Origin of the sequence: Kushneria phyllosphaerae (assembly GCF_900312995.1) — a bacterium.
GTDB classification, from domain to species: Bacteria; Pseudomonadota; Gammaproteobacteria; order Pseudomonadales; family Halomonadaceae; genus Kushneria; species Kushneria phyllosphaerae.
The window spans coordinates 571,415-628,435 of sequence record NZ_ONZI01000002.1 but is presented as its reverse complement, the minus strand read 5'-3'; the positions used below and the strand labels follow the sequence as shown (position 1 = coordinate 628,435).

Below are 57,021 nucleotides of genomic sequence, written 5' to 3'. Positions count from 1 at the left end.
GAGGATGGCAGCATTCGCTCGCGCTTTGTGGTCACCCAGCAGGAGGGCGATTCGTTCCGGGACAACGAGTCCAACCGTAATCGGGCGGCGCTGGCAAGCTTTGAGTTTGACGCTGATGAGGACACCACCCTGGGCGTGGGCTATCAGTATGAATATCAGAAGACCCGCGGGTCCGGCTGGGGCGCCAACGTACCGATATGGTTTGGCAACGGAGATCTGGCCAACCTGTCGCGCAGCACCAATCTGGCACCGCACTGGAGCCATGCCGAGTCCAGAACCAACACCGGGTTTGCCTCGCTGACACATGCGTTTAATGACGACTGGCAGCTTGACGTTCGAATCGCCCAGAGCACTACCGATGCCGACAACCAGCTGGCGCTGGCCAAGGTCAATCGCGACTCGAATCGCAACTATGTCGGCTACTGGAACGAGGACGGCTCCGGCGCGATTCTCAACGGGCTTTACCAGATCAACGAGACCCGTCAGCGCTCCGCCCGCTTCGATTTAAGCGGCAAATATGATCTGCTCGGACGCGAGCATGATGTGATGTTCGGCTACAGCGAAAGCCGCACGCGCGAGCGCCGGCCCGAGCAGGACTGCGTCATGTCCAGCACGACTGCCTCCGTGGTCTCATCGGGCTGCATGTTCCGCGCCGATGGTCTGGCCATTACCGACTGGCGCCGCGGCGTCGATAACGACTTCCGCATTGATGCCTCTCGAACCGGTCGCACCCAGGAGACCAGAACACGCCTTCGTGGGGTATACGCCGCCACGCGCCTGAACGTCACCGAACCGCTGTCCGTAATCCTCGGCGCCCGGGCAAGCTACTACAAGACGGAAAGCGAGGACTACGGCGGCGATCATGCCGAGCAGCAGGAAAACGGTGTCCTCACACCCTATGCCGGCCTGGTGTATGACCTCTCGCGTCATTATTCGCTGTATGCCAGCTACACCAACATCTTCACCCCGCAGACCAGCGAAACCAGCAGCGGTGATCGGGTCAAGCCGCTGGAAGGCGACAGCTACGAAGCGGGATTGAAAGGCGAGTGGTTCGAGGGTCGTCTCAATGCCTCGGCGGCCGTTTTCCGCACCCGCCAGGAAAATGCCGCCGTCATGGATGGCGCCAACCTTACCCCGAGCGGCGGTCAGGCCTACAAGGCGGGCACCGGCAATGAAACGGAAGGGGTCGATCTGGAAGTCGCCGGCGCCATCACGCCGAACTGGAACGTCTACGGCGGCTATACGTATCTGCACTTTCGCCGAGTGGACTCCGATGGCCGCAGTGATCCGTCGCATCTGTTCAAGCTGTCAACGACGTATCAGCCGGCCGGCCTGCTGGATCGCTGGACCTTCGGGGGTGGCGTCTATGCCCAGAGCAACATCCATGCCGTCTCAAGCCCCGCCGGGCAGCCTGCGGGTGGCGTCAGCACCGGGTCCACGGCCGTCAACTGGCCGGGCTATGCCATCTGGAATGCCATGGCAAGCTATGACATCACCGACGCCACCAGCGTGACCCTCAACCTGGACAACCTGTTCGACAAGCACTACTACGACCGTTACGGCTTCTATGCCGGCGCCATCTACGGCAATCCGCGTAGTGCCACCGTCACCCTGAGCACGTCGTTCTAAGCAAGCGGCGAGGGTCCGAGTCGTCCTGACACCATGCCGGCCCGGGGATAATATCCGGCCGGCATGATGTTTTTTAGACCAGCGTTACGCCGTGCGGGGCGAGGGATCATGGATCGGATCCGGATGCGCGGTTTCCACGTCCGGTACCACCTGTGACAGATCCTCGTGGTGCTCATGCTCGATCGCCCCCTGTACCAAGGCCTCGGTGACGACCAGCTCGGCGCCGACCACCGAGTGCGACGTGCTGGACGTAAAGGGCGCCACCGGCATCGGTGCCGGGCGTCGACTGCGTCGCCACAGCAAAAAGACCACCAGTGTGCCGGCCAGGCTCCCCAGCGCCACAAACAGTCCCGTGTCTCCCATATGAGCCATGACCGGGGTAATCAACGGCGGGCTCAACGTCGCGCCCAGTTCGTTGATCAACAAAAGCCCCTGGCTCATGCGCACCAGTGCCCCGGCCGGTGCCCGGTCAGCGGCGTGGCTGATCGACACCGGATAGAGCACGAACGCACTGCCGCCGATCAGAAACAGCATGCCCGCCATCAATGCCGGGCTGTCTTTCATGAACAGCACGCCAAAACTGAGCGCGCCCAGCGCTGCACTGGTGAGAATCAGCACCATCTGCCGGTCATGGCGATCCGACCAGCGCCCGATCGGATACTGCAGCAGCATCGCGCCCAGAATCACGATCGCCATCATCCGCCCGATATCCTGCAGATCGAGACCGATACGCTGTAGATACAGCGGCAGCAGGCTGTAGATGGCCGAGATCACCAGTCCCGCCACAAGGCAGCCCACCACGCCGGTTGGCGTGACGGTAATCAATCGCCAGGGGGAGAGCGGCTCGGCATGTTCGACCAGCGGCGAGACACGCGGGATAAGTCCCAGCGGCAGAATCGACAGCGCTGCGAGAATGGCAATGATCATGAAGGCGGCCGTGTCGCCGCCAAAATCCGCCACGCCCAGCAGGAGCTGGCCGATCACGCCCGCGCCGTAGAGCGCGATCATGTACAGCGCCAGCAGGCGGCCACGCACCTTCGGGTCCGAGGCGCTCAAAAGCCAGCTTTCGATGACCAGATAAACGCCGAGCGTGGCCCAGCCGCACAGAAAGCGCATGACAAACCAGAACGGGGCGTTCACCCACAGGCCCTGGGCCAGCACGGTCACGGCCACCAGTGCGCCGAAACAGGCATAGGCGCGGATATGGCCGATGCGCAGCAAAATGCGGTCACTGAAAAGGGCCCCGATGACCAGACCGGCGTGAAAGGCAGACGATATCCAGCCGATCGTTGTGGCGGATTCGCCGGCGGCGTCCAGACGCACGGTCACCAGCGACATCATGAAGGCGTTGCCAATACCAAAGATAAAAAGGCCGAGTAATGGCGCAAGCGCCATCGAGAACAGCTGACGTGACATGAAGTGTCTTGATCCTGATGAGCGTCGGCAGGCGGGGGAGCCGACGGGTCTTTCGAAAGCAGGACCTTCGACCGGGCGGTCGAAAGCGAGCGCACTATACGCCGGGTTTTCGGGAAAAAGAAGCGAAATCAATGCACGGATCGTGCCGAAGGCGCTAGTCGCGGCCGGCGCCCGGTTGCGCGTCCTGGCGGCGTTCGGCAGAAATGGCCCGCACGGCCACACAGGCCGCACCCAGCCCGGCCGCGGCGGCCACCATCATCGCCCAGCGCGGGCCGGCGTGATCGGCAATCGCGCCCACGATGGGGGCGCCAATCGGCGTGCCGCCCATGGTGACCGCAATGCGCAGCGCCATCACGCGCCCGCGCATGGCAGGCGTTGTGGTGAGCTGCATGGTGGCGTTGGAGGCGGTCATGAAGGTGAGCGCCGAAAGCCCGGTCAGCATCAGGGCAATGGCAAAGAGCCAGACGCTGGGCGCCAGCGCGGCCAGGGCGCAGAACACCCCGAATGACAGCGACGACACCAGCAAAAGGCTCATGCGGGGCTGTTCACGCCGGGCGGCCAGTAGTGCACCGGTGACCGAGCCGATCGCCAGACAGGTGGTCAACAGGCCGTATTGATGGGCGTCGCCGTGAAAGACGCTGACCGACATGGTCGAGATAAAGACCGAAAAGTTGAACCCGAAGGTGCCGATCAAAAAGAGCATGATCAAAAGCGCGCTCAGATCAGGGCGATGACGCACATAGCGAAGGCCCTCGGTCAGGCTGCCGCGACGCTGGGTGGCCCGCTCGGTGATGTGCAGCTCATTGACGCGCAAAAGACACAGCGCGCCCAGTACCGCGGCAAAGGAGATCGCGTTGATGATAAAAAGCCAGCCGGTGCCGGCAGCGGCAATCAGAATGCCGGCAATGGCGGGTCCCACCATGCGCGCGGCGTTGAACGAGGTGGAGTTGAGCGCCACGGCATTGGCCAGAAACTTCTCGCCGACCAGGTCATTGACGAACACCTGTCGCGCCGGGGCATCAAAGGCCGTCACGCAGCCCAGACCGAACGCAAACAGATAGACCTGCCAGAGCGTTACCATGCCGGTCAGGGTCAAAATGCCCAGACCCAGCGCCAGCAGACCCTGCAGCGCCTGGGAGAGCATGATCAGCCGGCGTCGGTCGAAATAGTCCACGGCAAAGCCGGACAGTGGCAGCAGCAGAAGCTGAGGGCCGAACTGCAGCGCCATGGTAATGCCCATGGCGCTGGCATCGTTGGCCGTCAGCACGGTCAACACCAGCCAGTCCTGGGCGATGCGCTGCATCCAGGTGCCGATATTGGACACCATGGCTCCGCCAAACCAGAGCCGGTAGTTGTAGACGCTCAGCGAGCGAAAAAGCCGGCGATCACGCATGCGACATCATGCGTACGGCATCGGTGAGTGCGGCATCGGTGAGTGCGGCATCGATGGGTGTTCTCGACAGGCGATCGGTCATGAAAGGCTCGGCAGCATCCGTGCAAAAAACGAAGCGTTGCCAGCACCCTTTGGCAGAAGCAGGCCTAGTGGGCACAGGTCGCGCCGCGAAGGGACTGGCAAAGGCATTAGTGTAGCGGGTTTTCAGGCGCGGGCCGGGGGCACGGCCCGTGACCCCGGGCAGGCTATTATCGGGCCGGAAAGGCCGGTGCGTCGTCCACGACGAAATCGACATCTTCCGACAGCATCAGACGTGACTCGACCAGTTGGCTGGCGGCCTGTCGCACCGCATGGCGATAGTCATCACGACTCTTGTAACGGTCACTGACGGGGGCCCGACGGTCGTTTGCGGCCGGTGCGTTCGGAAAGGGCAGGTAGCTGCCATCCAGACTGCACAGATCACTCTCGCCAAAGCCTTTGGCACGCAGGTTCCAGCCCCAGTAGGTCCCCAGCGGCGCCGCGACATAAGGCAGGCGAACACCGCCCAGAGGAATGCCGTCGGCATCAACGCGGGGGACGCGTACCGGGTAGGCGGCACCAGCTGTTGGCGGCGTGGTGTCGTGATGCATGACGTTTAGTCCGTTCACCACCGGTGCTGGTGTCGCGCCGTTGATGCGCGGCAGCCTTAACGCCTCTGGTGACACCAGGGTGTCGGCCTCAAGCCCCGGGTAGGCACTTGCCGGCGGCGCGGTGCCATCCTTGATCCAGGCCAGCATGTCCAGACTCAACGCCCGCATGACAGGCGCCGGGCTCAGCGGATTGGTCGGGTATTGGCACATGGCCTTTTCAGCCGATGCGGTCCCCCAGGCGTTCAGGTGTGGCAGGCCCGCCAGGAAATAAAGGCGCACGTTGTCGGGCATCTTCAGTGGTTCACCGCTGGTGTTGGAAGACACCAGCGATGCCCGGCCCTGCCAGAACTCGGTAGAGGTGTCGCTGTGCATCAGACGCGGGCAGGTATTCGAGGCCGTGCAGGCCGCCAGAAGACTGTCGGTTTGACCGGTCAGCGGGTCGGTGGATTCGGTGTAGGTGAAGGGGAACTGATCGCCCGGGTAGTCGTGGTCCTCGTGCTGGCGAGAAAAGCGCCCGGGCTGGGCAAACCGTGCGTTGGTGAATGTCTTGCGTGACCCCGCGATATGGACCATGGCGCCATCAAAAACGCGCCTGCCGTCTTCATCGGCATTAAAGCCCTGATAGATCAGATCGCGCAGAAAACGACCCGACTGTGAAATGCCCAGCCCGATGGTGTGATCAATGCCATGGGTGGGCGGTGTGACGTCATGGCCGGGATTGCCGCGCAGAAAGGATATCAGGTCGCTGGTGGCCGCAAACGCAAGTCCCGAGGGCAGGGCATGTTTGGCCGGATAAACAAACTCGTAGATGGCGCCGGCGTCATATCCCTCGGGCCGGGTAATCTCGACGGTTTTGTCATCGACATAGCGAAATGACAGCCCTTTCGGCGTTTCACGGGGGGCCTGTGGGGTGGCGCGCACCGTCAGGGTTGCGGCGTCGTGATCGGTGCTGGCGGAGGGATAGCTCAGCGGCTCACGTTGAACGGCATCGGTGTTATCGAAAATGAACTCATCACGCGAAGGTCCCGTGACCCCTTCAAGGACCGGAAGGTGCATGCCCAGAAGATTATTACTGAGCCCGGTCTGCCAGCCGCTCCAGACCAGCGTATGGCCCTGGCGCATCTGAAAGCCGTCGCCCGGGTCGTCCACACTGAAACGATCGCTGATGGGCGCGCGGTTCAACAGCGCAAAACTCAGGTTGCGGCCCCGGTTCGGAATTTCGTAGAACAGCGTCCCCGACCCCTGGCCGGTGGGCTGTAAAATGACCACCTCGGCGCTGAATTCGACCTCACCGTGTGCGTTGACCGGCGCGCTGTCGAGCCCCTCAATGCCAGCGCCGCGCCTGGTGCCCGGGTCGATTGCAAAATGCGCCACACCCTCGAGTCGCTGATAGGTGCCGGCGTTGCCGAAACGCTGGCCCTCATACATGGGCGTGGTCGCGTTTACATCAAAGCCGGTGACTCTGGCATCCGCCGGTGAAACCAGCAGGAAAAGGGACGCAGCGGCGGTACTCATGGTCAGGCAGGAAAGGCGTTTCATTGAAAGGACTCTGTGAACGAACGAGGTATCCGTAGTCAGTAACATGCAAGTATTTGTCATGGTCTGACAGTACGCCATACGCCTTTGGATGTGCCGGGAGGGCGCCTGCCTGGCGCCACATTACAGCTCCGGGGTAGAGTTGTTTCGAGGTTCTGGCACGGCATGGCCGGTGTTTGAGAACGAAGTGCCTGCCTTGTTGAGGCGCTCTATGCCTTTCGACTGCGGACAGCCATAGGCACGATACACTACCTGGTTACGGCCATTTTCCTTCGCCTGATAAAGCGCTTCATCGGCGCGCTTTAAAAGATGTGCCCCGCCGTAATGATGAGCATCGGGCGTTATGTAAGTGATGCTCGACACGCCCACACTAATGGTGATGCAGGCGCCAACCCCCAGCGATTCATTGGGTATGTTCAGAGTTTCCACAGTGGTACACAGCCGCTGTGCCAGCTGTAGAGCCCCCGCCTCATCGGTGTCCGGCAGGACCACGGCAAACTCTTCGCCACCGTAGCGCACCAGCAGATCGGGTGCACGGGAGACCACGCCCTTCGCAGCCCGGGCAATTTGCTGAAGGCAACGATCCCCTCCGTCATGGCCATAGCGGTCGTTGAAGGGCTTGAAGTGGTCAATATCGAACATGATGACCGATAGCGCCTGCTGGCGGCGCGCCAGACGTAACCACTCGCGTTCGAGTGCTGCATCAAGTGCTCGCCGGTTGGCAAGACCCGTCAAAGGATCGGTATTACTGAGCGTTTCCAGATACCGATTGCTCAGCATCAGTTCCCCTTCAGCGTGATCGATCTGCTGTCGAAAAAGATAGAGTACGACACCTGACAGCACCAGCGAGCCCACGACGCTGCCAACGTACATCACATCGCGCCATGGCAGGGGAATCGGGGTGGGCACATCAGCCGAGGTAAACAAGAAGTGAGTGACCAGATACAGCGTGCCAAACAGCGTCATGACAGCGGCATAAACGCGGATGCTCAGGCGTTGGTACAAAAAGATCAGGACCGCCGCCAGGGTGAAATAGAAAAGATTGACGCCAGCGCCGTTGCCGACAAAAAGGGTCACCACGAACAGTTGGGTACAGCCGTTAAGGAGCAACACGTGGCTGGCCGTGTTATGCCACCTGTGATAATTCAACAGCAGTACCGATAAATATATCACCATGAAAAATATATTGGCGTTGAACACATGGCGATAGGCGGCAAAATCGTAGCAATAATAAAAAAGCTGATAGGGAATCGTCGCCGCGGCGCCAAAAAGCCCGACCTGATTACACAGGGCGATCTGGCGGCGTACCCTGAGCGGATGGCCTGACACGCCAGGTGCCCAGATTTTTTTGATCGTATTGATCATCGATTCGCCTTGTTCAGCCTGTGAGCAGGGCCAGCTCTCTTGAATGGCACGCTGCTATCGCGGCGCACTGTATTGTCTTGCCGTCACTGCCTGAAGCTGTCGTCATGATCTTCGGCAGCGCAACAGGCTGGGCGCTGTAAACGCGTTGCCGACCTTCTCATGTCACGGTCAGCAGGAATTGAAGGGCACCAACGCCGGCTGGCCCCGGGCACTATAAGTATTAGTACACTAAATTTTTAATTTTAACACTTATTAACAAATGCTCGAGGGGAACGGTTTGTATCCTGTGGCGATTGTTGCTGCCCGAACGACCTTCTGGAGGCGATGTTGCTGGATATCGGTCTGACCGGACTGTTCATTTCGGCCTTTTTGTCGGCCACGCTGCTGCCCATGGGCTCGGAAGGCGTACTGGCGTCATTGTTGCTCGCGGGCGGGTCGCCGGTCACTCTGGTGGTGATGGCCACGATCGGCAATGTGCTGGGGTCAGTGGTGAATTACGCCATGGGTTACTGTGCCAATCAGGGCTGGCTGGCGCGCCAGAAGCCTGGAATCATGGCCCGCGCCGAGCAGCGCTTTCGCCGCTACGGGCGCTGGTCACTGCTGCTGGCCTGGGTGCCGATCATTGGTGATCCGCTGACGCTGATCGCCGGGGTGTTGCGGGTCAATCTGCTCTGGTTTCTGGCGCTGGTCACGGTTGGCAAGGCGCTGCGCTATATCGTGCTGAGTGTGTTGATCCTGTAGCCCGGCCACCGGCGCTGCCGGCCCGGGTGAGGGGCCGGCAACGAATCAGGTGCAGGTCAGACATGAGCGTCGGGCAACCTTACAGCGTGTTATCGCGCGTCTCGCGTACGGTCAACATGGCGACAAGGCTCAGCATCGCCATCCCGACAATGTAATAGCCAACCCACGACAATCCGCCCTGACCGACCAGCCACTGGGCGGCATAGGGCGCCAGCGATGCCCCCAGAATACCGGCCAGACTATAGGCAACGCCGGCCCCCGAGTAGCGTACCCGCGTGGGCAGAAGCTCCGGCAGCAGCGCGCCCATCGGTGCATAGATCCAGCCCATGGCCGTCAGCCCGAGGCACAAAAATAACAGCGTCAGCGGCGTGGAAGCGCTACTGATCAATGGTGCCAGCAGCAGGCCGACCAGCATGGTGAACACCAGTCCGCTGATGATCACCGGCTTGCGGCCGAAACGGTCACAGGCGAGCGCCGACAGCGGTGTGGCCACTGCCATGAAAATGATGGCAAAGCACAGCATGCCCAAAAAGGTACCGCGGTCGATGCCCTGGGTCTGGGTGGCATAATTGAGGGTGAAAACGGTGGTGATATAAAAGATCGCGTAGCAGGCCACCATCGCCAGCGTGCCCTGCAGCAGCGGCGCGCGATGATCCCGCAGCAGTTCAATCATCGGTGCGCGGCCGGGCGGCTTTTGCTGCTCGCGGTTGAACACCTCGGACTCCACCAGAGTGGTACGTACATACAGCCCGATCACCACCAGCACGGCGCTCAGTAAAAACGGAATGCGCCAGCCCCAGGCCATGAAGGCTTCATCGCTGATCGACAGCAAAATGACCAGAAAGACGCCATTGGCGAGCAGAAAGCCCAGTGACGGCCCGAGCTGCGGGAACATGCCGAAAAAGGCCCGGCGCCCGCGCGGCGCGTTTTCGGTCGCCAGAAGCGCTGCGCCGCCCCATTCTCCGCCAATGCCCAGCCCCTGACACAGTCGAAAAACGCACAATAAAATCGGCGCGCCGATGCCGATTGACTCATATCCCGGTAGCAGGCCGATGCCGACCGTGGCGCCCCCCATCAAAACCAGACTGGCCACCAGTGTCGACTTGCGCCCGATGCGGTCACCAAAGTGACCAAAAAGCAGCGAACCCACCGGGCGGGCCACAAACGCCAGCCCGAAGCTCATGAAGGCGGCCAGCACCTGCATCTGCGAGGATTCCCCCGGAAAGAAGGTCGGGCCGATCACCAGCGCCGCGGCGGTGGCAAAGATATAGAAGTCATAAAATTCGATGGTGGTGCCGGCAAGGCTTGCAATCATCACGCGTCGCGGCGTGTTGGCCGGCGCGCGGCGTGGTGTGTCGACACCTGCTGCAGATGAAACGGTATCGGTGGTCATGCTGTCGTGTTCCCGGAGTGGCGATCATTCTTCTCGGGGAGGCGTTTCAAGCCGTGAAACGTTCCAGCTCGAGAAGCGTTTTAAAATGCCCCGGGATAACGGGGAACAGGGGCGCGGCACGGTCATCGTGTTCGGGTGCCAAACACGGACGCCCTGGTAAGGGTCGGGCCGGACATTACGCTTTCGGGTCGAAAGGGGGCGATATCTTACCGGTCAACGCGCAAGGCAACCCTGAGACTTTTGTTGCAGACCGCCGGGCCGCCCGGCGTCGCAAAGGGGGGCGGTGTCAGACCCCATGCCCTGACCAGGGGCGATCCTGCGTGTCTCCCCGCGATATCCGATCCAGTACGGCCAGCTCTGCATGAGGAATGACCAGGTTGGCGGCGTCCAGATTCTCTTCAAGATGCGAAAGCGACGCGGTGCCCGGTATCAACAGGATATTGGGCGAGCGCTGCAGCAGCCAGGCAAGCGCGACCTGCATCGGCGTGGCTTCAATGCGCGCGGCCACCTCATCGAGAACGTCTGATTGAAGCGGCGTAAAACCGCCGAGGGGGAAGAAGGGCACGTAGGGAATGTTCTGGTTGGCCAGCTCGTCGATCAGCGTATCGTCCAGACGCTGGGCCAGATTGTACTGATTCTGCACGCAGGCCACCTCGCCGCTTTTTTGCGCGTCGCGCACCTGGGTGGCCGTGACATTGCTCAGTCCCAGATGGCGGATCAAACCGCGCGCCTTCAGCTCGAGCAGCGTGGTCCAGGGGCCTTCCAGCGAGCCTTCTGCCGGGCCGTGCGCATCGATCATGCTGCGCAGGTTGACCACTTCAAGCGCCTCGAGCCCGAGATGTCTCAGGTTGTCCTCGACGGCACGGGTCAGCTCCTCGGGGGAAAGCGCCGGCAGCCAGCCGCCCTTGTCATCCCGCCGCGCGCTGACCTTGGTCACGATACGCAACTGATCCGGATAGGGATGCAGAGCCTCGCGGATCAGCTGATTGGTCACATGCGGCCCATAAAAATCAGACGTGTCGATATGATCGACGCCTGACTCGATGGCGGCCTGCAGCACGCGCTGCGCCGTGGCCGGATCCCTTGGCGGGCCGAAGACTCCGGGACCTGCCAGCTGCATGGCGCCATATCCCATTCGACAAACCTGCCCGTCGCCCAGCGGATAGCGGCCTGCGCCAGTGATATTGATCATGTGACTTCTCCTCGACATGGATGACCGAAAGGCCGGTCAGGGCGGGACAGACTATGGTCAGTGTAGTCCCGGGTACGGCCCCTGAAGATGTGGCAATGCCGGGCGAGAGAAGTTCACCCTCCTGGAAGTTCACCCCTGAAAACGGAGCAGCGTCATGAGTAAACACCCCGAACGTGTGGCCATGGTGACCGGTGCCTCTCGCGGCATCGGCCGGACCATTGCCCTGAAACTGGCAAACGATGGTTTTGCCGTGGTCGTCAATTACGCCGGCAGCGCCGAATGTGCAGCCTCGGTTGTGGCCGAGATCGAAGCGGCCGGTGGGCAGGCACGTGCCCTCCAGGCCGACATCAGCGATGCCGGGGCGGTCGAGCAGCTTTTTGCCACCACCATGGCGGCGTTCGGACGTCTTGATGTGGTCGTCAACAATGCCGGCATCATGAAGATGGCACCCATCACCAGCGACAATCTGGACGTGCTGGATCAAACGCTTGCGATCAACCTGCGTGGCAGCTGGCTGGTGATGGCGAAAGCCGCCGAAGTGCTGGCGCAGGGCGGTCGCATCATCGCGCTGTCATCGAGCGTGCTGGCGAAATCCTTCCCCGGCTACGGCGCCTACATCGCCAGCAAGGCAGGCGTTGAGGGGCTTGTGAAGGTGCTGGCCAATGAGCTGCGCGGACGCGAGATTACGGTCAACGCCGTGGCACCCGGGCCGGTCGCCACCGAACTCTTTTTTGAAGGCAAAAGCGAGGAGCAGGTGGCGCATATTGCGGCTATGGCGCCGCTTGAGCGGCTGGGTCAGCCCGAGGAAATTGCCGGCACCGTGGCCTTTCTGGCCGGCCCTGATGGCGGCTGGGTCAACGCACAGATCCTGCGCGTCAATGGAGGCTTTGCCTGAGGTGGTCCTACGTTGACTGATAGCGCTCGCGTGCTATCACGATGGTGCGGTGATGGGTCTCCGCCCAGGTGATCAGCTGCTGCATGGGTTCCAGAAACGAGTGACCCAGATCGGTCAGGGCGTACTCCACTCTCAAAGGTACCTCGGGGTAGAGCGTACGGGTGATAAAGCCATCCTGCTCGAGCTGCTTGAGCGTACGCGACAGCATCTGCTTCGAGATGTCGCCGATCTCGCGCATCAGGGCATTAAAGCGCAGGGTGCCCGGCGCCAGGGTCTCCATGATCAGCAGGCTCCACTGATCGCCAATGCGGTCGAGCACGTCGCGAATCGGACAGGGCTGTTCAAAGACGAAGGTGTCGTTGTCGGGCATCTTTGTCATGATATTGCCATCGATCGGGTGGTTGGGTGGCCGGGGCAGAGCTGGCAGGTCACACGGATGTGACCCTGTCAGGTGCGTGTGACGTCTTGCGCCGGCATCACAACGCGCTTAAGTTCATTCCACGGTCTGTCTTTTAGACCACCCATGATACACGAATGCCAGGAGGTGGTGCATGGCACAGGTAGCGTTGATCGGAGCATCAGGTAATGCCGGCTCGCGGCTTCTCGCGGAACTGTCGGATCGCAGCCATCAGGTGACGGCCATTGCCCGCAACAGGGACAACATTGAGCTGTTACCCGGCGTGACCGCAAGGCAGGGCGATGCTGGTGACCGCGAGGGGCTCGCTGCGCTGCTCAAGGGGCATGACGCCGTCATTAGTGCCCTCCCTTTCAGGACCAGCGACGTCAAAACGCTGGTCGGCGCCCTGCGCGATGCCGGTGTGTCGCGCTATCTTGTGGTTGGTGGGGCCGGCAGTCTGGAAGTGGCGCCCGGTGAAAAGCTCATCGATCAGCCAGACTTCCCCGAGGCCTATCAGCCTGAGGCGCGTGCCGGTGGCGAGTTTCTGGACTTTCTGCGCGGCGTGGCGGATCTGGAGTGGACCTTTTTGTCTCCATCGGCCGAGTTCGTCGCCGGCAGGCGCACCGGAGCGTTCCGACTTGGTAATGATCAGCTCCTGACCCACGAGGGCGGCTCCAGCATTTCCTTTGAGGACTACGCCGTGGCGATGGTCGATGAGCTGGAAAGCCCTGCCCATGTGCGTCAGCGTTTCACTGTCGGCTACTGATCACCCAAAACGGAGTTCTCCCATGTCGCTACTGAAATCTCTTGGCGTTGCCACAACTGTCCTGATGCTGGCCGTACCGGCCGTCTCTTTTGCCCAGTCAGAGCGAGACATTCATCAGGAAGAAGCCAACCGGGAACTGGTCGTGGATTTCTACAACCGATTTTTCAACGACCATGACACCGAGAAAAGCGCCGAGGTGCTGGCCCCCGACTATATCCAGCATAACCCGGGTGTGCCCGACGGCAGGGCACCGGTGGTCGAGTATTTCTCCAGCTATTTCAAGGCGCATCCGGACTATAAAAGCGAGATCATGCGCAGCGCCGCCGATGGCGATCTGGTCTGGCTGCATGTCCACTCGACCGAAAGCGACAAGGACCAGGGTGAGGCCGTGGTGGATATCTTCCGCGTCAATGACGGTAAAATCGTCGAACACTGGGATGTGATCCAGCCAGTGCCGGACAAATCCGCCAACGACAACACGATGTTTTAACTCGATTACGTTTTGAATCGAGCGACCTCAGGGAGAGGACATGAGCAATACCGCAACCGTTGAACACGCCGGGCGCCGCGCGCTGGTCGTGGGCGCCTCCCGTGGTATAGGCCTGGGGCTGGTACAGGTGCTGCTCGCGCGTGGCTGGCAGGTGACGGCCACGGTGCGTGACAGCGCCCGCACGCCGCAGGCGCTGGCAGAGCTGCAGACGCAATATGACGCGGCGCTGGAGATCGTCGAGCTGGATCTTGCCAGCCCTGCCCGGCCTGCAGAGCTTGCCGCATCGCTTGGCGTGCAGGCGCTGAATCTGCTGGTGATTTCGGCCGGCATCATGGGGCCGGATCATCAGCGCGCCGAGCAGGCAAGTCAGGAAGAGACCGGCGAGCTCTTTGATCTCAACGCCATGGCGCCGCTGCGACTGGCCCGCGCCCTATTGCCAGCAATGGCCTCTCATGGCGTGATCGGTTTTGTGAGCTCGCGCATGGGCAGCGTGTCGCTTAACGACTCGGGCGATCGCGAGCTCTACCGGGCCAGCAAGGCGGCGCTCAACAGCCTGTCATGCGGGTTTGCCATCAACGAGGCCATACCGGCAGGCGTAGGCGTGCTCAACCTGCATCCGGGCTGGGTAAAGACCGACATGGGGGGCGAAGAGGCTCCGGTGACGGTCGAGCAGAGTGCGACCGGCCTGGTGACCGTACTGGAAGCGGCGCTCGGGCAGGCCGAGCAGCGCTTCGTGGATTTTGAAGGGCAGACGCTTGCCTGGTAAAACATCGCTCATGAGCGTGAAAGAGATGAAGCACAGGATTCAGGGTCGATGCCTTTTCGTTAACAGGCTATCTTTTCTCCTGACGCCGGGTGTCAGACACCCACATGCAAGCGACAAGGAAATGACTCATGAGTGATCAGCAATACACACCGCCCACAGTGTGGGAGCCAAAAGAGAGCGGTGGCAAGTTTGCCAGCATCAATCGTCCGGTGGCCGGGGCCACCCATGACAAGGCGCTGTCGGTCGGCAAGCATCCGTTTCAACTCTACTCGCTGGCCACGCCCAATGGAGTGAAAGCCTCCATCATGCTCGAGGAGCTGCTGGCGCTCGGTCATGAGGGCGCCGAGTACGATGCGTGGCTGATCAACATCGGCGAGGGCGATCAGTTCGGCAGCGGGTTTGTCGAGCTCAACCCGAACTCCAAGATTCCGGCGCTGGCGGACCACACCACTGAGCCGCCCACGCGCGTTTTCGAGTCCGGCTCGATTCTGCTGTATCTGGCCGAGAAGTTCGGCGAGCTGCTGCCAAAAGAGCATGTGGTACGCACCGAGACCATGAACTGGCTGTTCTGGCAGATGGGCAGTGCGCCGTTTTTGGGAGGCGGCTTCGGCCACTTCTACGCCTATGCGCCGGTGAAGCTGGAATACCCGATCGACCGCTACGCCATGGAAGCCAAGCGTCAGCTCGACGTGCTCGACCGCCATCTGGCCGAGAATGCGTATATGGCCGGCAGCGAGTACACCATTGCCGACATCGCCATCTGGTCCTGGTATGGCCAGCTGGTGCTGGGCCGTCTGTATGATGCCGCCGAGTTTCTGCAGGTGGAAAGCTATGAGCACGTAATGCGCTGGGCGAAAGAGATCGACGGCCGGCCGGCCGTACAGCGCGGCCGCATGGTCAATCGCACCTTCGGCGAGCCGGAAACCCAGCTCCACGAGCGCCACGATGCGAGCGACTTCGATACGAAGACGCAGGACAAGATTGGTCAGAGCTGATCGTCTCTGCTGTTGAGCGCAAAAGCCCGGCCTCGTGCCGGGCTTTTTAATGCTGCCAGTGCTAGGGCACGCTCCGGTGGCGATGTGTCACGTGCCGGATGCCGCGGTGCTGCGTATGCTGGTTTGATCAGCACGACATGACCGGATGAATCAGGCAGGGGAAGCATCAATGGAAGAGGGCAGCGTGAAGGGCGATATTCATGATGTGGTCGTGGTGGGCGGTGGCGCCACAGGCCTTGCCTGCGCGCGAGTGCTGGCCAAAGGCGGTAAACGGGTCGCGCTGCTGGAGCGCGAATCGAGGGTCGGGGGCAATATCAGCACCCGGTGTGACGGTGGCTGGCAGACCGAGATCGGCCCCAACACGCTGATCATGAAGCCGCCGCTCTATCGTCTGCTCGAGGAGATGGATCTGCTGGGCGAGGCGCAGTCGGCCAATCCGGCGGCCCAGAAGCGGTTCGTGGCGATGGATGGCGCCCCGGTGGCGCTGCCGACCCACCCACTGCGGTCGCTGAACAATGCCCTGATCGGGCGTGAGGGGTGGTCACAGATCGTGCGCGAGCCTTTCGTCAAAAAAAGCCGCGGCGCGGAGGAGAGTCTGGCCGGCTTCGTCGAGCGCCGCCTGGGTCGGCGGGTACTGGAGCGCATGGTCGATCCCTTTGTGTCGGGCGTCTATGCCGGTGATCCGCAAAGACTCTCGGCACGGGCCGCAATGCCCCGGCTGGTGGCGATCGAGCAGGAATATGGCTCGCTGATTCGCGGCGGCCTGACAAGGCTCTGGCAATCGCGCCGCACACCGCCCGAGCTCCCCGCCGAGTGGCGCGGCAAGCTGGTGAGTTTCCCGACCGGGCTTGAACGCCTGGCCGAGCGGCTTGGAGAAGAGATCAAGACCCATGGCGGCGAGATCAACTGTGACTGCGATATTGTCTCGCTTGAGAAGACCGAAGATTACTGGCAGGTGACCGATAGTGCCGGGCGATGCTTTCGCACGCGTGAACTGGTACTGGCCGTCTCGGCCCCTGTGGTGGTGACACTGCTGGCGCCGCTGGATGCGTCACTGACCGCGCCGCTCGAGGAGATCGCCTATCCGCCGGTCAACGCCGTCGCGCTGGGCTTTCGTCGTGAGGATGTCACCCACGCCCTCGATGGCTTTGGCGTGCTGATCCCGAGCATTGAAAAACGCCGCACGCTGGGCGCGCTGTTTTCCTCGACGATCTTTGAAGGTCGCGCCCCGGCCGGACACTGCCTGATCAACGCCTTTATCGGCGGTCGACGTCAGCCTGAAGCCGCCGAAGGCAGCGATGCCGAGCAGGTGCAGCAGGTGCTTTACGACCTGCGTGATCTGCTCGGCATTCGTGGTGATCCGGTCTGGCAGCAGGTCAGCCGCTGGCCGCGGGCCATTCCGCAGTATGAGCTGGGGCATCTGGCGCGCATCAAGCGCCTGGATGCCGCGTTGGCACGCCATGAAGGGCTATCACTGGTGGGCAACTGGCGCGATGGTATTGCGGTGGGGGATTGCCTGGAAAACGGCAGAAAGCTGGGTGAGCGTCTGGCCGCGCAAGGTTGATTGATGGTCATCACCTCGTTCGGTTGGCCATGCTCCCCGTTACCGGGCGGTGATTCTTGAACAGGATGGAGCGTTTGATCATGACACCTGCCATTGTTCGTCGTGCGCTGCCGGGCTGGGGGACCACCTATGGGCCGCCCGGGGACGGGCCGTTTCCGGCCGTCATGATACTGCACGGTTCTGAAGGTGCCTGGTCGGGCTGGAGTCATCGCCATGCGGTGATGCTGGCCGCCCATGGTTTTCTGGCCTTTCCGCTGGGATTCTCTGTCGGGGGCAATGCCTGGAACGCCGGCCAGATCATTGAAGTGCCGCTTGAGCGAACGGTGGCGGCCCTGCAGGCGCTACGCGGCTTTGCCTTCACGGGTCAAGGGGTAGGGCTTTATGGGGCCTCGAGAGGCGCCGAGCATGCACTGCTGGTGGCATCATTAATGGCCAGAGACGGTATTGAGGGCCTCCCCGATAGCCTGGCAGCGCATGCGCCCCCGGATGTGGTCTGCGGTGGGTTTGATGCCCGCACTTTTCGCGACAGCGGCGATCCGGGCTGGCAGGCCTGGGATGGGGCACAGCGGGCCTGGTCATGGCAGGGCAGCAGCGAGGGACTTTTGCCCACCACGCCGATCGAGATCGAACGCTACGACGGGCCGCTTTTTTTAAGCCATGGCACGGCAGATACCCTGTGGTCGGTCGCCATGACCCGCCGGCTGGAGGCGCGTCTCAAGCGGCATGGGCGCACGCCCGAGGTGATCTACATGCAGGGAGAGGGGCATATCCTCGGTGGTGAGGCCGAAAATGACTGGTATGCCCGTTTGATGACCTTTTTTGCCCGCACGTTAATGGCATAATCCCCGCCCAGAGCAAAGCGGCTGCCAGTCCAGCCGCGCCCGGCGCCCGTTCGGCGCTGTGATCGAGGTTGTTTCCCGTCTTCAAGGATGTCTGATGAAAACCCTGTTTCGCGCCTATCTCAAGGCCTCCCTGATCCTGCGCGTGACGCTGGCGCTGGCGCTGGGCGTACTGGCCGGCCTGTTCGGCGGCGAGTACGTGAGTTGGCTTTCGCCGCTGGGCGATCTGCTGCTGCGTCTTTTGCAGTTTCTGATCGTGCCCATTGTGCTCTTTACCCTGATGGTCGGCATCAACCAGGCCGATGGGAGCAGCATGGGCCGAATCGGGCGCAAGGTACTGCTCTATTACGTGGTGACCACCGCACTGGCCATTGTGGTCGGGCTTGCGGTCGCCACACTGTTCAACCCGGGGCAGGGGCTGACGCTGGATACCAGTGCCAGCGTGAGCGTGCCGGAAAACCCTGGGCTGGTGCAGGTACTTTTGAACATCGTGCCCAGCAACATCGTTTCGGCGTTTGCCGAGCCCAATCTACTGGGCATTATCTTTACCGCCGTGGTGTTTGGGCTGGCGCTTTTGTTCATGCGCTCCACTGATGCCCAGCGCGAGATGGGCGATCACCTCTATCGCCTGCTGGAAGGGCTCAACGCCGTGACCATGAAGGTGATGGCCGGCGTGTTGCATGTGGTGCCGATCGGCGTGTTCGCGATCGTGGCCAACACGGTCAGTCAGCAGGGGCTTGCCACTATCCTGTCACTCGGCGATATGGTGATGGTGCTCTACATTGCGCTGGGTGTGCATCTGCTGGTCTATTGCGTGTTGATGAAACTTTTTGGCGTGAAGCTTCGGGACTTCTTCCGCGAGGCCCGCACGCCGATGGCGACGGCCTTTGCCACCCAGAGCAGTTCCGGTGTGCTCCCGTTGAGCCTTAACGCCGCCAGTCGCATGGGGCTGCCACAGTCGCTGTATGGCTTCAGTCTGCCGCTGGGCGCGACCATCAACATGGATGGTGCGGCCATCCGTATTGCCATTTCGGCGGTGTTTGCTGCCAATGTGATGGGTACGCCGCTGGACATCGCCACCATGGCCCAGATCGTGCTGATCGGCACCCTGATCTCGATTGGTACCGCCGGGGTGCCGGGCGCGGGTATCGTCATGATCGCCACCGTCTTCTCTCAGGTCGGTCTGCCGATCGAGACCGTGGCGCTTTTGACCTCGATCGACGCGCTGGTGGGCATGGGCTGTACCGCCCTCAACGTCACCGGTGACCTGGCCGGTACAGCACTGATTGCCCGTAGCGAGCGCAAGGGCCGTAGTCGTTTCGGCCAGCCGGCAAGTGCCCCTGTTGAATCCACCAGAAAGGAGCCGCGGCTATGGCGGCCCTGAGTACTGACTATCCGGGCACCGACTATCTGATCATCGGCGCTGGCAGCATGGGGATGGCAACCGCCGACTGGCTGGCCCGACACAGTGATGCCAGCGTGCAGCTGCTCGATGCCTTTAGTCCGCCCCATGAGCACGGCGCGCATCACGGCGAAACGCGCCTGCTGCGTCAGGCCTACGGTGAGGGCAGCAGCTACGTGCCGCTGGCCCGGCGTGCGCTCAAGCTCTGGAAACAGCTGGAAGAAGAAAGCGGCGAGACGCTTTTTCAGCCCACCGGCGTGGTCAACGTCGGCCCTCCGGGTGCGCCCTTCATCGCGCAGGTCGAGGCGAGTGCGCGTCAGCATGGTCTGGCGCTCGACAGTCTTCCGGGCGACCAGCTCGCTCGCCGTTGGCCCGGCTGGGCACTGGATGACACCCTGCACGGCTGTTTTGAGCATGAGGCCGGTGTGTTGTTTGTGGAGCGCATTCTCAAATGCTGGCGTGCCCGCGTTGAGCACAGCCCGCGGATAGCGCTTGCCACCGGGGCGCAGGTCATCCGGCTCGAGGCCGGCGAGCAGGGCGGCTGGGTGGCCATCTGCGCCGACGGTCAACGCTTTGGCGCCGAGCGCGTGCTGCTCTCCAGTGGTCAGTGCATCGCGCCGCTGATGGCTGGGCTCGGGGTGGATCTGCCGCTCACGCGAGTGCGCAAGACCTTTGCCTGGTATGCGTGTGATGCACGATACGCGCAGGATCACTTTCCAGGCTTTAGCCTGACCACGCCATCAGGGGCGATCTACTACGGCTTTCCGGATATCGAGGGCGCCGGCTTCAAGATGGGCCGTCACGACAGCGGCCAGCCGCTTGAATCCGGTGAAGCAATGGCGGCCTTCGGCGAGCATGGGGACGATGTGAGCGAGCTTCAGCAGGTGGTGGATCGCTACTTCCCGGGCATTGGTGCGCTGCGTCATGGCGCGGTGTGCCAGTACATTCGCACCCCCGATGAACACTTTTTGATCGATGAGCCGCTGCCGGGGCTGATTGTGGCCGGCGGGTTTTCCGGCCATGGTTTCAAGTTTGCCAGTGCATTGGGCGAGGCACTGGGAATCTGGATTGATCAGCAGCGCCGCCTGCCGGAGCTGGCTCTGTTTGGCCTGGCGAGATTTTCATCGCTGGAGGGGAGCACCCAATGACGATCGCACCGTTTACGTCACTGATCTGTCCGCTGGATCACGAACCGCTGTCGCGGACCTCAACGAGCTGGTGCTGTCCGCAGGGCCATACCTTTGATGTGTCACGTCAGGGCCACGTCAATCTGCTGCCGGTCCAGAAAAAGCGCTCCCTTGATCCGGGCGACAGCAAGGCCATGATCACCGCGCGGCGGCGTTTTCTGGAGGCCGGGCACTATCAGGGCATTGCCGAGGCCGTCAGCCGTCAGGTGCTCTCGCATGGTTCTGCGCATCAGGCGCTGGCCGTGCTGGATGCCGGCTGCGGCGAGGGCTATTACCTGCGCGAGCTCGCTGGTATCGAGTCTGCTCGAAGGCTGTCACTGCTGGGACTGGATATCTCCAAGTGGGCGGTTCAGGCCGCCGCCGGGCGTGACCGGCGCATGGGGTGGGTGGTGGGCAGCAACGCCGCACTGCCGGTGCCGGATCAAAGCCTTGATGTAGTGCTGTGCATGTTTGGCTTCCCGACGCCTGCCGAGTTCGCCCGCGTGCTCAAGCCAGGAGGGTTGCTGCTGGAGGTCGAGGCCGGCCCTGACCATCTGATTGAGCTGCGAGAAATCATCTATCCGACGCTCAAGGCCCCCCGCGAGCCGCGTCAGGCGCCCGAGCCCGGGTTTAAAACCGATACGGTCGAGACCGTGCGCTATGCCCGCACGCTGAATAGTCGTGAGCAGATTCTTGATCTGCTGGTGATGACGCCGCATCTCTACCGCGCCACTGCCGAGGGGAGAGCGAAGGCCGAGGCGCTTGCCCATCTGGATGTCACGGTCGAGGTGCAGCTCACCGGCAGCCTGCGCCTGTAGGGTTCACGCGTGTCTGAAAGGTTGCCTTTCAAAAAAACGCGCGCCCGGTCAGGACCGGGCGCGCGTTGACGCTTTGAGGGCACTCAAGCCTGCATTTGATGATCCTGTCTCAGGGCATCATGCCCGGCAGCATGCGCTGATAGAGATCAAACAGGATCCATAGCGTGCCGCCGCACAGAATCACCAGAATCAGCACGGTAAAAAGGATCAAGAGCAGATCCTCGCGCTTGTTTCTGGCAAGGGTGATATGCATGAAAAAGCGCAAGTGCACGACCACCTGGGCCAGCGCGCAGACGCCGATCGTGATCCAGAGTGTCAGGCGTTCGATCTCGGTAAAGGCGACCAGGGCAAAGGGAATCAGCGTCAGCACCAGTGCCAGCAAAAAGCCCCATAGATAGCTGCGCTGCTCGGTTTTGCACTCGCGGGCCTGCTGTTCGTTGAGGGGACGCGCGCTCATGACAGCCCTCCCAGATAGACCAGTGAAAAGATGCCGATCCAGACGATGTCCAGAAAATGCCACAGGATCGCCAGGCGCAGAATGCCGGTTTTGACCGGCGCATCCAGGCCATGCACTGTCATCTGACCCAGCAGTGCCAGAAGCCATATACAGGCCCCGGTGACGTGCAGGCCATGCAGCGGCACCAGCGAGAAAAACGCCGACAGATACCCGCTGCGCGATGGCACGCCTCCCTTGTCAAACATGGTGTGAAAGTCTTTTAGCTCGAAAAACAGAAAGGCCACGCCCAGCAGCAGGGTGACCACCAGCCAGAAAACCAGCCGGGTCTTGTCTTCACGATACTTGAGCGCCAGTGAGGCCATGCCAAAGGTAAAGCTGCTGGTCAGCAGCAGCATGGTTTCGATAAAGGCGCTTTTCATCTCGAAAAGCTCTTTGGGTCCCGGGCCGCCGGCGGTGCCGCCCAGCATGGTGACGTAAGTGGCAAAGAGCAGACCGAAGATGATCAGGTCGCTCATCATGAACACCCAGAAGCCAAACACCATCTCCTCGCGGGTATCTTCTTCCTGAGCATGGGCAGGCCCCAGATTGAGACCGGGGTGACGACTGTTGCCTTCCAGAGAGTGTGTGTTGCGCGAACTCATTGCACGGCGCCCTCGATCGGTGGCACGGGTAGACCGTGATTGGCGGTGGATTGCTCATGCGAGCGCTTGATGGGGGTGGTGCGTCTCACCTGTTCCAGCCAGTGCTCATGAGTACGCTGCACCTCGGATGCTGAAATGGTGCGGGTCGTCTGGCGGACGAAGCCGCGTGCGATAACGGCGACAAGCGTTAAAAGCCCGGCGCCGATGACCAGCCACCACATGTACCAGACCAGTCCAAACGCCATGGCAAGACCGGTCACGGCCACCACAACCCCCAGCGCGCTATTGGCCGGCATGTCGATATCCTCATACCGGTCCGGCGCCTGCCAGCCCTGACCGCGGTCCTTCTCTGTCATGAAGGCATCAATGCTGTAGATCTCGGGCAGCACCGGGAAGTTATATTCCGGCGGCGGTGCAGAGACGGCCCATTCAAGCGTTCGACCATCCCAGGGATCGCCGGCGAAAACGTTGTTGGCGTGGCGGTCGCGAATGCTCACCCACAGCTGGATCAAAAGACACAGCAGGGCACACAGGATCACCAGTGCGCCGATGCCGGCCGTGATCATCCAGGGCAGGTATTGCGGTTCGAAATATGCTACCGAGCGCCGCGGCATGCCCATCAGCCCCAGCACGTAGAGCGGGAAGAAGGCCAGCATGAAGCCGATGATCCAGCAAAAGGCGGCCCGGTAACCCCAGCGTTCTTCCAGACGAAATCCGAAGGCCTTGGGAAACCAGAAGTTGGTAGCACTGAGCATGCCGAACAATAGCCCCGGGATGAGCATGTTGTGAAAATGGGCCACCAGAAACAGCGAGTTGTGCACCTGATAGTCCACGCTGGGCGTGGCCAGAATGATGCCGGTCATGCCGCCCAGCACAAACAGCATGATAAAGCCGATGGCATAGACCATGGGCACCGAGAGCCGTATGCGGCCGCGATACATGGTCAGCATCCAGTCATAGACCTTAACGCCCGTGGGGATGCCGATCAGCATGGTGGCGATGCCAAAGGCGGCATTGATGTGCGCGCTCTGGCCCATGGTGAAAAAGTGATGCAGCCAGACGGTAAACGACAGCACCGCAATGCACATGGTGGCAATCACCAGGAGTTTGTAGCCGTAGATGCGCTTGCCCGAGAAGGTCGCAAATACCTCGGAGAAGATGCCAAAGGGCGGCAGGATCAGGATATAGACCTCGGGATGGCCAAACGCCCAGAACAGATTGACGTAGTTCATCATGTTCCCCCCCAGATCGGTGGTGAACATGTGAAAGTCCAGATAGCGGTCCAGTGCCAGCAGGCCGGTGGCAACCGTCAGGGGCGGCATGCCAAAGATCATCAGGATGGCGGTACATAGCGCCGTCCAGGTAAACAGCGGCATGCGAAAGAGCTTCATGCCCGGCGCGCGTTTCTTGAAGATGGTGACGGCGAAGTTGATGCCGGTCAGCGTTGAGGAGAGTGTCGAGAGTGTCACCGCCCAGATCCAGTAGTCCACCCCGGCGCCCGGATTATAGGAAAGCTCCGTAAAGGGCGGGTAGCCGGTCCAGCCACCGATGGAAAAGGGCGCCAGTACCAGCGAGATCATGACCAGCGCGGCCCCGGCGGCCGTGAGCCCCAGGCTCACCTGATTCAGAACCGGGAAGGAGAGATCCCGCGCGCCGATCTGCAGCGGCATCACATAGTTGATGATGCCGGTCAGAAACGGCATGGCCATGAAAAAGACCATGATGGTGCCATGGGTCGTGAAAAGCTGGCCAAAGTGCTCGGCGGTCAGAAAGCCACCGTCGAGCCCTACCGCCTGCTGGGCGCGCATGAACACGGCTTCGATGATGGCGCGTGCCAGCATCACCAGCGCAATCACGATGAACATGATGCCGATCTTTTTATGATCGGGGCTGGTGAACCATTCCGACCACAGGTATTTCCATTTGCCAAGCCAGGTCACCAGCACGATGGCGGCCAAGGCGCCAATGACCACCATACTGGCGGCACCGGTGGCGATGATGCCATTGATGATGGTCATGGCCGAGTGGTCGTGCAGCATGCTCCAGAAGGGCAGCGCGTCCCAGCCGAGCCGGCCGAATATCGAACTCATTGCATCTCTCACGGCTGCGCCTCCTTGCGCTCATGGGAAGACGATGGGTGATCGGAGGAAGAGGCGGTGTCATGATCCGATGGCGCCCCGATGACGCTGGTGCGCGTGGTACCCTGCTGGGGTGGGGGGATCGTCATGGCAGACCAGTCGATCGGCGAGCCCGTCATGATGGTATGGAAAAGGCCGTCCGGCACCGTCGAGAAGCGAATGACGGCGTCGCTGTCATCGGTATCCAGCCCAAGGGTGCGGGCGACATCACGATTGTCACCCTTTTGCGCGATGATCCTGTAGACGCTCTGGTCCAGCGGCTGACCCAGCTGACGCGTGCGCTTCACAAAGTCGTCAAAGGCGTCACCGTCCACGGCGCGGGTGACAAAGCGCTGGCGATGAAACCCTTCGCCGTTGTACTGCATGTTCTTGCCTTCAAACCGTCCGGGATGATCTGCCTTGAGATGCAGGCGTGTCACCATGCGGTTCATGACATCGATCTGGCTGCCCAGCGCGGGGATAAAAAACGACTGCAGGACCGTGGCCGAGGTCAGCTCAAAGGAGATCGGGCGATTCACCGGCACGACCAGCTGGCCCATGGTGGCAATGCCCTGATCGGGGTAGATGAACAGCCACTTCCAGTCATAGCCCACCACCTGAATCTCAAGTGGCGGCTGGTCACCGGCAATCGGGCGATAGGGGTCGAGTTCGTGGGTCTGGCGCCAGATATAGCTGCCCAGAATGGCGACGATCAGTATCGGCACCGCCCACATGATGATGTCCAGCCAGCGCGACATGTACCATTTGGGGCGATAAACGGCGTGACCCCGGTAGCGATAGCGCCACAGGATCAGCGGTGTCTGTATGATGACCGGGATCACCACGATCATGACCAGCGCGATGATGACCCAGAAATGGTGACGCTGTGCTTCAGCGACCGGCCCCTGTGGATTCATGAAGCCGGGCATGTTCGCGCTGCAGCCTGACAGCAATATCAGCAAAACGAGCAGGGCGGGCAGCCTGTTTCGGTGTAACGGATGTTTTCCTTGTCCTGTCACGGACATATCTCCTCAATCCCTGATGCGAGATAGTTCGGTATCACTTGACGGTGCTCGTGTTCGGGGCGTCACTATAGACAGACATTGTCACTTAATCATTGCTGAAAGTTACGATCGGGCGTTTCCGGCCCGGCTCGACAAGTCTCAACCTCAGGTAAAAAAGTGGATTCAATGATCAATGAAGAGGCCGGTGCGCATCTGGAGCGCTGTGTGACGCTGGCGCGCGAGGCCCTTGAGGCCGGCGATGATCCCTTTGGCAGTGTGCTGGTCGATGGTGGTGGCCAGGTGCTGTGTGAGGCGCGCAATCGCGTGGTGACCAGAGAGGCTACCGAACATCCCGAGCTTGTACTGGCGCGCTGGGCGGCCGCCAACATGACCGTTGAGGCACGTGCGAAGGCCACGGTTTATACCTCCGGTGAGCACTGCCCGATGTGTGCCGCGGCACATGCCTGGGCAGGGCTGGGGCGAATCGTCTTTATCAGCTCATCAAGGCAGTTGAGCGAGTGGCTGGTGCAGCTCAAGGCACCGGTATCCCCGGTGCGCATGCTGCCCATTCAGGACGTGGCACCCGGGATAGTGGTAGAAGGGCCGGTGACGTCGCTGGTGGACGCCGTCAGGGAATTGCATGAAAAGCGCCATCGATTGACCGGTAAAAGGGTTCTGCCGATCACCGGATCGTTCGAGCGTTAACCGCGCTTATCGAGCAGCTGCTCTTTGAGTTTGTCAGGCACCTTTTTAATGATCAGCCGGTCCTGAGCCTCGTTGTACTCGATGCTGTCGCCGAGCAGGTGGGAGTCAAAGCTGATCGACATGCCGCCGGCGCGGCCGGTGAAGCGGCGAAACTGCTGGAGGGTGCGCTTGTCCGGCGGGATCTCGGGGGAGAGCCCATAGTCCTTGTTGCGAATATAGTCATAAAAGGCATCAGGACGCTCGTCATCCACCAGGCTTGAAAACTCTTCAAGCGTGATCGATTCGCCCCGTTTTGACTGGTCGCTGGCGTAGTCAATCACGGCGTCAGTCTTCTCGCGGCTTTGCGATTCATCCATCGACTCGTTTTCAACGTAATCGCTGAAGGCCTTGAGCAGGGTGCGGGTTTCACTGGTAGCGTCCACGCCCTCGGTGCAGCCCAGAAGCGCCTGAAAATCCTCGCTGAGCTTTTTGCCGCCGCGGTCGCGGGTAAAGGCAATATATTGTTTTGACTGGCCCGCCTGCCACTGGGTCAGATCAATGCGCACGGCCAGCGTCATCTGGCTCAGATTGAGCTGGCGGTCTGTGGTGACGTTGCGATGCTCATCAAGCGTGAAGCCCTCCCGATAATGCAGCAGCGCCACGGTCAGAAACTCTGCCTCACCCTGGCGTGCGTGGACAAACAGCAGCGGCCCACCGGTGGACAGATGTTCATCGATCAGCGCGCGAAAGCGCTCGGCCCCCTGCTGGGTGAACGCGACAAAATCGAGGTTGCCGACCAGATACTCTCCCAGGGCATGGGCAAACGCCCCTGATTCATCGGCGCCGTTGAAATGGCCCCAGCCCTTGGTCTTGCCGTTGAAGGTGGCATTGAACTGGTTGAGCAGCGCATCCATCGCTTCCGAGCCGGCCATGGGCGCCGGTGTGGGATTCAGGGTCGTGCTCTGGTCATCAGCGGATTTGTCGAGATAATGGACGATGCTTTGAACAATCGGCATGACAGTCATCCGGCAGAAAATGTGGCGCGATGATACCGCGCCAGACCCTTCAGGGGCAGGGCCATGGCTTGAGGCCGGTGACGCAGGGCGTCATGATGACCGCATGATAATGCCTCCTGTACGTGATTACCGCCGTGAAGATTTTAACGCCCTGATGGTCCTCTATGAGCGCAGCAAGGGCGATGAGTTTCGCTTTGAACCAGGCTTCCCCGAGCGCTTTTTAGTTATACCGTTACCTTTGGATGAAACACGTTTGAAGGCGTTTGGCGAATCCGAGGCGCTGGTGGTAGAGGCTGAAGATGAAGAAGGTCTTGCCGGGGTGATCTACTGGCAAAACGATCACATTGTGGGGCTGCTGGTCGACCCATGCGCGCGAGGCAAAGGGGTCGGACGAACACTAATGGTAGCCACGCTTGCCCGAATGAAGGGTCCGGTCACCCTGAATGTAGTGGCCTCCAATGTGACGGCGATCAGGCTGTATGAATCCCTGCACTTTCAGGATGAGGAGCAGCGAGAGGGGTTCTATCAAGGGGAACTGATCAGGATAATAAAAATGAGGCGCGGCCCGACTGGCCGCGCCTGAAGGCAGATCTATCGTTGAGTAGTGCCTTCATTGGCGCCAATGCCCATGGCGTTGCTTAGGGTGAAGAAAAGATCGGTCTGATCGGTCAGTCCTGTCACGTTGGCAGCCTGCGGCCCAAAGGCCGCGATACGCAGCTGAGTGCCGGTGTGGCCCTGCGATTCCTCCTCGGAATTGCCATAGCTGACGGCCATGGTAGCGCCATCGCGCGTGTTCAGCGCCTGGGTCAGGCCCGGTGCCTGCGAGTCGGGATAGATGATCTGGCTTGAGTGAGCGTGATCGGCGGTAACAACGACCAGCGTATTGCCATCGGCGCGGGCGAATTCAAGCGCCTTCTGTACGGCTTCATCAAGGTCCACGGTTTCGCCGATCTGACCACAGGGATTGGCCGCATGGTCCTGCTTGTCGATCGAAGCACCTTCCACCTGCAGGAAAAAGCCCTGATCGTTGTTTTTGAGCAGATCAATGGCACGCTGTGTCATGTTGGCAAGTGTGGGGACGCTGTCATCGCGCTCGGCGTTGACCTGACAGGTTACGGCCGGCTGATCGAGGTTGCCGTGATAGCTGGCTTTAGGGCCCTGCCAGCGAACAGGCATGTTGCCCGGTGCGAAAAGACCCAGCAGCGGTTGATCCTGATTGGCAGCGCTGACCGAGTTGAGCTGCTCCAGGTTACTGACCATCTGGTAGCCGCGCGCCTGAGCCTGGGCCCTGAGCGTCTGACCCTGCCACTTGCCGGCGCCGGCCACTTCATCAAAGGTCTCGGCACCGCCGCCCAGCGTGACGTCAGGACGGGTTTCAAGCAGTTGCTCGGTGATCGAGCCGGCGCCGCCATTTTCCAGGGCATTGCCTGGGCACTCCTTGAGCGTTCGGGTCGGGCCGTAGCACTTGCGCGCGGTCACATGAGAAAACAGTACCGCCGGCGTTGCGTCCTGAATTTCGGCGGTTGAGACATCGCCGGTAGCCTTGCCTGCCTTTTTGGCCAGCTCCAGCAGCGTGGGCTGGGGTTTTTCATGAATGTCGACGCTAATGGCGCCGTTGTAGGTCTTGGTGCCCGTGGCCCAGGCGCTGCCGGAAGCGGCGGAATCCGTCACATAGTCCGGCTTGCCGGTGTCCTTGTGCAGTGAGTAGTGGGTGTACTGTCCGGTCAGGGGCAGGGCATCAATGCCTTCGAAAAAACCGCCGGCGCCTCTGGCATAGTTACGCGCGATGGTGATTTCGGAATCTCCCATGCCATCACCGATCAGCAAAATGACGTTTTTGGCCGGCGCATCTGAAAGTGAGGTGCGCAGTGACTCGGTGATATCGGCGCTCAGGCGCCGGGCGCCGCCATGCTGGGTAATATCGCCCTGAGCCTGACGGTGCATCAGCGCAGAATTTTTCTGATGACTTTCGGGGGAAGACGTATCAGCGAAGGCCATGCCATAGGTCATTACAGTGGCACAGGCGATGGCAAGGCATTTGTCAGTTGGCGTCATGATATTGAAAATCCCGGTTCCAGAAAGTTCGTGTTGTAAGCACCGCTTAAGCTGAAGGGAGACCATGACCGTTTCATGACAAGAAGCATCGATCGAAAACAGGGTCTTTAATGAATGTTTTGCAGACACGCCCGCCGAAAAGCTGTCGATGGTCTATAACTTAAGGCAGTATTTGATTTTCCGGTGCCCATGCCAGGGATTTGAGCCGTGGCACCTTTCCATGGAAGGAGGTTAATTCATGTCACGTTTTTCTCGTTTCAATCGTACCGGTGCCCTGATGCTTGCCGCTGTGCTGGGCGCCACGACGCTGTCTGCCTGTACCACCACCAGTCCGTCCGACCGCCAGAGCCAGACGGCGCAGCGCGCAGAGCTTGATCAAAGCGTGCAGGAAACCCTTGATCGTCTCTACCGTACGGCGCCTCAGGCACGCAGTCTGGTGCAGCAATCTAAAGGGGTGCTGGTGTTCCCGGGCGTACTGGGGGCAAGTTTCGTGTTCGGCGCCAGCCACGGTGAAGGGCAGCTGCTGATCGATGGTGCTGATGCCGGCTACTACACCACGACCAGCGGTTCGATCGGCTTTCAGGCCGGTGCCCAGTCGCAGGCGATTGTTTATCTCCTGATGAGTGAAGGCGCCCTCAATCGTGTTCGCAGTGACAATGGCTGGTCGATCGGCGCCAATGCCGGGGTCGCCGTGGCCGATGTCGGTGCCAATGGTCAGATCACCAACAATACCGCCAATCAGGAAGTGGTCGCCTTTGTCATGAACAATCAGGGCATACAGGGCGGGGTGTCGCTTGAGGGCGCCAAGATTTCCAAGGTAGGCCGTTAGGCTCAGGCTTCATGAGCGGATTCTTGCCCGCCGTTTGAGAATGAAAAAACCCACCATCCGGTGGGTTTTTTTCATGCGCGGCCCCGGGTCACCGGGTCAGGCGTTTTCGGGAAACTCTGCGTTATGGAAGACGTTTTGCACGTCGTCCAGATCGTTGAGCATGCCCAGAAACTTCTCGAGATGGGCGACGTCCTCTCCTTCGACCGGGGTGCTGGTCTGGGGCACGAACTGAATTTCGTCAGTGTCGAACTCCATCTCGCCGAAGGCATCCAGCAGCGCCTGCTTGGCTTTGGCATACTCGGTGTGTGGGGCAAAGACCGTGAGTCTGCCGTCCTCGTTTTCGATGTCGGTCACATCGACGTCGGCGTCCATCAGCGCTTCAAGCACGGCATCTTCATCCTCGCCCTTGAAAACGAAAATGGCGCTATGATCGAACATGTGGCTGACGCTGCCGGGCGTGCCGATCTTGGACTTTGTCTTGGTGAAACAGCCACGCACGTCACCGAAGGTGCGATTGGGGTTGTCGGTCAGACAGTCGACGATCACCATGCAGTTGCCGGGACCAAAACCCTCGTAGCGTGCCGGTGAAAAGTCTTCACCGCCTGCACCGCTGGCCTTGTCGAGCGCCTTGTCGATCACGTGTGACGGCACCTGATCCTTTTTGGCCCGCTCGATCAGGCCGCGCAGCGTCAGGTTGCCCGAGGGGTCCGTGCCACCCGACTTGGCGCAGACGTAGATTTCGCGTCCATACTTGCTGTAGACCTTGGTCTTGGCGTCGGCCGTTTTGGCCATGGATTCCTTGCGGTTCTGGAAAGCCCTGCCCATATCGAATTCCGTTCCTTGATTACCATTATGTGACGATTTTACGTTAACCCTGCGGGGAGCGAATAGCGTTATTTGAAACGATCCGTGTCGGCCCCTGAAAGTCAGCGTCTCACGGATATTGCGCATCGGCTCTGTTATGCTGCGCGCCCTGCACCCATTGCCTGGCATGACGGGCAGTCCCTTCTTTACAGCCTACAAGGATTTGTCTTCATGTCGAACGATGTTCCAGGCGCTGCGACCGATTTCGCTTCGCTGGCCCTGCCGCCGGCGCTTTCGGATAACCTGGCAACGCTTGGCTATCACACCATGACCCCGATTCAGGCCGAGAGCCTGCCGCTGATACTGGCCGGGCGAGACGTGATCGGGCGCGGGCGGACCGGGTCCGGCAAGACAGCGGCGTTCGGGCTTGGCCTGTTGGCGCGTCTGGATGTGAAACGTTTTTGCGTGCAGACCCTGGTGCTGTGTCCGACGCGCGAACTGGCCGATCAGGTCGGTGAAGAGATTCGGCGTCTGGCTCGCGGCTGTCACAACATCAAGGTGCTGACCCTGTGCGGTGGCGTGCCGATCGGGCCGCAGCGCGAATCACTGTTTCACGGCGCGCACATCATTGTGGGCACCCCCGGTCGGGTCGATGACCATCTGCGTCGCGGTTCACTGAGCCTTGAAGCACTGAACGTGCTGGTGCTGGATGAAGCCGATCGCATGCTCGACATGGGCTTTCAGGACGCACTGGATGCCATTATCGAGGTGACGCCGCAACATCGTCAGACGCTGCTGTTCAGCGCGACGTGGAGTGAGGCACTGGCCCCGGTCGCCGGCAGGGTCATGAAGGATCCCATCACCATCGAGGTGGATACCGATCACGACGAGCAGAGCATCCATCAGCATTTTTACGCCGTCGAGGATGATTCGGCACGCCTTGAAGCGTTAAGGCGCCTGTTGCTCAAGTATCGTCCGACCTCAAGCGTTGTGTTTTGCAACACGCGCCGCGAGGTGCAGATGGTCAGCGATGCGCTCAACGATCATGGCTTTGATGCTGCCGCGCTTCATGGTGACATGGAGCAGCGTGACCGCGACCGCACCCTGATCCTGCTGGCCAACGGCAGCATTTCGGTGCTGGTGGCCACTGATGTGGCGGCGCGTGGGCTGGATATCGAGGCGCTGGACGCGGTATTCAACTATCAGCTGGCCCATGACATGGAAACGCATGTTCACCGGGTCGGACGTACCGGCCGCGCCGGCGGGCAGGGCGCGGCCCATAGTCTGGTCGGTGAGCGTGAGCGAGCGCGGCTCTCGCTTTATGAAGCGCAACAGGGGGGCAGCATCACGCTTGAGGCGCTGCCGGAAGCCAGCGTACTGTCGCGTACGCCCTTTAGACCCATGATGGCGACGCTGATGATCGATGCCGGCAAGAAACAAAAGATTCGCCCGGGCGATATCGTGGGCGCACTGACCGGTGACGCCGGTATCGATGCCGCTCAGGTCGGCAGGATCAAGGTGCTGGAGCGCAATGCCTGGGTGGCCGTGCATCGCGACGTGGCAGATGCCGCGCTGGCTCATTTGAACAACGGTCGCCTCAAGGGGCGCAGCTTTCGAGCCCGCCGGATATCGCGTTGATCACCCGATATCAGGTACGGATCATGTACGTTGTGTGCCGATACGGTCATCATGACCGTTGTGCCAGACTGTCATGACAGGAGTGAACAAAGAGGTCGCATGAAAATTCCCAAACGATTGCAGCCACTGGTAGATGATGGGCTGATTGATGACATCGTGTTTCAGCTGCAAAGTGGCAAGGAAGCCCAGGTCTATGTGGTGCGCTGTGGCAGCGAGCTGCGCTGTGCCAAGATCTTCAAGGAGGCCAGCCAGCGCAGCTTCAAGCAGGCCGTGCAGTATCAGGAAGGGCGCCAGGTGCGTAACAGCCGCAGGGCCCGTGCCATGTCCAAGAAAACCCGCTATGGCCAGCGCGAGCAGGAGTCGGCCTGGCTCAATGCCGAGGTAGACGCCCTGTATCGGCTCTCCGATGCCGGCGTGCGTGTGCCCGAGCCGCATGGTTTTGTCGACGGCGTACTACTCATGGAGATGATCGTTGATGGCGAGGGTGACCCCGCCCCACGACTCGATGACGTCAAGCTTGATGAAGCGCAGGCCATCGAATATCACCACCGGATCGTGGTCGATGTGGCACGCATGCTGTGTGCCGGGCTGGTTCACGGTGATCTGTCGGAATTCAACGTGCTGGTCGGGCGTGAAGGACCGGTGATCATCGATCTGCCGCAGGCCGTGGATGCGGCCGGCAATAACAATGCCTCGCGGATGCTGCTGCGTGACGTCGACAACATGCGTCGCAGCTTCGGCCGCTATGCCCCGTCGCTTTTGAACACCGACTACGGTCTGGAAATCTGGTCACTCTATGAAGCCGGCGAGCTTTATCCTGACTATCCGCTGACCGGCACCTTCGACCGCGACAGTGCCAGCGTGGATGTCAGTGATCTGCTGGAAGTCATTGAGGACGTGCGCGAAGAAGAGCAGGAGCGCCAGCGTCGCGAGCAGGAGCAGGACGAAGAAGACCGGGACATCAGCCAGTAATCGAGGCCTTGAAGGGAGGGGATGGCGTTGCGCTCGACTGCAACAGTGACGTCATGGCCTCCTCGCTGACCGGACGGCTGAAGTGATATCCCTGCAGACAGTGCGCGCCGAGCTCGCACATGATGTGTGCGACCTCGGCCGTTTCGATCCCTTCTGCGGTCACATCAAGCCCGCAGGCCTGTGCGATCTGAATGATGGCCCGCACAATCGTGATATCCCGCCCCGAGTGCGCCTCGGCCAGCTTGATCACAAAGCTCTTGTCGATCTTGAGAATATCCAGCGGCATCCACTGCAGATAGCTCAGTGCGCTATAGCCGGTGCCGAAGTCATCAAGTGCCAGTCTGACCCCCATTGCCCGTAGCCGGGCCAGACGCTCAAGAACCGGTTTCTCGGCCCGGATATACAGACTCTCCGTAATTTCCAGAATCAGACAGCTGGCCGGCAGGCCGCTTTTTTCCAGTGCATGGGTCACATGGCTGACGAAGGCTTCTTCACGCAGCTGAAGCGGTGACACATTGACCGAAATACTTTGAAAGCCGTCATGTTCACGTCGCCACCGTGCGGCGGTATGAATGACATCATGCAGCATCTGCCGGCCCACCTCACGAATCAGCCCCTGCTCTTCCATATAGGGAATGAATTCGGCAGGGCCCGGCGCATCGGGGGCCTGCCAGCGCAGTAGCGCCTCGGCGCCAACGATCCGGTGATCACGCGACACAATGGGCTGAAAGAACGCCACGAACTCTCGCTGCGCCACGGCCTGACGCACGCGCAGGGCAAGCTGCTTGCGCCGCTCGAGCTGCTCGGCAATCTCTGCATCAAAGCGGCGCAGGCTGGTGCTGCCTTCCTCGCGGGCATGGCTCAGGGCAGTATCGGCGGCGTAAAACAGGGCGTGTCCATCGCTGGCATCGTCTGGGTAGACGGCAAGGCCGGCGCTGAAGCTCGGTTCGATGCGAAAGTGATCCAGCATCAGAGGCTGTTGCAGATCAAACAGCAGATCCCGGACGACCATGTCGGCATGGGCGACATCGATCAGGGGCAGCAGCAGTACGAACTCATCGCTGCCCAGACGCGCCACGCTGCGACTTAACGGTTCACTTTCCAGGCGACGCGCAATCTCGAACAGATAACGGTCGGCGATTTCATGGCCGTGCTCTTCGTTGATTTCTCCAAACCCGTCCAGGTCGAGATACAAAAGCGCCAGCGGTTGCGTATCAATGGTGATGGTTTCGAGATCACGAAAGAACGCAGCCCGGTTCAGGGCGCCGGTCAGGACATCACGCCAGGCCATGCGCTCGATGGCCTGACGGTCACGTTCACTCTTGTAGACGTGGGACAGTTCGCGTACCAGAGCCAGCACCATCTCCTGACTGAAGGCCGCATCGTCGTCTTCCAGATAGGAGAAAAGCTCCACTGCGCCCATGCACTGTTCACCGATGCCAATGCCGCAGAGAAAGCGTCGTGGCATGTTTTCCGGCCAGCGTTTTTCGTGCGCGATGCGCTCATCGGTTCTGAACTCGAGCGGACTGGCCTTCTCAAGCCATACCCGTGCCGAGGCGGTCAGGCTGTCTCCCGGTCGGGTCAGCGGATTTTCCCCTTCACACAGGGCAGACACACGCACCGGCGGGGTGATGTTGTCAAAGGGCTTGTAGACCACGCGGCAATAACGCCAGACGGTATGTTTCAAAAGCGCCTTCAGGGCCTCCTGAGTGGCCTGTCGAAGGCGCATGCTGCCGTGCGTCTGTGTGGCGACCTGCGAGATGGCATGAAGCTTTAACTGCTCACGATACAGGCGGCGCGTGCTGGTCTCGGCCACCTGTTCGGCGTCATGACGTGCCTGGCGCTCACGGGCGAGCTGCCTTTTCAGGCGTTCGATGGTGTCAGTCAGGCTTTCAGGGCGTGGTGTTTTCATCGGATCGTTATGCGAAAAAGGCAGTGCTCATCACCGCGATGGCGACACTGTAGATGGTCGATGTCCACGGTTTCGTTGAAATAGTCGCTGCAGCCCTGCATGAGCCCGTGAGCAAGACTGCAGATACCGCGTGCCGAGCAATATTCCATCACCATGCTGTGGCTGGAGACCTCATGATAATGAAAGACCGGCACGCTGGCACCAGGGTGGAACCTGACCACCTCGGGGTGGATGACATTATTGAGTGCCTTGAGCATCGAAAACGTCGTGCTGAAACGCTCAAGCAGTCCCGGATAAATCCCGCCAAGTCGCGGCAGCATTTCCCGTCCCAGCCACTGAAGGCAGGCCTGTGGTGTTATGGCCAGCTGATGGCTGGCGGCGTTCACCAGCGCCAACATGTCATGATCGTCGTAGTTGCCAAGCGATGACCAGGCGCCACTGACACGGGCGTTTTCGAGCATTTCCTCCCAGGTCTGCTCATCAAACCGGGTGACGATGATGTCGTTGAACATGTTGAAAATGATGCCTTTCACGTCCTGACTCCCTCACTGCATGGCCATCCATGCCAGATCATGCGCTGTCTGCTCCCTTTATCGGCCAACCATGGACGGTCTAAAGCCTGACCAGCCTCAAGCAACAGAGGATTGTGGAACAGCACGGCACAGAGGCTGTGACATTGCAACGATGGCGCCCCGTTTTTCACGAGAACTTGTTTGTCTTATTAAGGTCTACTTCAGCATCTTCGACAAGAGGCATGTGCTGGCAGGACATGGCCATGGCTTTTTTCGTTCTCTGATACCCGGTCAGGTGGTGTAAGGAGTGCGTTTTGAGCGTCAAGGGTGAAGGTCGGGAGGGGGCTGTTGCAGCCGAGCAGCAGGAATCGGACGCCTCGGTGGCTGTCCATGGACGCTGGTATGATCTTTTTCGCCAGCATCGTCACCGTTGGCAGGCCGGACTGATTCTGCTGCTGTTTGTACTGGCCCTGCTGGCCTGCTGGCATTTGCTTGAGCAGATGAACCCAGCCCTTTTGCACGGCGCCATCATGGCTGTGCCGGGCCATGCCGTGGCGCTGGCGGTCTTGACGACGCTACTCGGCTTTATCTCGCTGATCGGCTATGAGTGGTCTGCGGCGCGATTTGCCGGTGTGACATTGCCATGGTGGGTGCTGGTGACAGGCGGACTCTGTGCGCCTGCGATCGGCAATGCCGTCGGGCTTTCCATGCTGTCAGGGGCGGCGGTCAGAAGCCGTCTCTATGGCGTGCACGGCGTGGGCGGTCGGGAAGTCATGCGCATGTCGGCGTTTACCAGTCTGGCACTGGGCGGCTCGCTGCCACTGCTGGCGGCCATGGCAGTGCTCTTGACCCCTTCTCGGGCGGCGCAGCTGCTTTCCCTGCCGCTGGCGGTGGCCGTGTCGGCGGCAGGGGCGGTGCTGTCGCTGTATTTCGTGCTGATGCTCTGGTGGCGTCGGGGAGAGGTTGAATCCGACCCCGGGGGCGTGCGGGTCAGCTTTCGCCGCTGGCATCTGCGCCTGCCGACCCTGCGCCTGGCAGGCAAACAATGTCTGATCACGCTGCTGGATGTGGTCCTTGCCGCCGGGACGCTATATCTGTTGCTGCCCCATGCGCCGGTCTTTCCGGCCTTTGTCATCATCTATCTGCTGGCACTGGCCGGCGGTGTGTTGAGTCATGTGCCAGGCGGTGTCGGGGTCTTTGAGGCCATCATGCTGGCAGCGCTTTCCCACTCAGTAGGGCTTGCGCCACTGACGGCGGGTCTTTTGCTCTATCGACTGATCTATGTGGTGTTGCCGCTATTGCTGGGGTGTGTGGCGCTTTTGTTCATGGAAGCGCGCCGCTCCCGGCGGGCCCGCACGGCGCTGGCCATGGCTTCCGGCATGGCGGCGCCGACCCTGTCGCTGCTGGTGTTTCTGACCGGAGTGGTGCTGCTTTTTTCAGGCGTTACGCCTGCTGTCAGTGCGCGTCTTGATGTCCTGGGCGAGCTGGTGCCGCATCGGCTGGTGGATGCCTCGCATCTGGCCGCCAGTCTGATTGGTGTGCTGTGTCTGTTGTTGGCCAATGGTCTGCGCCGGCGTCTGTCAGCGGCCTGGGCACTGACCCTGGGGCTTTTGCTGCTTTCAAGCGTATTGTCGCTGCTCAAGGGGCTGGACTGGGAGGAGGCCGGCCTCGCGCTGGCCGTGGCCGGACTGTTGCTTGTTTTCCGGCGCGCCTTCTACCGCCCCAGCCGACTGATGCAGATTCCGGTGTCTCCCTTCCATCTTCTGGCCTGCCTTTGTGTCGTGCTGGCGTCACTCTGGATCATGTTTTTCGTCTATCAGGACGTGCCCTATCGCAACCGGCTCTGGTGGCAGTTTGCTCTTGATGCCCAGGTGCCGCGGGCGCTGCGTGCCGAGCTTGGCAGCGCGCTTTTAATGGCAGGCATTGCACTGGCCTGGCTGATCCGTACTCAGCCCGGCGAGATCATTTTGCCGGATGAAGCTGCACGCCAGAGGGCGGCCTCGATCATCAATGCCGCCAGCCATCCCGAAGGCTGGCTGGCCATGACCGGGGACAAGGCGCTTTTGTTCAACGACACGCAGAGCGCTTTCATCATGTATGCCCGTCACGGGCGCAGCATGGTGGCGCTTTTTGACCCGGTCGGGCCACCCGCCGAGCGCGCGGAGATGATCTGGCGTTTTCGCGACCTGTGCGACCGTCACCACGCCCGTCCGGTGTTTTATCAGGTGCGCGCCGAGAACCTGCACAGCTATATGGATATCGGCCTGAGCGCGGTCAAGCTGGGCGAGGAGGCACGCGTTGACCTGTGCACCTTCAACCTTGAAAGCAAGCAGCACAAGGGCCTGCGCTATACCTGGAATCGAGGTCAGCGCGATGGGCTGTCGATCGAGTTTCTGGCGCCGGGAGAGGCACCGCTGGCCCAGCTTGAGGCCATCTCCGATGCCTGGCGGCTGGCCAAGAGCGCTCGAGAAAAAAGCTTCTCGCTGGGGCGTTTTACGGCCTCGTATCTGGCGCACTTTTCTGTGGCACTGGTGCGATACAACGGGGAGCCGGTGGCCTTTGCCAATCTGCTGGAAACGCACCGAGGGCGAGAGGCTGGGATCGATCTGATGCGCGCCGGGGATCAGGCACCAAAGCTTGCCATGGAGTTTTTGATGATCGGGCTGATTCTGCACTATCAGGCCCGCGGGCTTGAGGTGTTCAGCCTCGGCATGGTGCCCATGGCCGGTATGCTGCCGCGAGCCGGCGCGCCATTGGCTCAGCGGTTGGGGGCAGTGGTCTACCGCTACGGAGAGCATTTTTACAATTTCCAGGGGCTCAAGCGGTTCAAGGACAAGTTTGATCCCTGCTGGGAGCCGCGCTACATGGCGGTGCCGGCAGGGCTCGACCCGCTGGTGGCGCTCAAGGATACCGCGGCGCTGATCGCCGGCGGCTATACCGGACTGGTGAGGCGTTGAGCATGATAAAAGAAAATCCGGGTGTGTGGCGCCGCGGCGCTGTGGTCGTGCTGGCCCTGATCGTGCTGGCCGGCGTCGGGTGGTGGTGGCAAAGACCGCCCGCGCCGAGTGTGACCACCACGCAGGTCAACGGGGCAACGCTGGTGACGGCCCAGCCGGGGGGCAGGCCCACAAAACATGTCGTGATTGCGGCCACTTCGGATCAGCATTTCGATGATGACGCACTGCTGACGCTGTCCGAGCAGACCGGTGCCGAGCTGGTGCAGTTTATGCTGGATGACGGTGACGACTGCGACATGCAGCAGGCGCGTCTGAGGCAGGCACGAAAATCGCTGGGTGATCAAACCGATCTGGTCGTGGGGCTGGGGCGCGGCGGTGCGCTGGCCTGGCGCTGGCTGGCCGGTCAGGAAAGCGATCAGGCGCAGGCGCTGTCAGCAGGTTTTAGCGTGTCAGATCTCGACTGTCGCACGGCCCTGCCTGCCAATGGCCGTCATGGGCAGTGGGACATTGTCTGGAACAATGACCCCGATGATGCCACGGGGCGTTTTGTGCGCGGCATTGACGGCGTGAAGGTGCACACCACCATCGGGGACTACGGTGCGAGTGCGACCACTCTGGCGGCGCAGCGACTTGTCGCGTTGCTCAAGGGCAGCGGCAGCGCGCTTCCGACCATCCCGCTACCGGGGCAGGGCGATCAGGCCCGTCGGGATACGGTCACCCTTTACTATTCGGGCGACGGCGGTTGGCGTGATCTTGATCAGGTCTCCGGTGAGTACATGGCAGCGCACGGCTATCCGGTCGTGGGGGTGGATACGCTCAAGGCCTTCTGGCAGCACCGAAGCCCCGAGCAAAGCGCCGCCGACCTGGCCGCGCTGATGGCAACGTATCGTCAGCAGTGGGGCGCGAAACACTTCGTGCTGGCAGGCTACTCCTTTGGCGCCGATATTCTCCCGGCGCTTTATAACCGGCTCTCGCCGCAGGATCAGCAGGCGGTGTCGGCCATGATACTGCTGGCCTTTTCAAAAACGGCCGATTTCGAGATCGCCGTGAGCGGCTGGCTGGGCCAGAGCAATGGCGAAACGCAGACAGGCCCTGAAGTGGCCCGTGTGCCTGCTGACAAGCTGGTGTGTCTCTATGGCAGTGAGGAGGCTCCCGACAGTGGTTGCTTGCAACCCGAAATGAAAGGCAAAAGGATCCAGCTGCCGGGCGGGCATCATTTTGATCAGGACTATGGGCATCTGGCGCAGATCATGATCGAGCAGATCAATCAGAGGCTGCCGGCGGCATCGACATAACGGTCGGGGTGGCATTATTCGAGGTTGTGCATATAGTGATGGGCTGCGCGACCACAAGAAGCTGCGTGACGCTGGCAACACGAATTTCCCTCAAGGGCTGAACATGTTTTTTCATCCGATCAATGAGACGCTGTCTCTTTCGTTGCTTCATCCCCGCATGGCACCGGAGCTTTTTCGGCTGGTGGATGACAATCGTGGCCATTTGAGTCCGTGGCTTGGCTGGGTTGCCCACACGGCATCACCGGCAGACAGTGCCGAATTCATTCGTCAGACGCTGCATGATCACGCGGAAGGAAAGCGCCTGATCTGCGGGCTTCATGACCACCAGGGGCGCTCGCGACTGATCGGCCTGGTGAGTTTCAACGACATCATGCCCGCCACCGGTCGGGCCACTCTGGGCTACTGGCTGGGGGAGCAGTGGCAGGGTCGTGGGTTGATGACGCTGGCCTGTCAGAGCATGGTGCGACTGGCTTTTGAGCATTACGACCTGCACAAGGTGCAGATCTCGGCAGCCACCGGCAACACTCGAAGCCGTGCGGTCTGTGAGCGTCTGGGGGCCACGCTTGAAGGCGTGATCACGCGCGCCGAGAGCGTCAATGGCGTGATACACGATCATGCCGTTTATGGTCTGGCCCGCGAAGACATGGCGTAACGGAGATTGAAATGGCCATCCTGGCGATGGTTGTGGCTTTTCTACGCACCCCCTGGTCAGCGGGTAGCGCAACGCAGGGTCCGTTCATTAAAGTATCGAGATGACCCTTTCCCAACGCGCATCGATTCAAGAGAGTCTCCATTGAACACACCCGAGCTGATCCATACCCGAATGAAACGCCTGCGACTGGTGTCGATTCTGGAGGGCACAACGTTATTGCTGCTGCTGGTGGTGGCCGTGCCCCTCAAGCATGTGGCCGGCCTGCCGATTGCCGTCTCCATCATGGGGCCCATCCACGGGGTGGCCTTTTTGCTCTACCTGTCGGTGGTGTTTCGGGTTGTCTCCATGGGGGGCTGGAGCGGGCTGGATATCGCCCGCATGATTCTGGCTGCCTTTATTCCCTTCGGCGCCTTCATCAATGCCCCCTTCATGCGTCGCAAGGAATCGGACCTGGTGCGCATAATCGGCGAATAGATCACCCTTTATCCGGCCTGTCGAGATTCCAGACGCTGGTCACCTGCCGGCTGATGGCCAAAGTAGCGCTTGTACTCCCGACTGAACTGAGAGGCGCTCTGATAGCCCACGGCAATGGCAGCACTGCTGACATTGTGGGTTCTGGCCGCAATCATGGCGCGCGCCTTTAAAAGCCGAATGCGCTTTTGATACTGCAGCGGCGACAGGCGCGTAAACCGCTTGAAGTGATGATGAAAGGCCGAAGGGCTCATGTTGACCTTGTCGGCCAGGGTCTCGACAGACAGCGGGTGTGCGTAGTCACGATGCAGGGTCTCGAGCGCACGACCGATGCGTCCATACTGGGTCTGCTGCTGTAAAAGCTGGCGCAGCGATTCGCCCTGCGGGCCTCTGAGCGCTTCGAACAATACCTCACGAATACGCTGCCGGCCGAGCGCACGACACATGATCTCGTCATGCAGACATTCCAGCAGATGCACCACGCCATGGCCCATCGAGGAGGTCAGTGTCACGGCCGACATGGGTTCGGGCGGTGCGACATTGGTGGCGGCTGTCGGCACGACCTGGATCAGTTCTCCCAGCATGATCATGTCAATGCTGATGAACACCCCCAGCAGGGGTGCCTGCGGCGTGGCACGGGTTTCACATTCAAAGGGCACCGGCATGGCCTGTACCAGATAGTGGCCGGCGCCGTAGTGGATCGTACGCTCCCCCAGATAACCGCTCTTTTCGCCCTGGGCGATGATGATCAACCCGGGTTCGTAGACCAGTGGTGTGCGCGGATGGCTGCCATGAAGGGCCATGAGCCGTACCCCCTCAAGATCAGTGGGAATATACCCATCGCGGTCGATCAGAGGGGTGATCAGGTCGCACATGCGCTGCTGAAGGGCATTGGACGCGGGGTCGTGTGAAATATCAGGCAGGGCATCAGACATGGTGTAGAGATCCGTGGTGCGTGTCGGTATCTGTAGCAAGTACGGCCATTTGCAGGATTGTGCATGAAAAGAGCGCTAATGATACCTTGTAACGGCCTGCTGTGCAGGAATAGGCAAGCACAAAGTAGTACCGTGTATGGTGTGAAAGCGCTTTCGCCGCCAGACTGGCGTCACTTGAAGGTACCCGCTTGAGGGTGGTTACCCGGTTTTGATGCGTCATGCGCAGGAGAAGTATTCATGTCAACACCCGCCAGGGGCTACGCCGCCCATAGTGCTGAAACCCCGCTTGCTCTCTGGAACTTTGAGCGCCGTACGCTGCGCGCTGATGATGTCTCCATCGAGATTCTTTACTGTGGCGTTTGCCACAGCGATCTGCACTTTGCTCGCGATGACTGGGGCATGGCCACCTATCCGGTCGTTCCGGGTCATGAAATCGTGGGTCGTGTCACCGCCGTAGGCAGTGAGGTGGCCACCTTCAAAACCGGTGATGTCGTGGGCGTAGGCTGCATGGTGGATTCCTGCCGCCAGTGCAGCTCCTGCAACAGTGGCCTTGAGCAGTACTGCGCCGAAGGGTTCACCATGACCTACGGCAGCCCCGACCGTCATGACAATACCCTGACTCAGGGCGGTTATTCCGATTCGGTCGTGGTCAGTGAGCGCTTTGTGGTGCGCATGCCGGAAGGGATCGATCTCAAGTCTGCGGCACCGATTCTGTGTGCCGGAATCACCACCTATTCACCGCTCAAGCACTACGGCGTCAAGCCGGGTGACAAGGTCGGGATCATCGGTATGGGCGGTCTGGGCCATATGGGTGTGAAGCTGGCCAGTGCGATGGGTGCGGAAGTGACGCTTTTCACCCGCTCCGAGTCCAAGGTGGCCGAGGCCAAAAGGCAGGGCGCCGATCATGTGGTGGTGTCCACCGATGAATCGCAGATGGCCGCCACGACCGAAACCTTTGATTTCATGCTCGATACCGTCCCGGTTCAGCACGACATCAACCCCTATCTCAATGCGCTCAAGCCGGACGGCACCCACATTCTGGTTGGCCTGCTCGAGCCGCTGGACCCGGCTGTCAGCGGCGCCAATCTGGTCTTTCGTCGTCGGGTGCTGGCCGGCTCGCTCATTGGTGGCATGCCTGAAACCCAGGAAGTGCTGGCGTTCTGCGCCGAGCACGGGATCACCTGCGATGTCGAGATGATCAACATCGATCAGATCAACGAGGCCTGGGACCGCATGCAAAAGGGCGATGTCCGCTATCGTTTCGTGATCGACATGGCCTCTCTCAAGGGCAAAAGCGCTGCCTGACAGGTGTTCTGCTGTCAGCCCTGTCGCTGATCGGCAAATGAATATCACGATAACCGGTGCCTCAGGGCGCCGGTTTTTTTATATCATGGATCGATTTGGCGACAGGAAAGCGATCATGCGCAGCGACGAGTTCTATATGCACCGGGCGCTGGATCAGGCGCATCAGGCGATGGCGGCAGGGGAGGTGCCGGTCGGCGCGGTCGTGGTCAACGCAGAAGGCGACATCATCGGGGAGGGGTTCAACGCACCGGTCGGCCGACACGACCCCACGGCGCATGCCGAGGTGCAGGCGCTGCGCGATGCCGGCCAGCGTACCGGCAACTATCGGCTGACCGGCTGTACGCTGTATGTCAGTGTGGAGCCCTGCCTGATGTGCACCGGCGCCATTATTCACGCCCGGATTGCCCGGCTTGTTTACGGTACGCCGGAGCCTCGCACCGGCATGGCGCAGTCAAGGGCCAATCTTTTTGCCCAGCCCTGGCACAACCATGATGTGGAAGTCGTCTCCGGCGTGCTGGCGGTGCCTGCACGGCGGCTTTTGAAAACCTTTTTTGCCCACCGACGCGCCGCTACCTGACCGATTAAGGACGGGCATCCAGAGCGCCAGCCACAACCACGCGATTACGGCCTGCCAGCTTGGCCCGGTAGAGCGCCTGATCCGCGGATTGAATCAGCTCCGGCAGGGTGTCGCTGGCGCGACGCGTGGTAATCAGTCCGACACTGATGGTGACAAGCGTTTGGCCGTCATGTCTTGTCAGGGTCAGTGCCTCAATACCGTGACGCAGCTGTTCGCCTACCTCGGCTGCCTTTTCAGGGGTGATGTCAGGCAGGCAGGCAATAAACTCTTCTCCGCCAAATCGGGCCAGCAACCCACCCTGAGTGGTCACGATATCCTGTAATCGATGCGCCACATCCTGTAGATAGCGATCACCGGTCGGGTGGCCAAGCAGATCATTGATCTGCTTGAAGTGGTCGATATCCACCACGATGATCGTTCGGGGGTGGGTGGTATCAAGTTTTTCGACCCACTGACTGAAATAGCGCCGGTTGGGCACTTTGGTCAGTTCGTCGTGCTGTGCCAGCCACTCCACTTCCTGCTGCAGGGCAATGCGCTTTTCCACCTCACCGCGCAGGCGATAGTTGGCATCCTTGACCCCGCTATGACGTCGGCGCAGACGGTGAAGAAAGTACATCAACAGATAAATCATCCAGGTGAAGACCAGCCCGGTGATCAGGACAACCGCCGGCAACTTGGAGCGCTCGTCAAACAGTCTGGCGTAGCTTGCCTCGGCGCAGATCGTGAAGTTGCTCTGACCCAGTCGCAGGATATTGCAGTGTTCCAGCATGCTCAGCGCTTCACGGGTGTCGGAGCTGTAAAGGGTATTGCCACCCTGCATGACCCGGATGCGAAAGTTATGGCTGTCGGCGGCGTCATCGAGCGTGGCAAAAAGCCGGGCGGGATCAACCACGAAGCCGGCCACGCCCTTGATGGCGGCGGTATCAAGATCATGAATGGGTTGATAAAAGATCACGCCCCTTCCGCCGTTGGTCAGATTGACCATGCCGGTGGCGGTGGCCTGGCCCTGCAGGGCGCCGGCCAGCGTCTCACTATCATCGTTGGAGAGCACGTGATGGCCCAGCAGGGGCTGATTGCTCTGTAGCGGATAGGCGCGTCTTATGCGCGGGCCCTGACGGTCTACGTAGGCGATGGTCTGCAGGTAGCCAAAATGTTCGGCAAGGTGGCGGGCTCGATGGGTCCAGGCCCTGCTTGAAGGCTCGCTGCCGGCCGCATCCCAGCTGATGGCAAAGCGCTGCATGGCCTGATCGCTGACGCTGATCTCCTGGCCCAGTCTTTCACTGAGGGTATCAACGCGCGTACGCGCCACCTGGTTGACTTCGCGGATGTTCTGGCTGTTGTGATAGTGCCAGAGCACCAGCAGGACCAGTAACACGGCCATCGAGGCGGCCAGTGCAATACCGATGGCGCCGGGGCGACGCTTTGGCCACTGGGTCATGACCTCGGCGCCCAGTAACAGGACGATCGTCAGCAGAGTAAGCGTCGACAGGGACACTTCATGAAGCGACACAAACCAGTGCTGCTCGACAAGATGCATCGCTGTCAGCATGGCTGCGATCGCAAGGCCGATGGGTGCAATTTCCGCGGAGCGCGAGGAGAAAAGCGGAAGCAGCGCCAAAAGCAGCAGCGCCAGAGTGATCAGAATGGAGGGGCGCAGCGAGTAAAAGGGCACCTGGCCCGGCCAACGATCGAAAAGCAGCGACCATTGGGCGTAATTCATGACGGTGTCCGGCAGTAAAAAGGAGCACAGCAGCGCCAGCAGCGGTATCAGCGTCACGACGGTGAGGATGACGGCAAAGGGTCTGAGACGGTGAGGGCGCCACCGTCGTGTGGCGTTCATCGCAAGCCTGGACAGGGTGACCATACCCACCATCGCCAGCAGCAGATGCGCCATGGGTGGCGTCAGCCACCATCCTGCCACCACACAGGGCAGGGCAAGCAGGGTCAGTAGCAGGTCACCATGGCGGGCGAAAAAGACTTTCATGGAACAGGCGGGACGGTCTCAAAGACAGGGGGGTTAGTATTGCTGGCCGTGGCACGGGCAAGCGATGAAAATTGATGCTGGCTGCGTTCTACCCAGTTCAGTATCTCTTCATAGCGTTTAATGTTGCGCACATAAAGCGCGGCTACGCTACCACGTGCAAATCCATGTTCTACACGGTTATACCAGCTGCTTTCCTGCAAAAGGGGCAGCATCTGCCTGACCGAGTCCCACTGATCGGGATCATGGCCCTGAAGGCGTGCCAGGCGTCGTGCATCATACAGGTGGCCAAGCCCAAGATTATAGGCGGCCAGCGTCATCCAGGTCCTGTCCGGTTCGGCGACATCTTCGGGGATCCGGTCATGCAGATAGCGCAGATAGCGGGCGCCGCCATCAATGCTCTGCTGCGGATCTTCGCGATCATCCACATCCATGTGACTGGCCGTGGCTCGAGTCAGCATCATCAGCCCCTTGACGCCCGTGGGTGAAACGGCATCCGGTTCCCAGTGCGATTCCTGATAGCCCACGGCCGCCAGCAGCTTCCAGTCAAAACCGGTATCGCCGGCGGCGCGCTTGAAGTCAGGCATCCATTGATCAAGATTCGACCGGGCCTGCGCGATAAAGCGCCGTGCGCCAACATATTCAAGATAGTCGTCATGACCAAAATACTTTTGCGTCAAAAGCGCAAGATCACCCGTACTGCGCATGCGATCGATAAAATCATTGGCACGCTCCACCAGCGAGGGGTCGGTATGAGCGGGGAAGGCCCATGCCAGGGTGACCGGGTTTCCGATCGTCAGCGCTCTTGCCACATCCGGAAAAAACAGTCGACTCAATTTGAACTCGTGAGCATAGACCACTGCGGCATCCAGTTCGCCACTTTCGACCATGGCCAGCAGATCCGTGGTTTCAAGGTCCGGGCTTTCCCGCCAGGTCAGCGTTGGGTGGGCCCTTTGAAGTTCATGCAATACCCGACTGGTGCCGGCGCCAGCCACCGTGCCGATATCCAGCCCGTCCAGATCCTTGATCGTTTTAGGGGCCGGCGTCCCGCGTCGATACGCCACCATGGGCTGCATGGACATGATCGGCTGTGAATAGGTTACATCCTGATGCTGTCGATCCAGCACCAGCCCGGCGGCGCCGATATCGGTACGACCGTTGGCAACGTTATCCAGCACGTCACTGATGTGCTGATCATCCTCCACGGCAAGGCTGACCCCCAGCTCATCGGCGAAACGGCGAAAGAGCTCGAACTCGAATCCGGTCGGCCCCTGTCGGCCCTCATAGAAGGTGGCCGGTGTATTGCGTGTGGCGATCTCCAGAAAATCGCGCTGCTTGACGTCGGAGAGGGTAGTGGGAGAAGCCATCGGCATCAGCGCGGCAGACCACGTCGAGATCGCGCGGGCAGGCGTCAGCAGCAGCAGGAGTGCCACCACAAGCCCTGCAATCTGTCGGGTTGTGCGTAAAAGATGCCTGTGCATTGGAGAAAACGGCCGTTTGAAAGAGTACCCAGGATACCGATGGCAGATACCTCCGGCTAGCCGATGGCTCTTAACTGCACGATAGCCTCAGTCTTTCGACTGAGGCCGATCCATGTCGCGCGCTGCCCTCCGGGCTTCGCCAGGCGAGTCGCTTTCCAGTATGATGACGCCCTCGCCGCCTGGCGCTGTTTCAACACGGGGAGCGTGATCCTTTCGATGGCGCTCCCACACCACACCTCATTTCCTGTCAGTCAGTAGAGGCTTCGTTCGTCATGCTCGAGCTGCACGGCCAGAGTGCCCTTTCTTCCTTTCGTCATGCCCGCCTGCTTGCCCGTTTGCGTGAGGCCATGCCGGGCGTGACCGGTGTGCAGGCGATGCACCGCTATTTTCTGGACGTCGAGCAGGCGCCGGAGCCCGGGGTACTCGAGCGACTCTGTGCGCTGCTGGAGGCCAGTGAGCGTGCCGACTCCATGCCGAAAGGCGCGCTGTATCTGGTTGTGCCGCGCTTTGGAACCGTTTCCCCCTGGTCTTCCAAGGCCACCGACATCGCCCAAAACTGCGGGCTGACTGACGTGCGTCGCATCGAGGCGGGCGTGGCCTATTTTGTCGAAACCGACGCGCTGCCCTCGAAAGAGGAGGTCGAGGCGATTCGACAGGTGCTGGCCGATCGCATGACGCAGACCGTGCTGGTGGATTCAAGCGATGCCGCGAAGCTGTTTCAGCGCCATTCGCCGGCGCCTGAAAGCCATGTGGACATTCTGGGGGGCGGGCGCAGTGCGCTGGTCGAGGCCAACGTCACGCTGGGCCTGGCGCTGGCTGAGGACGAAATTGACTATCTGGTCGAGTCCTTTACTGGTCTGGGGCGCAATCCCAGCGATGTTGAGCTGATGATGTTCGCTCAGGCCAATTCCGAGCACTGTCGTCACAAGATCTTCAACGCTGACTGGCGCATCGATGGTCAGGCGCACACACACTCCCTGTTCGGTATGATCCGCAACACTCACAAGTGTTCGCCGGACAACGTACTGTCCGCCTACAGCGATAACGCCGCCATTATCCGTGGCCATGTGGCGGGCCGCTTTCTGGCCGACAGTCGTGACTTTCGTTTTGTTACCCATCAGGAACCGATCCATATCCTGATGAAAGTTGAAACGCACAATCACCCCACCGCCATTGCCCCCTATCCGGGCGCGGCGACAGGCGCCGGCGGCGAGATTCGTGACGAGGGTGCCACAGGCCGTGGCGGCAAGCCCAAGGCGGGCCTGACCGGCTTTACCGTCTCCAATCTGCGTATTCCCGAGCTTTTGCAGCCCTGGGAGGCGTTCGATTACGGCAAGCCCGAACGCATCAAGAGTGCGCTCGACATCATGATCGAGGCGCCAATCGGCGCGGCGGCGTTCAACAACGAATTTGGCCGCCCGGCACTCAATGGCTATTTTCGCACCTACGAGCACGACGTGGTGGGCCCGGCCGGCGTCGAGCGGCGCGGCTATCACAAGCCCATCATGCTGGCCGGCGGCTATGGCAGCGTACGCGATGAGCACGTGCTCAAGGGCGAGATTGCCATCGGGGCGAAGCTGATTGTCATGGGCGGGCCCGCCATGCTGATCGGACTGGGCGGCGGGGCGGCCTCATCCGTGGCCTCCGGCAGTACCAGCGACGCGCTGGATTTTGCCTCGGTACAGCGCGACAACGCCGAGATGGAGCGTCGCGCTCAGGAAGTCATCGATCGATGCATTGCGCTGGGCGAGGACAACCCGATCAGCTTTATCCATGACGTGGGCGCCGGCGGGCTTTCCAATGCGCTGCCGGAACTGGTCAAGGATGGCGGCCGTGGTGGCCTGTTCAATCTGCGCGATGTGCCCAGTGCCGAACCCGGCATGACGCCGCTGGAAATCTGGTGCAACGAGGCGCAGGAACGCTATGTGCTGGCCGTGGCGCCGGAATCGATCGAAGTTTTCGAATCGCTGTGCGCGCGCGAGCGCTGCCCGTTTGCCGTGGTCGGCGACGCCACACAAGCGCATGAGATTGCAGTCGTCGACGAGCACTTTGAAAGCCGTCCCATCGATCTGCCCATGAGCGTGCTGTTCGGCAAGCCGCCGAAAATGCAGCGCAGTTTCGAGCGCCGTGAGGTCAGTCAGCCGGCCCTGATGCTGGACAATCTGGACCTCAATGAAGCCATGGACCGTGTGCTGCAACTGCCGGCAGTGGCCTCCAAAAGCTTTTTGATCACCATCGGCGATCGTACCGTGGGTGGCATGAGCGTGCGCGACCAGATGGTCGGCCCCTGGCAGGTGCCGGTGGCGGACTGCGCCGTCACCACGGCGTCGTTTGATACCTGTACCGGCGAGGCCATGGCGATGGGTGAGCGTACGCCTGCCGCGCTGATTTCGCCGGCCGCCTCGGCGCGCCTGGCCGTGACCGAGGCGATTACCAATATCGCCGCGGCGTCCATCGAGTCCCTGGGCGATATCAAGCTGTCGGCCAACTGGATGAGTGCTGCCGACCACGAAGGCGAAAACCAGGCGCTGTATGACGCAGTACATGCCGTAGGCATGGAGCTGTGCCCGGCACTGGGCATTGCCATTCCGGTCGGCAAGGACTCCATGTCGATGCGCACCGCCTGGCGAGACGGCGAGCGCGATAAGGCGGTCACGGCGCCGCTGTCGCTGATTATCTCGGCCTTTGCTCCGGTCAGCGATGTCCGAAAGACCCTGACCCCACAGCTTGATCCGCGTGAAGAGACCGAGCTTCTCCTGATCGATCTCGGTCGTGGCAAGAACCGTCTGGGCGGTTCGGCCCTGGCGCAGGTTTATGGCCAGCTGGGTGCCCACGCGCCGGACCTTGATGCCCCCGAAGACCTGGCCGGCTTTTTCAACGCCATTCAGACCCTCAATCGTGACAACCGGCTGCTGGCCTATCATGACCGCAGCGACGGCGGGCTTTTGACCACGCTGGCCGAAATGGCCTTTGCCGGTCACTGCGGTCTGGCCGTCACGCTTGACGCGCTGGTGCGCGATGCCCATCAGGCAACCGAGGCACTCTTTGCCGAGGAGCCGGGCGCCGTCATTCAGGTGCGCCATGACGAGGTTGATGCCGTACTGGCCACGCTGGCAGCGGCAGGTCTTGGCGAATGCGTACATCGCATCGGTGCGCCGACCGGAGATGATCGCTTCTCGGTCACGCTTTATGACGCCGTATTGATCGAGACCACCAGAGTTCATGCCCTTCGCACCTGGGCGGAGACCAGCTATCAGCTGCAGGCCCGTCGCGATAATCCCGACTGCGCCCGCCAGGAATTTGACGGCCTTGATGAAACCCGCAATCCGGGGCTGCATGCCTCGCTGAGCTACGACGTTAATGACGACGTGGCCGCGCCCTTCATCAACAAGGGGGCCGCGCCGCGGGTAGCGATTCTGCGCGAGCAGGGCGTCAACGGACAGCTCGAGATGGCGTGGAATTTCACCAACGCCGGTTTCGAGGCCATCGATGTTCACATGTCGGATATTCTGGAAGGGCGTGTGGATCTGGCCGACTTCCAGGGGGCAGCGGCCTGCGGCGGGTTTTCCTATGGGGACGTGCTGGGCGCCGGTGGCGGCTGGGCGAAGTCGATTCTCTTCAGCGAACGCGGGCGCGATCAGTTTGCACACTTTTTCGAACGTGAAGACACCTTTGCCCTTGGCGTGTGCAACGGCTGTCAGATGCTCTCCCAGCTCAAATCTCTGATTCCCGGCGCCGATCACTGGCCGCGCTTTGTGCGCAACCTGTCCGAGCAGTACGAGGCACGCGTCTCCATGGTCCGCGTCGAGCCCACACCATCACTTTTTTTGGCCGACATGGCAGGCTCCCGGATGCCGATTGCCGTGGCCCACGGGGAGGGGCAGGCGCAGTTCCGCGACGGCAGCCATCTGCGTCAGGCGCAGGCCAGCGGCACGGTCGCACTGCGCTACGTCGACAACCTTGGCGAGGTGACCACCGGCTACCCGGCCAACCCCAACGGCTCACCGTCCGGGATTACCGGTCTGACCAGCAGCGATGGTCGCGTGACCATCATGATGCCGCACCCCGAGCGTGTGGCACGTGCCGTGACCAACTCCTGGCGTCCGCAGGAGTGGCAGGAGGCCGGTGGCTGGATGCGCATGTTCCGCAACGCAAGGAAGTGGGTAGGCTAGGCGTTGCCTGGAAGCGGTGAGTGGAGATAAAAAAGGGCCTCTTGTCGAGGCCCTTTCGTGTGTCAGGCACATCTTGTGCCAGCAAAAGCTCAGTTCTGCGGGCGTGCGGCCGGAGTCAAAAAGCGTACTGTCGGTGCCGCTTCCAGCAGCGGGTCGGTGCCTTCCTTGAAGGGCTTGTAGTGCGGCATTTCCATGTGCTTGTTAAACGCCGCGCGATCGGTATAGACCTCATGAAGAATGACGGTGTTGTCATCGCCTTCCGGCACCAGCACATCAAACTGATGGCAGCCGCTTTCATTGGCCAGCGACTCGTTGGCGTCGTTGTGGGCCAGCGCCAGAAACGCATCGCGCTGACCTTCCCGGATGTTGAATTCAGCCAGAACGACAAAATTGGCATTGGTCGTGCTCATCATGATTCTCCTGCAGACATTGAGATTTTCGGGGCGGCAACAAGGCCTTGTGACATCAATACGATTGCTTGTCAGTGAACTCTGGGCGCCGGCCCCATGCCCATGCGTTCATGAAACTCTGCCACGGCGCTTCGCAAAAGCTCCAGAAGCCCTGGCACCAGCGCGATGCCCTGCTCGGGGCCTGCCACAAACTGCTCTACGCTGACATGAACGGCTTCACCGTGGATGACGACCTTGGCCGCCTTGATGGCATTCATGACGTCATTGGCAACGTCGAGCAACTGGGCGCGGTCCGTGCTGGCATCGGCCTGCCAGACCCCGGGCAGCATCAGCTGGAAAAAGGCCGGTTCGTCTTCGGCCACGACCAGCACGAACTCAAGGTTTTCGAGCGTGATGCGCGCCGCGTGAGTATCGATGGCTTCCACCTGGAAATCCATGGCGCCCAGGCCTTCAATGTAGTGCTCGATCTGTGTGTTGGCCTGCATCGCGCGCCTCTTTGGTCACCGGAGGTGACGGTTTTAAACATTCAGCCAGTCCCGCAACTCAAGGATTACAGGACCAGTATAAGGATATGTCAGCGTCTTTAACGACACCCCCACAGCTACGCCCCTATCAAAAGGAGGCCGTCGAGCGCGTCGTCGGTCATTTCCGCCGCAGTCACGACCCGGCCGTGGTGGTTTTGCCCACTGGCAGCGGCAAGAGCCTCGTGATTGCCGAGCTGGCGCGAATCGCCCGCGGGCGGGTGCTGGTGCTGGCCCATGTGCGTGAGCTGGTGGCACAAAATCATGCCAAGTATGAGGCCTATGGGCTCAAGGCCGACATCTTCAGCGCCGGTCTGGGGCGGCGCGACAGTCAGCGCCAGGTGGTCTTCGGCTCGGTGCAGTCCGTTATCAACGCGCTGGATGCGTTTGATGATGGTCAGTTCACGCTGCTGGTCATCGATGAGTGCCATCGTGTCGCGCCCATGGTGGATGACAACTCGGACGCCAGACGTCGACAGTCGCCCGGCAGCTACCAGCGGGTGATTGATCATCTGCGGGCGAGCCGGTCGGATATCAAGGTGCTGGGCCTGACAGCAACGCCCTATCGGCTGGGGCAGGGGTTCATCTATTACCGCCACTATCACGGCATGGTACGCGGCCCGGAAACCTCGTTTTTCCGCGATTGCGTGTTCGAGCAGCCCCTGCGCGTCATGGTCAGACAGGGCTATCTGGCCGAGCCCCGACGCATTGATGCTGCCATCGCCCGCTATGACTTTTCACAGCTCTCGCCCCGCATTGGAGGGCAGTACGCAGAGTCCGATCTTAACCGGGTGGTCAGCGGCAATCGGGCAACGCCGGTCATTATCGAGGATGTGATGGCTCAGGGCCATGGCCGTCAGGGCGTGATGATCTTTGCCGCCACCGTCGCGCATGCCGAGGAGATCATGGGCTATCTGCCCGAGGCGCAGGCGGCGCTGGTCACCGGTACCACCCCCGGGCGCGAGCGAGAGCGGCTGATCGAGGCCTTCAAAAGTCGTGAGCTGAAATACCTGGTGAACGTGGCGGTACTGACCACCGGTTTTGATGCCCCGCATGTGGATCTGATTGCGATCCTGCGGCCAACCGAGTCGGTGGGCCTTTACCAGCAGATCGTCGGGCGTGGGCTGCGCCTGTCTCCCGACAAGCGCGACTGCCTGGTGCTGGATTATGCGGGGAACCCGTGGGATCTGTTCGGCCCTGAAATCGATGCGCCGCGCCCGGACAGCGACAGCGAGCCGGTACAGGTCGAGTGCCCCGAGTGCGGTTTTGCCAATATCTTCTGGGGCAAGCGCGATGGTGAGCTGGTGATCGAGCACTTCGGCCGGCGCTGCCAGGGGCTGGTCGATAACGAACGCGGCGAACAGGTGCAGTGTGACTTCCGCTTTCGCTACAAGGTCTGCGAGCAGTGCGGGGCGCAAAACGATATCGCCGCCCGGCGCTGCCATCACTGTCAGGAACAGCTCATCGATGCCGATGACAAGCTGCGTGATGCGCTGAAGCTCAAGGATGCACGAGTGCTCAGGGTCAGTGGCATGATGCTGGAGGAAAGCGTCAACGGTCGTGGTCTGGCCCGTTTGAAGGTGACCTACGTCGATGAGGACGGCGCCACGCTGTCGGAGTGGTATGCACTGGAAACGCCCGCGCAGCGCCGAGCCTTTTATCATGCCTGGCTGAAGCCGCATCTGCGCGCACCAGGCAGTGACTGGCAGCCGGCCACCATCGAGGAGGTGATCGCGTCGCGCGAGCGCCTGCGGCATCCGAATTTTGTGGTCGGTCGCAAGGTGGGGCGCTACTGGCAGGTGCGCGAACGTCTTTTTGATTATGAAGGGCGCTATCGACGCGCTGACAGCGCTGATGGAGGCTGAGCAGAGGCAGCATCCAATATCGTTATTCTGCTAAGATATGGATCGTTGCCGCCCGGCAGCATTATTACCATCGCATTCTCACTATTAATTCATGATCCGTTTGCGATCAAGGAGCCTTTCATGAGCTGGTCCACCCCCGAAGTCAACGAAATCAGTGCTGGTATGGAAGCCAGTGTTTATCTGCCTGCCGAGATTGAAATCGACATTGAAGAGTGACAACGACAGGGCGCGGCGTTTGCGCGTTCGCGTACTGGGGGCAGCCGCCGGTGGCGGCCTGCCTCAATGGAACTGCCGCTGCAGCGTATGCCGCCTTGCCCGCACCGAACCCCAACGTGTTGTCCCCCGGACACAGTCCTCGATTGCCGTATCCGTCGATGGCGAACACTGGGCGCTGATCAACTGCGCACCGGAAGTACTTGCCCAGCTGCAACGTGAACCAGTGCTTCAGCCCAGAAATGATGATCGTCATACGCCGATCCAGTCGATTCTGGTTACCAATGGTGACGTCGATCACGTGGCGGGGCTTTTGAGCCTGCGCGAACGCTCCCCGTTTCGACTGTATGCCACGCCCGAGATTCATGGCGTGCTGCGTGATAATCCGATTTTCAACGTGCTCGCTCCGGACTGCGTCCAGCGCTGTGATGTGGCGCTTGATAGCCGCATCGAGCTGCTGCCGGGCCTCATGGCCACCGTGTTCGCCGTGCCTGGCAAGACCGCGCTCTATCTGGAAGGCGATCAGGTGGATATTGGTGCCGAGGGCGAATCGACCGTTGGGGTCGAGTTCGAGCTGGACGGTCAGCGACTGTATTACATTCCCGGCTGCGCCACGGTCACGCCGCGTCTGGCGGACCGGCTCGACGGCGCTGCGGCGCTGCTCTTTGATGGCACCCTGTGGCGCGATGACGAAATGATCCGTGCCGGTGTCGGTCACAAGACTGGGCAGCGCATGGGGCACATGTCTATGTCAGGAGAGGCCGGCAGCATGACGGTACTGTCCGACGTTGCCATCGACCGACGCATCTTTATTCACATCAATAACACCAACCCCGTTTTGATCGAGGACAGCCCCGAGCGCCGCGAGGCTGAAGACGCCGGTTGGGAGATCGCCTTTGACGGCATGGAGATCACACCGTGAGTTCGCACCAGGCACCGTTGACTGAAGTGACTGAACCGATGAGTGCCGAGGCGCTGGAAGCGCGTCTGCGCGAGATTGGTGAGGCGCGCTATCACCATCGCCATCCGTTTCAGCTCGCCCTGCAGGGGGGAGAGCTCGATCGCTGTCAGGTGCGCGCCTGGGCGCTCAATCGCTATTACTATCAGGCCATGATCCCCATCAAGGATGCCACCCTGATGGCACGCCTTGATGACCCGGACTGGCGCCGCGAGTGGCGCAGCCGACTGGTCGATCACGATGGTGAGGCGCCCGGTGAGGGCGGCATCGAGCGCTGGCTGAAGCTCACTGACGGGCTGGGGCTTGAGCGCGAGATGGTGCGCTCGACCCGGTTGATTCTGCCGGCAACCCGCTTTGCCGTTGAGGCCTACACGCATTTCGTGCGTTATCGCACGCTGCTGGAGGCGATAGCGTCGTCGTTGACCGAGCTGTTCTCGCCAAAGGTCATCGGGTCGCGTGTGTCGGGCATGCTCGAGCACTACGATTTTGTGTCCGAGGAAACGCTGGATTATTTCCGGCCGCGCCTGACCCAGGCGCCTCACGATGCCGAGCGGGCGCTGGCCTATGTGCGCGAGCACGCTCTGCGCGCCGATCAACAGCAGGCCGTGCTGGAGGCGCTGGTGTTCAAGTGCGATGTGCTCTGGACGATGCTGGACGCGCTACAGCATGGCTATGTCGAAGGTCATCGCCCCCCGGGCGCCTGGGATGGCAAAAGCGGTCTGGTTGCAGGAGCCACGCCTTGAGCAAAACGCTTGACGATAACGCCGTGGTACGCCTGCCGCGCGGCGTACGCATGCGCGAGGATGCCGCTCGCGGCGGCTGGGTACTGCTGGCACCGGAGCGCATCTTTCAGCTTGATGCAATTGCGCATGCGATCATGATCCACGTTGACGGCGAGCGCACCACGTCGCAGATCGTCGACGTGCTGGTCGTTGATTATGATGCCGAGCGGCGCCAGATTCGCCATGACGTGCTGGCGCTGTTTCATGCCCTGATCGATCGTAACGTGCTAGAGGTGATCTCATGAGCGATATGCCGCAAGTCGAAACGACCGCCGCACCGCCCATGGGACTGCTGGCCGAGCTGACCCATCGCTGTCCGCTGCAGTGTCCCTATTGTTCCAACCCGGTCGAGCTCGAACGTCGCAGTGACGAGCTGGATACCGCCGGCTGGCAGCGTGTGCTGCGCGAAGCGG

Annotated in this window: 50 protein-coding genes (2 of these 50 only partly in view); 29 read left to right on the top strand and 21 right to left on the bottom strand. The window is 60.9% G+C overall.

What is annotated here, in order from left to right; genetic code table 11:
* A protein-coding gene (locus KSP9073_RS08805) for a TonB-dependent siderophore receptor (RefSeq protein WP_108842584.1) crosses the window boundary here: on the top strand, positions 1 to 1,629 show its 3' portion. 678 nt of this gene lie to the left of the window's left edge; 1,629 of the gene's 2,307 nt are visible here — the last part of the coding sequence; its start codon lies off the left edge, out of view; it ends in the stop codon at positions 1,627 to 1,629.
* Between the two features lie 84 nt (positions 1,630 to 1,713).
* On the opposite strand, the gene KSP9073_RS08800 is transcribed toward KSP9073_RS08805, so the two are convergent.
* The 4 genes from KSP9073_RS08800 to KSP9073_RS08785 all read right to left on the bottom strand — a co-directional run bounded on the left by KSP9073_RS08800 (position 1,714) and on the right by KSP9073_RS08785 (position 7,968).
* A complete protein-coding gene (locus tag KSP9073_RS08800) occupies positions 1,714 to 3,045 on the bottom strand; it encodes an MFS transporter (protein ID WP_108842583.1) in 1,332 nt (443 codons plus the stop codon).
* A 154-nt stretch (positions 3,046 to 3,199) separates the two neighbouring features.
* Positions 3,200 to 4,438: an MFS transporter gene (locus KSP9073_RS08795; protein ID WP_108842582.1), complete on the bottom strand. Its 1,239-nt coding sequence runs from the start codon at positions 4,436 to 4,438 to the stop codon at positions 3,200 to 3,202.
* Positions 4,439 to 4,686: 248 nt separating this feature from the next.
* Complete coding sequence (locus tag KSP9073_RS08790; RefSeq protein WP_207771445.1) at positions 4,687 to 6,606, bottom strand: alpha/beta hydrolase domain-containing protein; 1,920 nt, start codon at positions 6,604 to 6,606, stop codon at positions 4,687 to 4,689.
* A 120-nt stretch (positions 6,607 to 6,726) separates the two neighbouring features.
* The gene (locus KSP9073_RS08785; protein WP_108842580.1) at positions 6,727 to 7,968 is read right to left on the bottom strand and encodes a GGDEF domain-containing protein; all 1,242 of its coding nucleotides are present in this window, start codon (positions 7,966 to 7,968) and stop codon (positions 6,727 to 6,729) included.
* Between the two features lie 324 nt (positions 7,969 to 8,292).
* Between KSP9073_RS08785 and KSP9073_RS08780 the strand changes: the two genes are divergently transcribed.
* Entirely contained in the window at positions 8,293 to 8,709 is a 417-nt protein-coding gene (locus tag KSP9073_RS08780; protein WP_108842579.1) for a YqaA family protein, read from the top strand.
* Between the two features lie 79 nt (positions 8,710 to 8,788).
* On the opposite strand, the gene KSP9073_RS08775 is transcribed toward KSP9073_RS08780, so the two are convergent.
* Positions 8,789 to 10,102: an MFS transporter gene (locus tag KSP9073_RS08775; protein ID WP_108842578.1), complete on the bottom strand. Its 1,314-nt coding sequence runs from the start codon at positions 10,100 to 10,102 to the stop codon at positions 8,789 to 8,791.
* Between the two features lie 286 nt (positions 10,103 to 10,388).
* Positions 10,389 to 11,294, bottom strand: coding sequence for an oxidoreductase (locus KSP9073_RS08770; RefSeq protein WP_108842577.1), 906 nt, complete (start codon positions 11,292 to 11,294; stop codon positions 10,389 to 10,391).
* A gap of 154 nt (positions 11,295 to 11,448) precedes the next feature.
* On the opposite strand from KSP9073_RS08770, the gene KSP9073_RS08765 reads away from it, so the two are divergent.
* Positions 11,449 to 12,189 (top strand): SDR family oxidoreductase, encoded by a 741-nt coding sequence (locus KSP9073_RS08765; protein ID WP_108842576.1) that lies wholly within the window; start codon positions 11,449 to 11,451, stop codon positions 12,187 to 12,189.
* Positions 12,190 to 12,196: 7 nt separating this feature from the next.
* On the opposite strand, the gene KSP9073_RS08760 is transcribed toward KSP9073_RS08765, so the two are convergent.
* A complete protein-coding gene (locus tag KSP9073_RS08760) occupies positions 12,197 to 12,568 on the bottom strand; it encodes a winged helix-turn-helix transcriptional regulator (protein ID WP_207771444.1) in 372 nt (123 codons plus the stop codon).
* 172 nt (positions 12,569 to 12,740) lie between these two features.
* On the opposite strand from KSP9073_RS08760, the gene KSP9073_RS08755 reads away from it, so the two are divergent.
* From KSP9073_RS08755 to KSP9073_RS08715, 9 genes are all read left to right on the top strand, one after another.
* Positions 12,741 to 13,352 (top strand): NAD(P)-dependent oxidoreductase, encoded by a 612-nt coding sequence (locus tag KSP9073_RS08755; protein WP_108842574.1) that lies wholly within the window; start codon positions 12,741 to 12,743, stop codon positions 13,350 to 13,352.
* Positions 13,353 to 13,374: 22 nt separating this feature from the next.
* Positions 13,375 to 13,842 carry a nuclear transport factor 2 family protein gene (locus KSP9073_RS08750; RefSeq protein ID WP_108842573.1) on the top strand — a complete coding sequence of 156 codons (468 nt, stop codon included), beginning with the start codon at positions 13,375 to 13,377 and terminating at the stop codon, positions 13,840 to 13,842.
* Positions 13,843 to 13,882: 40 nt separating this feature from the next.
* Complete coding sequence (locus KSP9073_RS08745) at positions 13,883 to 14,608, top strand: SDR family oxidoreductase (protein WP_108842572.1); 726 nt, start codon at positions 13,883 to 13,885, stop codon at positions 14,606 to 14,608.
* A gap of 128 nt (positions 14,609 to 14,736) precedes the next feature.
* Entirely contained in the window at positions 14,737 to 15,603 is an 867-nt protein-coding gene (yghU, locus tag KSP9073_RS08740; RefSeq protein ID WP_108842571.1) for a glutathione-dependent disulfide-bond oxidoreductase, read from the top strand.
* A gap of 169 nt (positions 15,604 to 15,772) precedes the next feature.
* Positions 15,773 to 17,167, top strand: a complete 1,395-nt coding sequence (gene hemG, locus KSP9073_RS08735; RefSeq protein WP_108842570.1) for a protoporphyrinogen oxidase — start codon at positions 15,773 to 15,775, stop codon at positions 17,165 to 17,167.
* Between the two features lie 80 nt (positions 17,168 to 17,247).
* Complete coding sequence (locus KSP9073_RS08730; protein WP_108842813.1) at positions 17,248 to 18,009, top strand: alpha/beta hydrolase family protein; 762 nt, start codon at positions 17,248 to 17,250, stop codon at positions 18,007 to 18,009.
* Between the two features lie 94 nt (positions 18,010 to 18,103).
* Entirely contained in the window at positions 18,104 to 19,390 is a 1,287-nt protein-coding gene (locus KSP9073_RS08725; protein ID WP_108842569.1) for a dicarboxylate/amino acid:cation symporter, read from the top strand.
* A complete protein-coding gene (gene solA / locus KSP9073_RS08720) occupies positions 19,378 to 20,556 on the top strand; it encodes an N-methyl-L-tryptophan oxidase (protein ID WP_108842568.1) in 1,179 nt (392 codons plus the stop codon). The genes KSP9073_RS08725 and solA overlap by 13 nt, the downstream gene beginning before the upstream one ends.
* Positions 20,553 to 21,392, top strand: coding sequence for a putative RNA methyltransferase (locus KSP9073_RS08715; protein ID WP_108842567.1), 840 nt, complete (start codon positions 20,553 to 20,555; stop codon positions 21,390 to 21,392). Before solA ends, KSP9073_RS08715 begins: the two co-directional genes overlap by 4 nt.
* A 109-nt stretch (positions 21,393 to 21,501) precedes the next feature.
* On the opposite strand, the gene cyoD is transcribed toward KSP9073_RS08715, so the two are convergent.
* The 4 genes from cyoD to KSP9073_RS08695 are packed head-to-tail and all read right to left on the bottom strand — an operon-like array spanning position 21,502 to position 25,524.
* Complete coding sequence (gene cyoD / locus KSP9073_RS08710; protein ID WP_108842566.1) at positions 21,502 to 21,849, bottom strand: cytochrome o ubiquinol oxidase subunit IV; 348 nt, start codon at positions 21,847 to 21,849, stop codon at positions 21,502 to 21,504.
* A complete protein-coding gene (locus KSP9073_RS08705) occupies positions 21,846 to 22,490 on the bottom strand; it encodes a cytochrome c oxidase subunit 3 (protein ID WP_108842565.1) in 645 nt (214 codons plus the stop codon). Before KSP9073_RS08705 ends, cyoD begins: the two co-directional genes overlap by 4 nt.
* Positions 22,487 to 24,580, bottom strand: coding sequence for a cbb3-type cytochrome c oxidase subunit I (locus KSP9073_RS08700; protein ID WP_108842564.1), 2,094 nt, complete (start codon positions 24,578 to 24,580; stop codon positions 22,487 to 22,489). The genes KSP9073_RS08705 and KSP9073_RS08700 overlap by 4 nt, the downstream gene beginning before the upstream one ends.
* A gap of 8 nt (positions 24,581 to 24,588) precedes the next feature.
* Positions 24,589 to 25,524: a cytochrome ubiquinol oxidase subunit II family protein gene (locus tag KSP9073_RS08695; RefSeq protein WP_165814208.1), complete on the bottom strand. Its 936-nt coding sequence runs from the start codon at positions 25,522 to 25,524 to the stop codon at positions 24,589 to 24,591.
* 273 nt (positions 25,525 to 25,797) lie between these two features.
* On the opposite strand from KSP9073_RS08695, the gene KSP9073_RS08690 reads away from it, so the two are divergent.
* Positions 25,798 to 26,316, top strand: a complete 519-nt coding sequence (locus KSP9073_RS08690; RefSeq protein WP_108842562.1) for a nucleoside deaminase — start codon at positions 25,798 to 25,800, stop codon at positions 26,314 to 26,316.
* Here KSP9073_RS08690 and yejK read toward each other — a convergent pair.
* Entirely contained in the window at positions 26,313 to 27,311 is a 999-nt protein-coding gene (yejK, locus tag KSP9073_RS08685; protein ID WP_108842561.1) for a nucleoid-associated protein YejK, read from the bottom strand. The genes KSP9073_RS08690 and yejK overlap by 4 nt on opposite strands.
* 103 nt (positions 27,312 to 27,414) lie before the next feature.
* On the opposite strand from yejK, the gene KSP9073_RS08680 reads away from it, so the two are divergent.
* A complete protein-coding gene (locus KSP9073_RS08680) occupies positions 27,415 to 27,894 on the top strand; it encodes a GNAT family N-acetyltransferase (RefSeq protein ID WP_165814207.1) in 480 nt (159 codons plus the stop codon).
* An 8-nt stretch (positions 27,895 to 27,902) separates the two neighbouring features.
* Here the strand turns inward: KSP9073_RS08680 and phoA are convergent, their stop codons facing one another.
* The gene (phoA, locus tag KSP9073_RS08675; RefSeq protein ID WP_108842812.1) at positions 27,903 to 29,366 is read right to left on the bottom strand and encodes an alkaline phosphatase; all 1,464 of its coding nucleotides are present in this window, start codon (positions 29,364 to 29,366) and stop codon (positions 27,903 to 27,905) included.
* A gap of 238 nt (positions 29,367 to 29,604) precedes the next feature.
* Here phoA and KSP9073_RS08670 point away from each other — a divergent pair, with 238 nt between their 5' ends.
* Positions 29,605 to 30,195, top strand: a complete 591-nt coding sequence (locus KSP9073_RS08670) for a BPSL1445 family SYLF domain-containing lipoprotein (RefSeq protein WP_108842559.1) — start codon at positions 29,605 to 29,607, stop codon at positions 30,193 to 30,195.
* Between the two features lie 96 nt (positions 30,196 to 30,291).
* Here KSP9073_RS08670 and KSP9073_RS08665 read toward each other — a convergent pair whose 3' ends face one another.
* The gene (locus KSP9073_RS08665) at positions 30,292 to 31,020 is read right to left on the bottom strand and encodes a YebC/PmpR family DNA-binding transcriptional regulator (protein ID WP_108842558.1); all 729 of its coding nucleotides are present in this window, start codon (positions 31,018 to 31,020) and stop codon (positions 30,292 to 30,294) included.
* A 210-nt stretch (positions 31,021 to 31,230) separates the two neighbouring features.
* Here KSP9073_RS08665 and dbpA point away from each other — a divergent pair, with 210 nt between their 5' ends.
* Positions 31,231 to 32,637, top strand: coding sequence for an ATP-dependent RNA helicase DbpA (gene dbpA, locus KSP9073_RS08660; protein ID WP_108842557.1), 1,407 nt, complete (start codon positions 31,231 to 31,233; stop codon positions 32,635 to 32,637).
* A 99-nt stretch (positions 32,638 to 32,736) separates the two neighbouring features.
* Positions 32,737 to 33,609 (top strand): PA4780 family RIO1-like protein kinase, encoded by an 873-nt coding sequence (locus KSP9073_RS08655; RefSeq protein WP_108842556.1) that lies wholly within the window; start codon positions 32,737 to 32,739, stop codon positions 33,607 to 33,609.
* Here KSP9073_RS08655 and KSP9073_RS08650 read toward each other — a convergent pair.
* Both KSP9073_RS08650 and KSP9073_RS08645 read right to left on the bottom strand, forming a co-directional pair.
* Positions 33,599 to 35,521 (bottom strand): putative bifunctional diguanylate cyclase/phosphodiesterase, encoded by a 1,923-nt coding sequence (locus KSP9073_RS08650; RefSeq protein WP_108842555.1) that lies wholly within the window; start codon positions 35,519 to 35,521, stop codon positions 33,599 to 33,601. The two genes, KSP9073_RS08655 and KSP9073_RS08650, sit on opposite strands and share 11 nt — an antisense overlap.
* A complete protein-coding gene (locus KSP9073_RS08645) occupies positions 35,518 to 36,054 on the bottom strand; it encodes a heme NO-binding domain-containing protein (RefSeq protein WP_108842554.1) in 537 nt (178 codons plus the stop codon). Before KSP9073_RS08645 ends, KSP9073_RS08650 begins: the two co-directional genes overlap by 4 nt.
* Positions 36,055 to 36,347: 293 nt before the next feature.
* On the opposite strand from KSP9073_RS08645, the gene mprF reads away from it, so the two are divergent.
* From mprF to KSP9073_RS08625, 4 genes are all read left to right on the top strand, one after another.
* Positions 36,348 to 38,990 (top strand): bifunctional lysylphosphatidylglycerol flippase/synthetase MprF, encoded by a 2,643-nt coding sequence (mprF, locus tag KSP9073_RS08640; RefSeq protein ID WP_207771443.1) that lies wholly within the window; start codon positions 36,348 to 36,350, stop codon positions 38,988 to 38,990.
* A 2-nt stretch (positions 38,991 to 38,992) separates the two neighbouring features.
* On the top strand, positions 38,993 to 40,285 hold the full coding sequence (locus KSP9073_RS08635; RefSeq protein ID WP_108842553.1) for an AcvB/VirJ family lysyl-phosphatidylglycerol hydrolase: 1,293 nt from the start codon (positions 38,993 to 38,995) through the stop codon (positions 40,283 to 40,285).
* Between the two features lie 103 nt (positions 40,286 to 40,388).
* Positions 40,389 to 40,937 carry a GNAT family N-acetyltransferase gene (locus KSP9073_RS08630; protein WP_108842552.1) on the top strand — a complete coding sequence of 183 codons (549 nt, stop codon included), beginning with the start codon at positions 40,389 to 40,391 and terminating at the stop codon, positions 40,935 to 40,937.
* Between the two features lie 141 nt (positions 40,938 to 41,078).
* Positions 41,079 to 41,411: a DUF3817 domain-containing protein gene (locus KSP9073_RS08625; protein WP_243409171.1), complete on the top strand. Its 333-nt coding sequence runs from the start codon at positions 41,079 to 41,081 to the stop codon at positions 41,409 to 41,411.
* Between the two features lie 8 nt (positions 41,412 to 41,419).
* On the opposite strand, the gene KSP9073_RS08620 is transcribed toward KSP9073_RS08625, so the two are convergent.
* Complete coding sequence (locus KSP9073_RS08620) at positions 41,420 to 42,343, bottom strand: AraC family transcriptional regulator (protein ID WP_108842551.1); 924 nt, start codon at positions 42,341 to 42,343, stop codon at positions 41,420 to 41,422.
* A gap of 237 nt (positions 42,344 to 42,580) precedes the next feature.
* On the opposite strand from KSP9073_RS08620, the gene KSP9073_RS08615 reads away from it, so the two are divergent.
* The gene (locus KSP9073_RS08615; protein ID WP_108842550.1) at positions 42,581 to 43,648 is read left to right on the top strand and encodes an NAD(P)-dependent alcohol dehydrogenase; all 1,068 of its coding nucleotides are present in this window, start codon (positions 42,581 to 42,583) and stop codon (positions 43,646 to 43,648) included.
* Between the two features lie 115 nt (positions 43,649 to 43,763).
* The gene (tadA, locus tag KSP9073_RS08610) at positions 43,764 to 44,225 is read left to right on the top strand and encodes a tRNA adenosine(34) deaminase TadA (protein ID WP_108842809.1); all 462 of its coding nucleotides are present in this window, start codon (positions 43,764 to 43,766) and stop codon (positions 44,223 to 44,225) included.
* Positions 44,226 to 44,229: 4 nt separating this feature from the next.
* Here the strand turns inward: tadA and KSP9073_RS08605 are convergent, their stop codons facing one another.
* Positions 44,230 to 46,209 (bottom strand): sensor domain-containing diguanylate cyclase, encoded by a 1,980-nt coding sequence (locus KSP9073_RS08605; protein WP_108842549.1) that lies wholly within the window; start codon positions 46,207 to 46,209, stop codon positions 44,230 to 44,232.
* Positions 46,206 to 47,687: a membrane-bound lytic murein transglycosylase MltF gene (gene mltF / locus KSP9073_RS08600; protein WP_108842548.1), complete on the bottom strand. Its 1,482-nt coding sequence runs from the start codon at positions 47,685 to 47,687 to the stop codon at positions 46,206 to 46,208. Before mltF ends, KSP9073_RS08605 begins: the two co-directional genes overlap by 4 nt.
* A gap of 272 nt (positions 47,688 to 47,959) precedes the next feature.
* On the opposite strand from mltF, the gene purL reads away from it, so the two are divergent.
* Positions 47,960 to 51,859 (top strand): phosphoribosylformylglycinamidine synthase, encoded by a 3,900-nt coding sequence (gene purL, locus KSP9073_RS08590; RefSeq protein WP_108842546.1) that lies wholly within the window; start codon positions 47,960 to 47,962, stop codon positions 51,857 to 51,859.
* Positions 51,860 to 51,948: 89 nt separating this feature from the next.
* Here the strand turns inward: purL and KSP9073_RS08585 are convergent, their stop codons facing one another.
* Positions 51,949 to 52,269 (bottom strand): putative quinol monooxygenase, encoded by a 321-nt coding sequence (locus KSP9073_RS08585; RefSeq protein WP_108842545.1) that lies wholly within the window; start codon positions 52,267 to 52,269, stop codon positions 51,949 to 51,951.
* A gap of 71 nt (positions 52,270 to 52,340) precedes the next feature.
* The gene (locus KSP9073_RS08580) at positions 52,341 to 52,754 is read right to left on the bottom strand and encodes a hypothetical protein (RefSeq protein ID WP_108842544.1); all 414 of its coding nucleotides are present in this window, start codon (positions 52,752 to 52,754) and stop codon (positions 52,341 to 52,343) included.
* Between the two features lie 86 nt (positions 52,755 to 52,840).
* Here KSP9073_RS08580 and radD point away from each other — a divergent pair, with 86 nt between their 5' ends.
* The 5 genes from radD to pqqE form a co-directional block, all read left to right on the top strand.
* On the top strand, positions 52,841 to 54,655 hold the full coding sequence (gene radD, locus KSP9073_RS08575) for a DNA repair helicase RadD (protein ID WP_108842543.1): 1,815 nt from the start codon (positions 52,841 to 52,843) through the stop codon (positions 54,653 to 54,655).
* A 205-nt stretch (positions 54,656 to 54,860) separates the two neighbouring features.
* Positions 54,861 to 55,790, top strand: coding sequence for a pyrroloquinoline quinone biosynthesis protein PqqB (pqqB, locus tag KSP9073_RS08565; protein WP_243409170.1), 930 nt, complete (start codon positions 54,861 to 54,863; stop codon positions 55,788 to 55,790).
* On the top strand, positions 55,787 to 56,569 hold the full coding sequence (gene pqqC / locus KSP9073_RS08560) for a pyrroloquinoline-quinone synthase PqqC (protein WP_243409169.1): 783 nt from the start codon (positions 55,787 to 55,789) through the stop codon (positions 56,567 to 56,569). Before pqqB ends, pqqC begins: the two co-directional genes overlap by 4 nt.
* Positions 56,566 to 56,853, top strand: coding sequence for a pyrroloquinoline quinone biosynthesis peptide chaperone PqqD (gene pqqD / locus KSP9073_RS08555; protein ID WP_108842540.1), 288 nt, complete (start codon positions 56,566 to 56,568; stop codon positions 56,851 to 56,853). The genes pqqC and pqqD overlap by 4 nt, the downstream gene beginning before the upstream one ends.
* On the top strand, positions 56,850 to 57,021 hold the beginning of the coding sequence (gene pqqE / locus KSP9073_RS08550) for a pyrroloquinoline quinone biosynthesis protein PqqE (RefSeq protein WP_108842539.1). The gene runs 950 nt beyond the window's last position; only the first 172 of its 1,122 coding nucleotides appear in the window; it begins with the start codon at positions 56,850 to 56,852; its stop codon lies beyond the right edge, outside the window. Before pqqD ends, pqqE begins: the two co-directional genes overlap by 4 nt.

What these genes read in the sequence shown, in the direction of transcription:
- KSP9073_RS08800 (WP_108842583.1), bottom strand. Translation starts at nt 3,045, where the DNA reads ATGTCACGTCAGCTGTTCTCGATGGCGCTTGCGCCATTACTCGGCCTT.
- KSP9073_RS08795 (WP_108842582.1), bottom strand. Translation starts at nt 4,438, where the DNA reads ATGCGTGATCGCCGGCTTTTTCGCTCGCTGAGCGTCTACAACTACCGG.
- KSP9073_RS08790 (WP_207771445.1), bottom strand. Translation starts at nt 6,606, where the DNA reads ATGAAACGCCTTTCCTGCCTGACCATGAGTACCGCCGCTGCGTCCCTT.
- KSP9073_RS08785 (WP_108842580.1), bottom strand. Translation starts at nt 7,968, where the DNA reads ATGATCAATACGATCAAAAAAATCTGGGCACCTGGCGTGTCAGGCCAT.
- KSP9073_RS08780 (WP_108842579.1), top strand. Translation starts at nt 8,293, where the DNA reads ATGTTGCTGGATATCGGTCTGACCGGACTGTTCATTTCGGCCTTTTTG.
- KSP9073_RS08775 (WP_108842578.1), bottom strand. Translation starts at nt 10,102, where the DNA reads ATGACCACCGATACCGTTTCATCTGCAGCAGGTGTCGACACACCACGC.
- KSP9073_RS08770 (WP_108842577.1), bottom strand. Translation starts at nt 11,294, where the DNA reads ATGATCAATATCACTGGCGCAGGCCGCTATCCGCTGGGCGACGGGCAG.
- KSP9073_RS08765 (WP_108842576.1), top strand. Translation starts at nt 11,449, where the DNA reads ATGAGTAAACACCCCGAACGTGTGGCCATGGTGACCGGTGCCTCTCGC.
- KSP9073_RS08760 (WP_207771444.1), bottom strand. Translation starts at nt 12,568, where the DNA reads ATGACAAAGATGCCCGACAACGACACCTTCGTCTTTGAACAGCCCTGT.
- KSP9073_RS08755 (WP_108842574.1), top strand. Translation starts at nt 12,741, where the DNA reads ATGGCACAGGTAGCGTTGATCGGAGCATCAGGTAATGCCGGCTCGCGG.
- KSP9073_RS08750 (WP_108842573.1), top strand. Translation starts at nt 13,375, where the DNA reads ATGTCGCTACTGAAATCTCTTGGCGTTGCCACAACTGTCCTGATGCTG.
- KSP9073_RS08745 (WP_108842572.1), top strand. Translation starts at nt 13,883, where the DNA reads ATGAGCAATACCGCAACCGTTGAACACGCCGGGCGCCGCGCGCTGGTC.
- yghU (WP_108842571.1), top strand. Translation starts at nt 14,737, where the DNA reads ATGAGTGATCAGCAATACACACCGCCCACAGTGTGGGAGCCAAAAGAG.
- hemG (WP_108842570.1), top strand. Translation starts at nt 15,773, where the DNA reads ATGGAAGAGGGCAGCGTGAAGGGCGATATTCATGATGTGGTCGTGGTG.
- KSP9073_RS08730 (WP_108842813.1), top strand. Translation starts at nt 17,248, where the DNA reads ATGACACCTGCCATTGTTCGTCGTGCGCTGCCGGGCTGGGGGACCACC.
- KSP9073_RS08725 (WP_108842569.1), top strand. Translation starts at nt 18,104, where the DNA reads ATGAAAACCCTGTTTCGCGCCTATCTCAAGGCCTCCCTGATCCTGCGC.
- solA (WP_108842568.1), top strand. Translation starts at nt 19,378, where the DNA reads ATGGCGGCCCTGAGTACTGACTATCCGGGCACCGACTATCTGATCATC.
- KSP9073_RS08715 (WP_108842567.1), top strand. Translation starts at nt 20,553, where the DNA reads ATGACGATCGCACCGTTTACGTCACTGATCTGTCCGCTGGATCACGAA.
- cyoD (WP_108842566.1), bottom strand. Translation starts at nt 21,849, where the DNA reads ATGAGCGCGCGTCCCCTCAACGAACAGCAGGCCCGCGAGTGCAAAACC.
- KSP9073_RS08705 (WP_108842565.1), bottom strand. Translation starts at nt 22,490, where the DNA reads ATGAGTTCGCGCAACACACACTCTCTGGAAGGCAACAGTCGTCACCCC.
- KSP9073_RS08700 (WP_108842564.1), bottom strand. Translation starts at nt 24,580, where the DNA reads ATGAGTTCGATATTCGGCCGGCTCGGCTGGGACGCGCTGCCCTTCTGG.
- KSP9073_RS08695 (WP_165814208.1), bottom strand. Translation starts at nt 25,524, where the DNA reads ATGAATCCACAGGGGCCGGTCGCTGAAGCACAGCGTCACCATTTCTGG.
- KSP9073_RS08690 (WP_108842562.1), top strand. Translation starts at nt 25,798, where the DNA reads ATGATCAATGAAGAGGCCGGTGCGCATCTGGAGCGCTGTGTGACGCTG.
- yejK (WP_108842561.1), bottom strand. Translation starts at nt 27,311, where the DNA reads ATGCCGATTGTTCAAAGCATCGTCCATTATCTCGACAAATCCGCTGAT.
- KSP9073_RS08680 (WP_165814207.1), top strand. Translation starts at nt 27,415, where the DNA reads ATGATAATGCCTCCTGTACGTGATTACCGCCGTGAAGATTTTAACGCC.
- phoA (WP_108842812.1), bottom strand. Translation starts at nt 29,366, where the DNA reads ATGACGCCAACTGACAAATGCCTTGCCATCGCCTGTGCCACTGTAATG.
- KSP9073_RS08670 (WP_108842559.1), top strand. Translation starts at nt 29,605, where the DNA reads ATGTCACGTTTTTCTCGTTTCAATCGTACCGGTGCCCTGATGCTTGCC.
- KSP9073_RS08665 (WP_108842558.1), bottom strand. Translation starts at nt 31,020, where the DNA reads ATGGGCAGGGCTTTCCAGAACCGCAAGGAATCCATGGCCAAAACGGCC.
- dbpA (WP_108842557.1), top strand. Translation starts at nt 31,231, where the DNA reads ATGTCGAACGATGTTCCAGGCGCTGCGACCGATTTCGCTTCGCTGGCC.
- KSP9073_RS08655 (WP_108842556.1), top strand. Translation starts at nt 32,737, where the DNA reads ATGAAAATTCCCAAACGATTGCAGCCACTGGTAGATGATGGGCTGATT.
- KSP9073_RS08650 (WP_108842555.1), bottom strand. Translation starts at nt 35,521, where the DNA reads ATGAAAACACCACGCCCTGAAAGCCTGACTGACACCATCGAACGCCTG.
- KSP9073_RS08635 (WP_108842553.1), top strand. Translation starts at nt 38,993, where the DNA reads ATGATAAAAGAAAATCCGGGTGTGTGGCGCCGCGGCGCTGTGGTCGTG.
- KSP9073_RS08630 (WP_108842552.1), top strand. Translation starts at nt 40,389, where the DNA reads ATGTTTTTTCATCCGATCAATGAGACGCTGTCTCTTTCGTTGCTTCAT.
- KSP9073_RS08620 (WP_108842551.1), bottom strand. Translation starts at nt 42,343, where the DNA reads ATGTCTGATGCCCTGCCTGATATTTCACACGACCCCGCGTCCAATGCC.
- KSP9073_RS08615 (WP_108842550.1), top strand. Translation starts at nt 42,581, where the DNA reads ATGTCAACACCCGCCAGGGGCTACGCCGCCCATAGTGCTGAAACCCCG.
- tadA (WP_108842809.1), top strand. Translation starts at nt 43,764, where the DNA reads ATGCGCAGCGACGAGTTCTATATGCACCGGGCGCTGGATCAGGCGCAT.
- KSP9073_RS08605 (WP_108842549.1), bottom strand. Translation starts at nt 46,209, where the DNA reads ATGAAAGTCTTTTTCGCCCGCCATGGTGACCTGCTACTGACCCTGCTT.
- mltF (WP_108842548.1), bottom strand. Translation starts at nt 47,687, where the DNA reads ATGCACAGGCATCTTTTACGCACAACCCGACAGATTGCAGGGCTTGTG.
- purL (WP_108842546.1), top strand. Translation starts at nt 47,960, where the DNA reads ATGCTCGAGCTGCACGGCCAGAGTGCCCTTTCTTCCTTTCGTCATGCC.
- KSP9073_RS08585 (WP_108842545.1), bottom strand. Translation starts at nt 52,269, where the DNA reads ATGAGCACGACCAATGCCAATTTTGTCGTTCTGGCTGAATTCAACATC.
- KSP9073_RS08580 (WP_108842544.1), bottom strand. Translation starts at nt 52,754, where the DNA reads ATGCAGGCCAACACACAGATCGAGCACTACATTGAAGGCCTGGGCGCC.
- radD (WP_108842543.1), top strand. Translation starts at nt 52,841, where the DNA reads ATGTCAGCGTCTTTAACGACACCCCCACAGCTACGCCCCTATCAAAAG.